This is a genomic window from Paenibacillus sp. sg306046 (assembly GCF_059821225.1).
In genome coordinates this window covers 114,906-172,104 of the sequence record NZ_JCAMRT010000012.1, presented here as the reverse complement: position 1 = coordinate 172,104, position 57,199 = coordinate 114,906, and the positions used below count along the sequence as shown (strand labels likewise).

At 55.7% G+C, this 57,199-nt stretch carries 54 protein-coding genes and 1 riboswitch (2 of these 55 only partly in view); of the genes, 13 read left to right on the top strand and 41 right to left on the bottom strand.

The features are described from left to right. The 5 genes from AC6ROY_RS14460 to AC6ROY_RS14440 all read right to left on the bottom strand — a co-directional run. A protein-coding gene (locus AC6ROY_RS14460) for an NEAT domain-containing protein (protein WP_500101248.1) crosses the window boundary here: on the bottom strand, positions 1-1,406 show its start. 3,301 nt of this gene lie to the left of the window's left edge; the window shows 1,406 of its 4,707 coding nt (coding positions 1-1,406); its start codon is at positions 1,404-1,406; its stop codon lies beyond the left edge, outside the window. Between the two features lie 539 nt (positions 1,407-1,945). Continuing rightward, positions 1,946-2,089, bottom strand: coding sequence for a hypothetical protein (locus AC6ROY_RS14455; protein WP_500101247.1), 144 nt, complete (start codon positions 2,087-2,089; stop codon positions 1,946-1,948). Positions 2,090-2,197: 108 nt separating this feature from the next. Continuing rightward, positions 2,198-3,208 carry a 5-oxoprolinase subunit C family protein gene (locus AC6ROY_RS14450; protein WP_500101245.1) on the bottom strand — a complete coding sequence of 337 codons (1,011 nt, stop codon included), beginning with the start codon at positions 3,206-3,208 and terminating at the stop codon, positions 2,198-2,200. Further along, the gene (gene pxpB / locus AC6ROY_RS14445; protein WP_500101244.1) at positions 3,205-4,095 is read right to left on the bottom strand and encodes a 5-oxoprolinase subunit PxpB; all 891 of its coding nucleotides are present in this window, start codon (positions 4,093-4,095) and stop codon (positions 3,205-3,207) included. The genes AC6ROY_RS14450 and pxpB overlap by 4 nt, the downstream gene beginning before the upstream one ends. Positions 4,096-4,120: 25 nt before the next feature. Beyond that, positions 4,121-4,876 (bottom strand): LamB/YcsF family protein, encoded by a 756-nt coding sequence (locus AC6ROY_RS14440; protein ID WP_500101243.1) that lies wholly within the window; start codon positions 4,874-4,876, stop codon positions 4,121-4,123. Positions 4,877-5,299: 423 nt separating this feature from the next. On the opposite strand from AC6ROY_RS14440, the gene AC6ROY_RS14435 reads away from it, so the two are divergent. Beyond that, the gene (locus AC6ROY_RS14435; protein ID WP_500101242.1) at positions 5,300-6,268 is read left to right on the top strand and encodes a cation diffusion facilitator family transporter; all 969 of its coding nucleotides are present in this window, start codon (positions 5,300-5,302) and stop codon (positions 6,266-6,268) included. A 66-nt stretch (positions 6,269-6,334) separates the two neighbouring features. Here AC6ROY_RS14435 and AC6ROY_RS14430 read toward each other — a convergent pair whose 3' ends face one another. The 5 genes from AC6ROY_RS14430 to AC6ROY_RS14410 all read right to left on the bottom strand — a co-directional run bounded on the left by AC6ROY_RS14430 (position 6,335) and on the right by AC6ROY_RS14410 (position 11,224). Further along, positions 6,335-7,417 carry a LacI family DNA-binding transcriptional regulator gene (locus AC6ROY_RS14430; protein ID WP_500101241.1) on the bottom strand — a complete coding sequence of 361 codons (1,083 nt, stop codon included), beginning with the start codon at positions 7,415-7,417 and terminating at the stop codon, positions 6,335-6,337. 217 nt (positions 7,418-7,634) lie between these two features. Continuing rightward, positions 7,635-7,769: a hypothetical protein gene (locus tag AC6ROY_RS14425; RefSeq protein ID WP_500101240.1), complete on the bottom strand. Its 135-nt coding sequence runs from the start codon at positions 7,767-7,769 to the stop codon at positions 7,635-7,637. Between the two features lie 248 nt (positions 7,770-8,017). Beyond that, the gene (sdhB, locus tag AC6ROY_RS14420; RefSeq protein WP_500101239.1) at positions 8,018-8,785 is read right to left on the bottom strand and encodes a succinate dehydrogenase iron-sulfur subunit; all 768 of its coding nucleotides are present in this window, start codon (positions 8,783-8,785) and stop codon (positions 8,018-8,020) included. Between the two features lie 2 nt (positions 8,786-8,787). Further along, positions 8,788-10,551 carry a succinate dehydrogenase flavoprotein subunit gene (sdhA, locus tag AC6ROY_RS14415; RefSeq protein ID WP_500101238.1) on the bottom strand — a complete coding sequence of 588 codons (1,764 nt, stop codon included), beginning with the start codon at positions 10,549-10,551 and terminating at the stop codon, positions 8,788-8,790. Positions 10,552-10,567: 16 nt separating this feature from the next. Continuing rightward, positions 10,568-11,224: a succinate dehydrogenase cytochrome b558 subunit gene (locus AC6ROY_RS14410; protein ID WP_500101237.1), complete on the bottom strand. Its 657-nt coding sequence runs from the start codon at positions 11,222-11,224 to the stop codon at positions 10,568-10,570. Between the two features lie 272 nt (positions 11,225-11,496). Between AC6ROY_RS14410 and AC6ROY_RS14405 the strand changes: the two genes are divergently transcribed. Further along, the gene (locus AC6ROY_RS14405; RefSeq protein WP_500101236.1) at positions 11,497-12,414 is read left to right on the top strand and encodes a LysR family transcriptional regulator; all 918 of its coding nucleotides are present in this window, start codon (positions 11,497-11,499) and stop codon (positions 12,412-12,414) included. A gap of 29 nt (positions 12,415-12,443) precedes the next feature. Here AC6ROY_RS14405 and AC6ROY_RS14400 read toward each other — a convergent pair whose 3' ends face one another. Both AC6ROY_RS14400 and AC6ROY_RS14395 read right to left on the bottom strand, forming a co-directional pair. After that, entirely contained in the window at positions 12,444-13,106 is a 663-nt protein-coding gene (locus tag AC6ROY_RS14400) for a potassium channel family protein (protein WP_500101235.1), read from the bottom strand. 15 nt (positions 13,107-13,121) lie between these two features. Continuing rightward, entirely contained in the window at positions 13,122-14,498 is a 1,377-nt protein-coding gene (locus tag AC6ROY_RS14395; RefSeq protein WP_500101234.1) for a TrkH family potassium uptake protein, read from the bottom strand. A gap of 67 nt (positions 14,499-14,565) precedes the next feature. Beyond that, positions 14,566-14,738, bottom strand: a riboswitch (cyclic di-AMP (ydaO/yuaA leader). A 288-nt stretch (positions 14,739-15,026) separates the two neighbouring features. Here AC6ROY_RS14395 and AC6ROY_RS14390 point away from each other — a divergent pair. Then, a complete protein-coding gene (locus AC6ROY_RS14390) occupies positions 15,027-16,652 on the top strand; it encodes a CPBP family intramembrane glutamic endopeptidase (protein ID WP_500101233.1) in 1,626 nt (541 codons plus the stop codon). Positions 16,653-16,983: 331 nt separating this feature from the next. Here the strand turns inward: AC6ROY_RS14390 and AC6ROY_RS14385 are convergent, their stop codons facing one another. From AC6ROY_RS14385 to trxA, 3 genes are all read right to left on the bottom strand, one after another. Continuing rightward, positions 16,984-17,442: a RelB antitoxin-like protein gene (locus AC6ROY_RS14385; RefSeq protein WP_500101232.1), complete on the bottom strand. Its 459-nt coding sequence runs from the start codon at positions 17,440-17,442 to the stop codon at positions 16,984-16,986. A gap of 163 nt (positions 17,443-17,605) precedes the next feature. Further along, complete coding sequence (gene uvrC / locus AC6ROY_RS14380) at positions 17,606-19,810, bottom strand: excinuclease ABC subunit UvrC (RefSeq protein WP_500101231.1); 2,205 nt, start codon at positions 19,808-19,810, stop codon at positions 17,606-17,608. Between the two features lie 91 nt (positions 19,811-19,901). Then, a complete protein-coding gene (gene trxA / locus AC6ROY_RS14375; protein WP_500101230.1) occupies positions 19,902-20,219 on the bottom strand; it encodes a thioredoxin in 318 nt (105 codons plus the stop codon). Positions 20,220-20,493: 274 nt separating this feature from the next. Between trxA and AC6ROY_RS14370 the strand changes: the two genes are divergently transcribed. Beyond that, positions 20,494-20,643 (top strand): YqzM family protein, encoded by a 150-nt coding sequence (locus AC6ROY_RS14370; RefSeq protein ID WP_500101229.1) that lies wholly within the window; start codon positions 20,494-20,496, stop codon positions 20,641-20,643. Positions 20,644-20,880: 237 nt separating this feature from the next. Here AC6ROY_RS14370 and dnaI read toward each other — a convergent pair whose 3' ends face one another. The 3 genes from dnaI to AC6ROY_RS14355 all read right to left on the bottom strand — a co-directional run bounded on the left by dnaI (position 20,881) and on the right by AC6ROY_RS14355 (position 23,940). Further along, positions 20,881-21,846, bottom strand: coding sequence for a primosomal protein DnaI (gene dnaI / locus AC6ROY_RS14365; protein WP_500101258.1), 966 nt, complete (start codon positions 21,844-21,846; stop codon positions 20,881-20,883). Between the two features lie 177 nt (positions 21,847-22,023). After that, entirely contained in the window at positions 22,024-23,544 is a 1,521-nt protein-coding gene (locus AC6ROY_RS14360; protein ID WP_500101228.1) for a replication initiation and membrane attachment family protein, read from the bottom strand. Positions 23,545-23,655: 111 nt separating this feature from the next. Then, on the bottom strand, positions 23,656-23,940 hold the full coding sequence (locus tag AC6ROY_RS14355; RefSeq protein WP_500101227.1) for a YuiB family protein: 285 nt from the start codon (positions 23,938-23,940) through the stop codon (positions 23,656-23,658). Between the two features lie 261 nt (positions 23,941-24,201). Between AC6ROY_RS14355 and hemQ the strand changes: the two genes are divergently transcribed. Further along, positions 24,202-24,948, top strand: coding sequence for a hydrogen peroxide-dependent heme synthase (hemQ, locus tag AC6ROY_RS14350; protein WP_500101226.1), 747 nt, complete (start codon positions 24,202-24,204; stop codon positions 24,946-24,948). A 241-nt stretch (positions 24,949-25,189) separates the two neighbouring features. On the opposite strand, the gene AC6ROY_RS14345 is transcribed toward hemQ, so the two are convergent. Together AC6ROY_RS14345 and AC6ROY_RS14340 are read right to left on the bottom strand one after the other, a co-directional pair. Continuing rightward, a complete protein-coding gene (locus tag AC6ROY_RS14345) occupies positions 25,190-25,462 on the bottom strand; it encodes a hypothetical protein (protein WP_500101225.1) in 273 nt (90 codons plus the stop codon). 3 nt (positions 25,463-25,465) lie between these two features. Then, complete coding sequence (locus tag AC6ROY_RS14340) at positions 25,466-26,656, bottom strand: NAD(P)/FAD-dependent oxidoreductase (protein WP_500101224.1); 1,191 nt, start codon at positions 26,654-26,656, stop codon at positions 25,466-25,468. A 424-nt stretch (positions 26,657-27,080) separates the two neighbouring features. Here AC6ROY_RS14340 and AC6ROY_RS14335 point away from each other — a divergent pair, with 424 nt between their 5' ends. Further along, positions 27,081-28,070: an NAD(P)/FAD-dependent oxidoreductase gene (locus AC6ROY_RS14335; protein WP_500101222.1), complete on the top strand. Its 990-nt coding sequence runs from the start codon at positions 27,081-27,083 to the stop codon at positions 28,068-28,070. A gap of 180 nt (positions 28,071-28,250) precedes the next feature. Here AC6ROY_RS14335 and AC6ROY_RS14330 read toward each other — a convergent pair whose 3' ends face one another. Next, a complete protein-coding gene (locus tag AC6ROY_RS14330) occupies positions 28,251-28,406 on the bottom strand; it encodes a sporulation histidine kinase inhibitor Sda (RefSeq protein WP_500101221.1) in 156 nt (51 codons plus the stop codon). Positions 28,407-28,714: 308 nt separating this feature from the next. On the opposite strand from AC6ROY_RS14330, the gene AC6ROY_RS14325 reads away from it, so the two are divergent. Next, positions 28,715-29,041, top strand: coding sequence for an SPW repeat domain-containing protein (locus AC6ROY_RS14325; protein WP_500101220.1), 327 nt, complete (start codon positions 28,715-28,717; stop codon positions 29,039-29,041). A 140-nt stretch (positions 29,042-29,181) separates the two neighbouring features. Here the strand turns inward: AC6ROY_RS14325 and AC6ROY_RS14320 are convergent, their stop codons facing one another. From AC6ROY_RS14320 to AC6ROY_RS14295, 6 genes are all read right to left on the bottom strand, one after another. Beyond that, positions 29,182-31,488 carry a helix-turn-helix domain-containing protein gene (locus tag AC6ROY_RS14320; RefSeq protein ID WP_500101219.1) on the bottom strand — a complete coding sequence of 769 codons (2,307 nt, stop codon included), beginning with the start codon at positions 31,486-31,488 and terminating at the stop codon, positions 29,182-29,184. 189 nt (positions 31,489-31,677) lie between these two features. Further along, the gene (locus AC6ROY_RS14315; protein WP_500101218.1) at positions 31,678-33,180 is read right to left on the bottom strand and encodes an extracellular solute-binding protein; all 1,503 of its coding nucleotides are present in this window, start codon (positions 33,178-33,180) and stop codon (positions 31,678-31,680) included. A 72-nt stretch (positions 33,181-33,252) separates the two neighbouring features. Further along, positions 33,253-34,125, bottom strand: a complete 873-nt coding sequence (locus tag AC6ROY_RS14310; protein WP_500101217.1) for a carbohydrate ABC transporter permease — start codon at positions 34,123-34,125, stop codon at positions 33,253-33,255. Positions 34,126-34,143: 18 nt separating this feature from the next. Further along, positions 34,144-35,121 (bottom strand): ABC transporter permease, encoded by a 978-nt coding sequence (locus AC6ROY_RS14305; protein ID WP_500101216.1) that lies wholly within the window; start codon positions 35,119-35,121, stop codon positions 34,144-34,146. Between the two features lie 442 nt (positions 35,122-35,563). Beyond that, positions 35,564-35,926: a HesB/IscA family protein gene (locus AC6ROY_RS14300; protein ID WP_500101215.1), complete on the bottom strand. Its 363-nt coding sequence runs from the start codon at positions 35,924-35,926 to the stop codon at positions 35,564-35,566. A gap of 33 nt (positions 35,927-35,959) precedes the next feature. Beyond that, positions 35,960-36,199, bottom strand: coding sequence for a Spo0E family sporulation regulatory protein-aspartic acid phosphatase (locus AC6ROY_RS14295; RefSeq protein WP_500101213.1), 240 nt, complete (start codon positions 36,197-36,199; stop codon positions 35,960-35,962). Positions 36,200-36,593: 394 nt separating this feature from the next. Between AC6ROY_RS14295 and mqnE the strand changes: the two genes are divergently transcribed. Then, positions 36,594-37,700, top strand: a complete 1,107-nt coding sequence (mqnE, locus tag AC6ROY_RS14290; RefSeq protein ID WP_500101211.1) for an aminofutalosine synthase MqnE — start codon at positions 36,594-36,596, stop codon at positions 37,698-37,700. A 33-nt stretch (positions 37,701-37,733) separates the two neighbouring features. After that, complete coding sequence (locus tag AC6ROY_RS14285; protein ID WP_500101210.1) at positions 37,734-38,798, top strand: NAD(P)/FAD-dependent oxidoreductase; 1,065 nt, start codon at positions 37,734-37,736, stop codon at positions 38,796-38,798. On the opposite strand, the gene AC6ROY_RS14280 is transcribed toward AC6ROY_RS14285, so the two are convergent. Further along, complete coding sequence (locus AC6ROY_RS14280; RefSeq protein WP_500101209.1) at positions 38,795-39,055, bottom strand: YuzB family protein; 261 nt, start codon at positions 39,053-39,055, stop codon at positions 38,795-38,797. The genes AC6ROY_RS14285 and AC6ROY_RS14280 overlap by 4 nt on opposite strands. A gap of 77 nt (positions 39,056-39,132) precedes the next feature. Here AC6ROY_RS14280 and AC6ROY_RS14275 point away from each other — a divergent pair, with 77 nt between their 5' ends. After that, positions 39,133-39,381: a NifU family protein gene (locus tag AC6ROY_RS14275; RefSeq protein WP_010493716.1), complete on the top strand. Its 249-nt coding sequence runs from the start codon at positions 39,133-39,135 to the stop codon at positions 39,379-39,381. A 166-nt stretch (positions 39,382-39,547) separates the two neighbouring features. Here AC6ROY_RS14275 and AC6ROY_RS14270 read toward each other — a convergent pair whose 3' ends face one another. From AC6ROY_RS14270 to AC6ROY_RS14245, 6 genes are all read right to left on the bottom strand, one after another. Then, positions 39,548-40,348, bottom strand: coding sequence for an SDR family oxidoreductase (locus AC6ROY_RS14270; protein WP_500101208.1), 801 nt, complete (start codon positions 40,346-40,348; stop codon positions 39,548-39,550). A gap of 60 nt (positions 40,349-40,408) precedes the next feature. Next, positions 40,409-41,185: a Cthe_2314 family HEPN domain-containing protein gene (locus AC6ROY_RS14265; protein WP_500101207.1), complete on the bottom strand. Its 777-nt coding sequence runs from the start codon at positions 41,183-41,185 to the stop codon at positions 40,409-40,411. A gap of 211 nt (positions 41,186-41,396) precedes the next feature. After that, complete coding sequence (locus AC6ROY_RS14260) at positions 41,397-41,834, bottom strand: universal stress protein (RefSeq protein ID WP_500101206.1); 438 nt, start codon at positions 41,832-41,834, stop codon at positions 41,397-41,399. A gap of 42 nt (positions 41,835-41,876) precedes the next feature. Continuing rightward, positions 41,877-43,637 (bottom strand): UbiD family decarboxylase, encoded by a 1,761-nt coding sequence (locus AC6ROY_RS14255; RefSeq protein WP_500101205.1) that lies wholly within the window; start codon positions 43,635-43,637, stop codon positions 41,877-41,879. 89 nt (positions 43,638-43,726) lie between these two features. Continuing rightward, the gene (locus AC6ROY_RS14250) at positions 43,727-44,671 is read right to left on the bottom strand and encodes a COX15/CtaA family protein (protein WP_500101203.1); all 945 of its coding nucleotides are present in this window, start codon (positions 44,669-44,671) and stop codon (positions 43,727-43,729) included. Between the two features lie 182 nt (positions 44,672-44,853). Further along, complete coding sequence (locus AC6ROY_RS14245; protein WP_500101202.1) at positions 44,854-45,198, bottom strand: thioredoxin family protein; 345 nt, start codon at positions 45,196-45,198, stop codon at positions 44,854-44,856. A gap of 138 nt (positions 45,199-45,336) precedes the next feature. On the opposite strand from AC6ROY_RS14245, the gene AC6ROY_RS14240 reads away from it, so the two are divergent. Next, on the top strand, positions 45,337-46,182 hold the full coding sequence (locus tag AC6ROY_RS14240) for an SPFH domain-containing protein (RefSeq protein WP_500101201.1): 846 nt from the start codon (positions 45,337-45,339) through the stop codon (positions 46,180-46,182). Positions 46,183-46,192: 10 nt separating this feature from the next. Beyond that, positions 46,193-46,417 carry a type II toxin-antitoxin system antitoxin gene (locus AC6ROY_RS14235; RefSeq protein ID WP_500101200.1) on the top strand — a complete coding sequence of 75 codons (225 nt, stop codon included), beginning with the start codon at positions 46,193-46,195 and terminating at the stop codon, positions 46,415-46,417. A gap of 400 nt (positions 46,418-46,817) precedes the next feature. Here the strand turns inward: AC6ROY_RS14235 and AC6ROY_RS14230 are convergent, their stop codons facing one another. Continuing rightward, positions 46,818-48,434, bottom strand: a complete 1,617-nt coding sequence (locus AC6ROY_RS14230) for a stalk domain-containing protein (RefSeq protein WP_500101199.1) — start codon at positions 48,432-48,434, stop codon at positions 46,818-46,820. Positions 48,435-48,577: 143 nt separating this feature from the next. On the opposite strand from AC6ROY_RS14230, the gene AC6ROY_RS14225 reads away from it, so the two are divergent. Beyond that, entirely contained in the window at positions 48,578-49,867 is a 1,290-nt protein-coding gene (locus AC6ROY_RS14225) for a DUF2515 family protein (RefSeq protein ID WP_500101198.1), read from the top strand. A 201-nt stretch (positions 49,868-50,068) separates the two neighbouring features. On the opposite strand, the gene AC6ROY_RS14220 is transcribed toward AC6ROY_RS14225, so the two are convergent. The 6 genes from AC6ROY_RS14220 to AC6ROY_RS14195 form a co-directional block, all read right to left on the bottom strand. Beyond that, entirely contained in the window at positions 50,069-51,856 is a 1,788-nt protein-coding gene (locus AC6ROY_RS14220; protein ID WP_500101197.1) for a putative polysaccharide biosynthesis protein, read from the bottom strand. Between the two features lie 99 nt (positions 51,857-51,955). Next, complete coding sequence (locus tag AC6ROY_RS14215; protein ID WP_500101196.1) at positions 51,956-52,444, bottom strand: DUF456 domain-containing protein; 489 nt, start codon at positions 52,442-52,444, stop codon at positions 51,956-51,958. A 123-nt stretch (positions 52,445-52,567) separates the two neighbouring features. Next, positions 52,568-53,311, bottom strand: a complete 744-nt coding sequence (locus AC6ROY_RS14210; protein ID WP_500101257.1) for a Cof-type HAD-IIB family hydrolase — start codon at positions 53,309-53,311, stop codon at positions 52,568-52,570. Between the two features lie 54 nt (positions 53,312-53,365). Further along, positions 53,366-55,240 (bottom strand): asparagine synthase (glutamine-hydrolyzing), encoded by a 1,875-nt coding sequence (asnB, locus tag AC6ROY_RS14205; RefSeq protein WP_500101195.1) that lies wholly within the window; start codon positions 55,238-55,240, stop codon positions 53,366-53,368. 167 nt (positions 55,241-55,407) lie between these two features. Continuing rightward, positions 55,408-56,433, bottom strand: coding sequence for an Rpn family recombination-promoting nuclease/putative transposase (locus AC6ROY_RS14200; RefSeq protein ID WP_500101256.1), 1,026 nt, complete (start codon positions 56,431-56,433; stop codon positions 55,408-55,410). Positions 56,434-56,678: 245 nt separating this feature from the next. Continuing rightward, positions 56,679-57,199, bottom strand: the 3' portion of a protein-coding gene (locus AC6ROY_RS14195) for a metal ABC transporter permease (protein WP_500101194.1). It continues 364 nt past the right edge of the window; only the last 521 of its 885 coding nucleotides appear in the window; the start codon falls outside the window, past its right edge — the gene reads right to left on this strand; it ends in the stop codon at positions 56,679-56,681.

Genomic DNA, 57,199 nt, shown 5'->3' with positions numbered 1-57,199 from the left:
ACCGACACCGTATTCCCGGCGAGCACTTCCGGCGTTCTTGCCGCCAGCGTCACATTTGGCTTCATTCCGGCAATGGCTGCTTGCAGCGCTGCCAGCGCATCGGTTACCTGCTGCTGCGTCGCTGCATCATTCACCGCTACCGCTTGAGCCGCCGCAATCGCTGCCGCCAGCGCTTCTCTGGACGATCCGGCTGACGCACTGTCATGCTCGCTTTGCGCCTTGGCGATCTGCGCCTTCAACACCGATTTATCGCTCAGTATCCGATCAAAGCCAAGCTCAACTGTATACGAATTGTCATAAACTCCGAAAGGAGGACCGAGATCCCAATAAATTTTCACCCAGCCGTCCAGCCGCCTGCCGAGATCCGATACCTCGAATTTGACTGTCCGGCGGTTAGCCGCCTCATCCTTGTCAGGAATATCCGTTTCAACCAAGATACCGTTTTGCATCGTCTTGAACGACAAAATTTCATTATGCTGCTTCAGCGCAAAAGTTACATACTTTTTGTCCCCGGCTACGATCAGCTTGCCGCTCGACAAGTCCACATAGTCCTGCATAACCGACTTGTCATTTGTGCCGCTCTTGTAAATTTTGAATTCCAGTCCGTGCTCGCCGTCAGCCAATGCAGGAACCGGATTGTTCGTAATCACCTGCGCTTGCAGCGCCGTGTACGCATCCTTGAGCTTCGTATACTGCGCGTCGATCGCCTCTTGCAAAGCCGGCGATGCGATCAGGTTTTTGCTTACATTCAGCGTTGTTGTAAAGGCAGCCATGGAGCCGACCGGGTACTGCCCGTTCCAGATGCCCTCGCGAGCCGTTTCCGCTTCCGTGATCAACGCCTTCAACTGCTCGGTGCTGCCGCTCGGCTTGAGATTTACCGTAAATGGCGCATCGCCCAGCTGCAAGCGGCCGCCGTTTTTGTCGATCAGCACGATGTCCTTCGCCATGATCGTTGTCGTCTTCGCTTCCGTCACCGCGTTGGACTGCAACGTCAGACTGACCATCGACTCCATCGCTTCCTTCACGATGACCGGGTTGTTCGGCGCGTTCAACGCAGCCTTGACCTGATACACACCTGCCGACACTTCAGTTGCCGTTGGTGTTGCAAACCCCGTGTTGTTCCTCACCCGGACAAAGCTCATCAGGCTAGGGTCAAAGGTAAACGTCACCTCGTACCCGTATACTTCCTGATAAACACTGTCCGTCACGTTCCCGACCTGCTGCCAAATGCCTGCAATTTGCTTGCCGCCCAAATAATCTGTCGTTGCCCCTGCGCCAAAGGTCGCAAGCGGTCCCTGCTGGCTCCCCGCTTGGCTGTCAGCCGAAACCGACGGCAACGGCAATCCGGACAACACCAAGGCCAGCGCTAGCAGGCAGGATAACATCCTTTTAAACGTTCTGCTCATCCTCACTTCTCCTTTTCCCATGTTACCACAACATTTGTTAATAACGATAATCATTATCAATTGATAGCTAAAAAAAATTCCATCCGTATGTACCGTCTCTGTCTCGTCTACTTGCAACGGCGCCTTCCGATCCAAGATCCTCACCAACTGATATTGATAACCATTCTCAATTTAATTCAAAAAAATAAGGCACCGCCCCTGAATTGCCTCGGTCCTATTCGTTCAATATGATGTCCCCCTCGGTACCTGACTTTTCAAAATATATGGTAAATGAACCTTCTCGTCATTGTCAATAGTTGGAGTAAATTATTTTAAGAAATCGTAAACATAAATCAAGACGTTTACTTATATGGAAGTTAAATGAAGCCAAAGATCGCTTCTTCACTAAGCCTAGCAGCGCACGCTCGTATTTCGCTTAACAAAAAGCGACATAGGCAACACGTCCATCCGTTGATGTTTTGCCCATCATCTGAACGGCCAGCAGATGCTTCAGCCTGCCGGTCAAACATCTTTTTCCATCGGGCACTTCCGTACATTGATCAAACACCCTTTTCCAGATGACACTTCTGCACGCCGATCAGCTGGCCGTCCCATTGAACCGACAGCCAGCCGCCGCACATCGGCGTACACCAATACACCAATCCGGCGAGTCGCAAGCCCCGTATGAACCGGGGACAGGACATTGCTTATAAGCCTCATCTCCGACTCCGATTTCTGTAAGGCGGCTGAACGGCAATCCAAGCTGCAACGATCAGCTATTTTGAGCTGTCAAGCAGGCGCGGCATTACCCTCTATTCATCGCGCAAACGGATCGCTGTGCGTAAGATGGCCAGCTTCTGCATGCGCTGCACATACAGCTGTTCGGCCTGATCAAGGCCGATCTCTCGCAAGCGCAGCTGCTGACCGGGCTTCAGCTGACCGAGAAGGGGCAAATCCACGCTGGCAATATGCGCGATTCGCGGATAACCGCCCGTCGTCTGCCGGTCAGCCAGCAGCATAATCGGCTGGCCATCCGGCGGCAGCTGTACCGTACCTAGCGCTACTCCTTCGGAGAGCAGCTCCGTACGGACCGACAGCTGCAGCGGCTCACCGCTCAAGCGATAGCCCATCCGGTCAGATTGCGGGCTCACGCTAAAAAGCTGCGTGAACAGGCGCTCCCGGCTGGCTGCCGTCAAGCTGCCCGCATTTGCTCCGGGCAGCGTCCGCAACTCTACCGGCTGGCCGGACACCGGCAGCCAGTCCGGCCAGCCCGCGTGCCACTGCGGGCTGCTGAAGCTGGCGCCAGCTGCCAGGCGCGCGCGCAAGTGCTGCACCCGACGCTGCGCCAGCGCGCCGGGGACCTTGCAGCGCAGCAGGTCGCCGGCTGCCAGCGCGCGGCCCTCAAGGCCGCCGAGCGCGCCGCGGCCGTAGGTGCTGCGGCTTCCGAGCACCTGCGGCACATCGAAGCCGCCCGCCACGGCTACATAGGCCCGGCTCCCGCTGCGGCACGGGCCGAAGCGAATTGCAGCGCCGCGGCTGACCAGCACCGGTCGCCAGGTCGGCAGCGGTTGTCCGTCCACCTCGGCGGACAAATCCGCCCCGCAGCAGGCGATCAACAGGTCGTCCTGCACCTCCAGTGTCGGTCCGATCAGCGTCGCCTCCAGCGCCGCCTCTCCTTCCTCATTGCCCACGAGCAAATTGGCGATCCGCAGCGATAGCGGGTCCATCGCCCCGCCGACAACAACCCCGTACCGCTGATAGCCCGTTCGGCCCAAATCCTGAATCGTCGTGTGCATGCCTGGACGAAGCACCTTTAGTCTCATTTGGCTTCCTCCCTGACCAGACATTCGTACTCTTCCACGCCTATCGGGCGAAAACGAAGCCGGTCCCCCGCCTGCACATAACTTGGCGGATCGTCATCCGGGCGGAACAGCCTGAGCGGCGTTCGCCCTATAATTTGCCATCCGCCCGGCGTCTCGACCGAATAAATGCCGGTCTGCACACCGGCAATACCGACCGATCCGGCCGGTACAGACGGACGCGGACTCGAACGCCGCGGAGCTGCGATCCGCTCCGTCATGCCCCCAAGATAGGGGAACCCTGGCGCGAAACCGATCATATAGACGGTATACACTGCGCTGCTATGCAGCTCAATCACCTGCTCGGGAAGCAGTTCGTTATGCCGCGCCACAAGCTCCAGATCAGGCCCCACTTCTCCTCCGTACCATACAGGCACCTCCACCGTCCGCGGAACAGCCTTCTGTCCCGGCCGAAGCTGTCCAAGCGATTGCTCCAGCTGTCCGCATACAAATGCAAACAGCGACTGGCCCGCGCCTTCCCCATGCGCCAGTCTGCGCGCTGACCAAACCGCCAGCGGATCATAATGAATCGTCACGCTGGCGAAAGCAGGCACACATTCCAGCATGCCGGGAAACGGATGCTTGCTCCAGTGCTCAGCAGCAGTCCGCACTTTATGATGCGTCGCGGGATCAATCCCGCTGCCGAAGCGAACTGTGACGGCGGCATCGCCAAGCGGCAGCCATTCAAGCTGCTCGGCGGCAGCTTGCTCACCCTCTGAGCGCCGCAGCTTGCGCAGCTCCAAGCTCTCCTGCTGCTCCGCCTCGCTCTGCAACGTATGCAGCTCCAGAAGCTCCGACTCCCCCACCTCGCTCTGCAAACCGCCTATCCCCGGGCACTCCGCTTGCCGCATCCCCTCGTCTCCCGGCCGCCTGGATTCAGGGCCGCGCAATGCGAACACCCGCCTGCTCCAAGCCGCCGCGAATCAAACGAATCAGCTCCAGCGCGCCCGGCGTGTCCCCATGCACACAGAGGCTGTCGCCTTCCAGCTCAATCCAAACGCCGTCGATCGTTCTCGTCCGTCCCTCGACAACCATCCGCACGGCATTCGCCGCAGCTTCCGCGGGGTCATGAATAACCGCACCGGGCAAGCTCCGCGAAGCCAGCTTCCCGTCGCGCTGGTAAGCGCGGTCTGCGTACAGCTCGCGTACGACCGGCAGCCCGCAGGCTGCCGCTGCGCGCTGCAGCTCGCTGCCAGGCTTGGCCAGCATCGGCGTGCCGGGAATCGTCAGCGCGGTGGCCTCCGCTATTGCCGCCGCAATTTCCGCATCGTCGTCCGCCATGTTGTTCATGCTGCCGTGAGGCTTGACATGGGCAAGCTTTGCCCCGTGCTTCCGACAAAATGCATCCAGCGCCCCAATCTGGTAAACGCAGCTGTTCAACAGCTCATTGCGGGACAGACGCATCTCGCGACGGCCGAAGCCAGCCAAGTCGGGGTACCCCATATGGACGCCGATGCCGACGCCCCGCTCGGCGGCCAGCCGTACCGTCCGGTCCATAACGGTCGGATCGCCTGCATGGAAGCCGCAAGCAATATTGGCAGATGTAATCAACGGCATGACTTGCTCATCCAGGCCAAGCTGATAGACGCCAAAGCTTTCTCCCATATCACAATTCAAATCAATCGTTCTCATCTTCATCTCCCAATTCCTTGCGATTATCGAATTGTCCAGCGTCGCTGAAAACAGCAGCACAGAGCAGATAGCAATAGCATCGGCACAATCCGCAAAAAAAATCGGCCCGCCCAACGGGGGCGAGCCTTAAAGTGTTTATATTAAAAAGGGGGTCTTGTTAAGTATCATACACCCAGAAGATGATAAACACGTAACAGAACTATTTCAATTGTGTAACAATTTTGGAAGCGCTATACCGAAATTGATTATTACTATCACAATATTGAGAAAATGAATCATAATCAACGAAAAACGAATTATGATAGTGATAATTATGATCAAAATCCTGAAAATCGCTATCAATTAAAGTATTTGCCGAAATTCAAGACTTGACGTATACTGTGGTTGTAATAAGATTCGGATGAATGGAAAGGATGAACCCGTATGTACGATTATCATCACCTTCCTCACGCCAAGCAGCAAAGCCGGTCCAAACGGACGCTTTGGATCACGCTTGCCTTAACGCTGTTTTTTACGATCGTCGAAGTGATCGGCGGCCTTATGTCCAATTCCCTTGCCCTGCTCTCCGATTCGGCGCATATGATCTCCGATGTGCTCGCGCTTGGTCTCAGCATGACAGCGATTTATTTGGCGACACGCCAGCCGAACAGCCGCTTTACGTTCGGTTACCTCCGCTTCGAGATCATCGCGTCGTTTTTGAATGGTTTGGCGCTCGCGATCATCGCGCTCGGCATCTGTGTGGAAGGCGTCCGCCGCTTCCTGCGGCCGGAGCCGATCGACTTTAAGCTAATGCTGGCAATCGCGGCTGTCGGCTTGATCGTTAATATTGTCCTGACGCTCGTGCTGAGCCGCAGTATGAAAGAAGAAGATAATTTGAACATCCAGAGCGCGCTCTGGCATTTTATCGGCGATCTGCTTAGCTCTGTCGGCGTAATCGCCTCGGCCATACTGCTGTATTACACCGGTATCCTCTGGCTCGATCCGCTGATCAGCATCATCATCAGCCTCATTATTTTCGCAGGAGGAGCACGAATTATACGCGAATCGGTACTCATTCTGATGGAATCCGTACCCGAACAGTATAACCTCGATGACATCCGCAGCACGATCGCTGCCGTCGGAGGCGTCGAGGATGTCCACGAGATGCATCTGTGGGCCGTGTCCACGGACCACTATTCCTTGACCGCCCATGTATTTGTGAATGACCAGACCCAGCCGCTATGTATCATTTTAGCCATCAATGAAACATTGAAAAGCAAGTATGGCATTGAGCATACGACGATTCAAACCGAGCATGCCCGCCTTCACCCCCACGGAGAATACGGCCGCCAGTTTCTGGAGCAAAAAAAAGCCGCCGCTCAGCGCATCAGTCCGCCACAGCATGCGCTGTAGCCGCCGTGGCTGATCCGGGCTGCTCGTGGCCGACCACGGCAAAGGGCTATCCCGTCAAGGCCAAGGCTATCGGCCCGTTGAATCACGCGGCACAAGCCGCAGCGGAATTTGCAGCTCCCGGCCTTCCCTCGCCGCCTTGCTCAGCGCCTCGGCGGGGAAAAGGCTGAGCGTTGACGCATCGTCCAGTGCCTGCAGCATCAGCAGCATCACATATTCGGCCTGCATCGCAGTCGGGAGCGCCAGCGAGGTCAAGGTCGGATAACAGATCGACGTAACCGGATCGTTGTTGATTCCTGCAATCAGAAAATCGCCCGGTACCCGATAGCCCCGCCGCAGCGCGGCCGACATCAGGGAAAGCGTCAGCACATCATCAAAGCCGATAATGCCAACCGTTCCGCTATCGTTTTGCCCGTTGCCCGCTTCCGCTCGCACAGCTTCGATCCGATCCAGCACCTCTTCGATCGAAGCGAAGCTGTCCGCGTCGAAGCTGGCGCTTGCGGTCGGCTCGGCCAGCCGATCCAGGCCATTTTGCACGCCGATTCGCCGCTGCCGGTCCGTGGCGTACAGACTGGACTTGCCGACATAACAAAATGTCCGGCAGCCGCGCTCCGCCAGATGGTGCACCACTTCTTCACAGCCGTTTACAAAATCCAGGTTGACCGCCCCGACCGCAATGTCATCCGGCCACCCCCACGCATTAAACAAAACAAGCGGCGTACCGACGCCAACCAGCTGTCTTGTCGCCTCCTGCGACATCGCCAAGCCGTGGCAGATCAACCCGTCAACACGACGCTGCAGCAGTACATCAAGATGCCGCTTTTCAATCTCCGGATCGAAACCGGCAGCTGAGAACACAGACAAATGGTAGCCATACGTATGGGCCATCCGCTGCATTTCCTCCGCGAAGCGCCCATGATAGCCCGCAAAGCTCGGTACCAGCATCCCCAGCTCATACGATTTTTTCCGGCTTAGACTTGCCGCCATTACATTTCGGCGATAACCCAGCTCCTCGGCTGCCTGCTCCACCTTGCGGATCGTTTCGCTTGACATCGGAACATTGCGCCGGTTCAGCACGTTGGATACGGTCGCAATAGACACCCCCGCCGCTTCCGCCAAATCGACAATCGTAACTTGCCGCTTCCTGCTCATCGCTTGTACTTCCTTTCCTCATCCCGCTTGCGGCGCTTCCCGCTGAAACGCTTTAATTTCACTATTCTACCCGTGAAAGCGCAAGCACGTCAACGCGCGGCGATCGGCCGCCAACGGGCAGCAGCCGCTTCGCCTCACAGGCAAAGCGGCTGACTGTTCACTTATGCGGTTACGAACCGGTTACGAATCGGTTAGTCCCGTTGCTTCCGCATACCGCCTACACCGACGGACGGTTCGGCTCATGCTTGTCCTTGTGATAGGTTGGCATCGTGTTTGCTTTGTTCGTTTGCTGCGCATGGTCAGCCAGCGATTGCTGCTGCTGTTCAATCGACCGGTTTTTGTTTTTGCCCATTTGTAATCCCTCCAAGTAGGTCAAAATGAGTGGCTGCTTGCCTCTTTGTTTTTCCTCCGTGCGGCCTCTTCTATGCGCAGCCTCATCGACAAAGTTTACCGCAAAAAAACTCTCCCCCATCCTGAGGACGGGCGGAGAGCTTTGAATAAGAAAAGCTTCGGATCGAAGTAATCTCGATAAAGATACATCCGTGTTTAGCGATAGCTTTTCTTGCGATTATAGAATCCTTCAGCTTCGCTGGACACAGCTTACATACCCAGCCAGTTCTTGAACAGCTGCTTCGTCGTATCGAAGTTCATCGCCGCAATGGACGTCGTGAGCGGAATGCCCTTCGGGCAGGAGCGCACGCAGTTTTGCGAGTTGCCGCAGCCCTCGATGCCGCCGTCCTCCATCAGGGCGCCCAAACGCTCGTGGGCATTCATTTCGCCTGTCGGATGCGCGTTAAACAGACGAACCTGAGAGATCGCTGCCGGTCCGATAAAATCTGTTTTATCGTTGACATTCGGACAGGATTCCAGGCACACCCCGCAGGTCATGCACTTGGACAGCTCATAGGCCCATTGACGTTTCGACTCGGCCATCCGCGGTCCCGGACCGAGATCATACGTACCGTCAATCGGAATCCATGCTTTAACCTTCTTGAGCGCGGAAAACATCCGCTCACGGTTGATCACCAGGTCGCGAACGACCGGGAACGTGCTCATCGGTGCGATCCGGATCGGCTGCTCCAGCTTATCCACGAGCGCGCTGCACGCTTGGCGCGGCTTCCCGTTGATGACCATCGAGCAAGCACCGCATACTTCCTCCAGGCAGTTCGACTCCCAGCATACCGGCGTCGTTTTATCTCCCTTGGCGTTCGTCGGATTCCGCTGCACCTCCATCAGAGCGCTGATGACGTTCATGTTCGGACGGTATGGAATTTCGAACTCCTCAGTGTACGGCTTGCTGTCCGCCGCATCCTGACGGGTAACGATAAACTTGACCTTTTTGCCTGCTGCTGCAGTTGCTTCGGCCATGATTAATTTCCTCCCTTCTTCTTCTTGTCGGTCGTGTAGTCGCGTTTACGCGGCGCAATCAGGGAAACGTCGATATCTTCATAGGAAATTTTCGGGCCTTCAGCCGTCCAAGTCGCTTTTGTCGTCTTCATAAACTCGTCGTCATTACGATCCGGGAACTCCGGCTTGTAGTGCGCGCCGCGGCTTTCGTTGCGGAGCAAGCCGCCAAGCGTCATCGCATGGGCAAGCTCCAGCATGTTCCACAGCTGACGCGTGTAAGCGACGCCCGGATTGTTGTAACGCGCCGAGTCATTGATGTTGATGTTTTTATAGCGCTGCTTCAGCTCGTTGATCTTGTCGATCGTTTCCTGCAGCCCTTTGTTGTAGCGCACAACCGTCATCTGGTTGGTCATCCACTCGCCGAGCTCTTTACCGAGCACATACGCGTTTTCGGTTCCGTTCATCGACAGAACGCTGTTGTACTTCTCCGTGTGCAGCTTCGCGTAACGGTCGAATACGGACGACGAAATATCATCCACGTGCTTGTCCAGACCCTTGATGTACTCGATGGCTTTCGGACCTGCGACCATACCGCCGTAGATCGCGGACAACAGCGAGTTCGCGCCAAGACGGTTCGCGCCGTGGTACTGGTACTCGCACTCGCCTGCTGCAAACAAACCCGGAATGTTCGTCATCTGGTTGTAGTCCACCCACATGCCGCCCATCGAGTAGTGAACCGCCGGGAAAATTTTCATCGGAATTTTACGCGGGTCGTCGCCCATAAATTTCTCGTAAATTTCGATGATGCCGCCGAGCTTGACGTCCAGCTCCTTCGGATCTTTATGCGACAGGTCGAGGTAAACCATGTTTTCGCCGTTCACGCCGAGCTTCATATCCACGCACACGCTGAAAATTTCACGCGTCGCGATATCCCGCGGCACAAGGTTGCCGTAAGCCGGATATTTATCCTCAAGGAAATACCAAGGCTTGCCGTCTCTGTACGTCCAGACGCGTCCGCCTTCGCCGCGCGCCGATTCACTCATCAGGCGAAGCTTGTCGTCGCCCGGAATCGCCGTCGGGTGAATCTGAATAAACTCGCCGTTCGCATAATGAACGCCTTGCTGGTATACGGCGCTCGCCGCCGTACCCGTGTTGATGACCGAGTTCGTCGTCTTGCCGAAAATAATGCCGGGGCCGCCGGTCGCCAAAATAACCGCATCCGCCGCAAACGTATTAACTTCCATGCTGCGCAGGTCTTGTCCGGCGATGCCGCGGCATACGCCGTCATCATCGAGAACGGCACCCAGAAACTCCCAGTGCTCGTATTTCTTAACGAGACCGGCGGTCTCCCAGCGGCGCACTTGCTCGTCGAGCGCATACAGCAGCTGTTGGCCCGTCGTCGCGCCGGCAAACGCTGTCCGGGAATGCTTCGTCCCGCCGAAGCGACGGAAATCAAGCAAGCCTTCCGGCGTCCGGTTAAACATAACGCCCATCCGGTCCATCAAGTGAATAATGCCAGGCGCTGCTTCACACATCGCTTTGACCGGAGGCTGATTCGCAAGGAAGTCGCCGCCATATACCGTATCATCAAAATGCTCCCAGGGAGAATCGCCCTCGCCTTTTGTATTAACGGCGCCGTTGATGCCCCCTTGAGCACAGACAGAGTGAGAACGTTTCACAGGAACCAGTGAGAACAAATCCACATGTGTTCCGGCTTCCGCAGCTTTAATCGTGGCCATCAAGCCCGCCAGACCTCCGCCGACTACAATAACTTTCGAATTCGCCATGATGGTATGCTCCCCCTTAACCTTTCGTCAAAGACGTGACTTGCTGGAACGCAGGGTCCAGGAACGCCGTCAATGACATAATGAACATCACGGTCATGATCACAAACACGCCCATCCATACAACCGTGGATACCTTCTGCGCACGCGGACCGATCGTGATTCCCCAGCTAACGAGAAACGCCCACATACCGTTGCTGAAGTGGAAAGTTGCCGCAACAACTCCGATGACATAAAAAACGAAATAAACCGGATTGGACGCAATCTGATGCATATGCGAGCCGATCGCCATCTGATCTACAGTGCCGATCGCAATCTGGAAGCGTGTTTGGAAAAAGTGCCAAGCCACAAAAATAAACGTAACAACTCCGGTTACGCGCTGCAGGAAAAACATCTGATTGCGGAAATAGCCGTAATTGCTGACATTGTTGCGGGCGGTATAAGCGACATACAAGCCGTAAATCGCGTGATACGCCAGCGGAATCCAGATTCCGAAAATTTCGAGCGCCAGTACGAGCGGCAAGCTATGCAGCCATTCGACGTGCTCAAGAAAGCTTACAGGCCCGCCCTTCGCTGCCGAATAGTTCGTCAGCAGGTGCTCGATCAGAAAAAAACCGACCGGAATGACACCGAGCAAGGAATGAAGCTTTCGTGAAAAGTACGAGTTTTTGAACATTTCCTTTCGTTCCCCCCTAAATTAGTAGGCTAGCCACGGCCTTCTTAAAAACCACTACTCATTGTACTCCCGACGCCTGAGAGCGTCAACAAAAAACGCTAAGCCTATTTTCCATGATTCGACAGTCTTTTATACCATTCGCGGTGCGTTTTGTGAACAATCCGTGACACTACCATACTACTCCTGTTTCGCTTATAATGGAAGTGCGGATTTCTTATAATCACTTATAACCTGTATGCATATATGGAACTTGTCAAGGAGGCGGCTCACAGATGGAGTTGTTCGGTACTTTCGTTACGGTGGTGCAGCAGCAAAGCCTGAACAAGGCTTCCCAGGTGCTGAACATCTCGCAGCCCGCGCTGTCGCGCAAAATGATGAAGCTGGAGGAGGAGCTTGGCGTCGAATTGTTTCGCCGCAAGGGAAAACGGCTGGAGCTGACGCGCGCCGGGGAAATATGCTACGAATATGCGCTCGACCAGCAGCGGCTGGAACGCAAGCTGCAGCAATCGCTGCGCAGCTTCAAGACAAATACGAAGCCCGCCAGCCTCGTGATCGGCGCCAGCCTGACGACGCTCCAATCGACGCTGCCCGATCTGGTGACCATTTACGCCCGCGCGCATCCGCTGACCGATATCAAGGCGCTGACCGGCAAGACGCATGAGATGGTGCCGTTTGTTAAGGAGAAAAAGGTCGATGTCGGCCTCGTCGCGTCGAAAATTGACGACCCCGGACTCATCTGCCTGCCGCTGTTCGACGATCCGCTCTGCCTCGTGCTGCCCGCCGACCATCCGTATGTGGACCGTTCCGAGCTGACGATTGCGGAGCTGCATGAGCTGCCGATGATTTTGTTCTCGCGCGGCACCTGGTACCGGGTGCTGATGGACGAGATGTTTCACCGGTGCGGCGTCCATCCCGATGTGAAAATGGAGATCGACTCGTTCGAGGCGATCATTCGTCTGGCCGCCACCTGTCAGACGGCCACCCTGCTGCCGGAGTCCTACCTGCGCCATACGCTGGTGGAAAATAACGGCCTGATCGTCCGCTTTATCCCCGAGCTGGAGCAAACAAAAAGAACGACCTCGCTCCTGTATACGGAGGAGGCCGCCCTGGAGCCGCCGATTCGGCTGTTTATTGAGCTGGCGGTCAAGCACTGCCAGCAGCGGCAGCGGGCGACGCCCGGTTCAGGCTGAATCCGGCGGCAAAAGCGCGCCGGCCCCGCTTAGCGGATAACGGCCTTCTCGAAGTGGTCGATCTGATCATTTGTGCCGATGATGACCATCACGTCCTTCTCCTCCACCGAATCGGTCGCCGTCGGGGCGATAATGACGCCTTCCTTCTTATTAATAGCAACGATGCTGCAGCCGTATTTGGCCCGCGTGTCGAGATCCTTGAGCGTCCGCCCGTTCAGACAGCGCGGCACGGTCAGCTCGGCAATCGTATATTCGCTGGACAGCTCGATATAATCGAGCAAGTTCGGCGAAACGAGCTGATGCGCCACCCGAACGCCCATATCGCGTTCCGGGAAAATGACGCGATCGACGCCGATCTTGTCCAGCACCTTGCCATGCAGCTCGGACAGCGCTTTGGCTACGACCATCTTCGTCCCGGTATCCTTGAGCAAAATCGTCGTTAAAATGCTCGCCTGGATATCGTCGCCGATGGACACAACCACACAGTCAAAGTTACGCAGACCTAGCGACCGAATCACGTCCTCGTCCGTCGAATCGGCTACGACTACATGGGTTAGCTCATCACTCAGCGCCTCAACCGCTTCCTCATCCTTATCAATGCCCATAACCTCATAGCCAAGCTTGATCAGCTCTTTGGCCAAACTGGAGCCGAATCGGCCCAAACCGATGACTGCATATTGACTGCGTTTCATCCTGTGTCTTTTCCCCTATCCGATGGTGATTTTCCCTTCCGGGTATCTGTACAGCTCTTTCTCGGCTTTGGGCGTGAGCGCATAAGCAAGCGTCAGCAATCCCAGACGGCCGGCAAACATCGTAAACGCAATCAGCACCTTGCCGAAGCTTGACAGCTCGGGCGTCAGTCCCATACTGAGCCCGACCGTGCCGAATGCCGAGACAACCTCGAACAAAATCATCAGGAAGCTGTGATCCTCCGTCGTCGACAGCAGCATCGTCACCGTCATCACCAGAAACAACGCCAGCATCGTCAGCGTGATCGCCTTCAAAATCCGGTCTTTGCCGAGACGGTACCGGAATAACACGATGTCCTCCTTGCCCCGAATCATCGCCATCATGGCTCCGACAAGCACTGTAAACGTCGTCGTCTTCACTCCGCCGCCCGTTGAGCCGGGCGAAGCTCCAATAAACATCAGAATGATGATGAAAAACTGGGTCGCCTGGCGCAGCCCGGCTATATCGACGGTATTGGCGCCAGCGGTCCGCGGCGATACGGATTGAAAGAAGGAGGCCAGCAGCTTGCCGTCCCAGCCGAGTGGCCCAAGCGTTCGCGTATTGGAATATTCGAACATAAAAATGACGACGGCGCCAAGCGCGATCAGCAGACCGCTTGCCGACAGCACCACCTTGGAGTGCAGCGACAGCTTATGCTTTTGCCTGAACGACCTTTTCCTCAGCTCCAGCAAATCCGACAACACGACAAACCCGAGTCCTCCCAGCACAATAAGCGCCATCGACACGACATTTACCGTGACATCAGCGGCGTATGCAGTCAAACCGGAAAACGGTCCCGTCACCGGGCCGAATAAATCAAAGCCCGCATTATTAAAAAACGAAATGGCGTGAAACACACCGTAGCCGATCCCCCGGACCAGTCCGAGGTCAAACGACCAACGGATCGCCAGCACGACCGCGGCCGCCACTTCGATCGTCAGCGAATAAATCAGCACCTTGCGAATCAGACGTATGATGCCTTCCATGCTGCCCTGATTCATCGCTTCCTGCAGGATCAGCCGCTCCTTGAGCGAAATCCGCTTCTTAAGCATAAATGCAAACAAGGTTGACATCGTCATAAAGCCGAGACCTCCGACCTGGATCAGCACGGCGATGACCACTTTGCCGAACAACGACCAGTGCAGCCCGGTATCCACCACGACAAGTCCGGTGACACAGGTCGCCGAGGTTGCCGTAAACAACGCATCAAGCAGCGGCGTCGGATTGCCGTCGGCCGCCGAGACAGGCAGCATAAGCAGCACCGTACCCAGCAAGACGATCGCGGCAAAGCCGGCTACAAGAATTTGCGGCGGCGTCAGTTCGAATTTTTTCACGGCGTGAGCGTTTTTTTTCATCTCATGGGGCACCTCATTACCGTTTGTGAACAACAAAAAAAGCACGGGAAACCCAGTGCTGTGTACAAGGTTCCTGCATACAAGCCTACGAGGTTAGCTGTCGGATTCGGATGTACAGGCACCCTATCCATGCCCCGCAGCCTGACGGCCGGGCACGGAATTCACCCCAAGTTTCATGGTTCCCCCGTTTTCAATGCGCGATGCAAAAGCGGCATCTTTGAAATTCGGCTTTGCGATTCAATTCATATGAATTATAAGCGGGTTTGAACAGAAGTACAAAGCTGTTTTTCCCCTTTGTACGCGAATAAAGCGAGTCCGCAGTATATGTAAGCGATCCCATACGGTCGGCGCTTGCGCTCGCTTGTTTTTTCCGGTTCTTACGCGTGTTATCATACAATTATCAGCAAGCATGGATGAGCTGTGCTGCGAATACAATACAAATGCAGGCTGATCAGGCCCACCAGCAACGGCTACATGATGAGTCTGTGCCGGACTCGGCCTAATTTTGAACCGGACAAGGAGTGCGCCATGCCAACCTTTCAGCACCGCCCCCCGCTGCTGCTCGCCCTTATCGGGCTGCTGCTTTATTTCGGCTTGTCCTATGCCGCTCCGTTGTTCGACAAGCGTCCCTCCGAAAACGCGAAACCGCCGGCCGGTCCTGCAATCAGCAAGCAGGCCGCCGTGGAGGCGGCCGCCGCCTTCATCGACCGCCGCTTCGGCCTGTCGCAGACGTACACCGCCCATACGCTGTTCCAGTCGTCGATGTCGCGCAGCGGATACTTGCAGCAGGCGAAGCTGGCTGAGGAATACCAAGCCCGATTCGCGGCGCGCTTCCCGCTCGATTTTTACGAGGTGGAAATTCAGGATGGCGCAGCGACGTATTATGCGGGCGTAAATTTCACGACCGGCAGCTTGCTGAGCTTCAGCGCATACAAAGCGCCCACTGCCCGCACCGAAACGCTGCCAACGCTGGAAAGCAGCCCGGAGGCTGCCGCCGAGCAAGCGGTGCGCGACATGGGCTTCGACCTAGCAGGCTTCACGCAGCGTAACAGGAGCAACCCGGCGGGCGAAGCGGTGCTTGTCTTCGTCAGCAAAACGGAGCGAATCGGCGAAGCGCCGCTGGAGCTGCAGCTGCAAATCGCTGGCGGGAAGGTCATCGCCTTCCGCCCGGTATTTCCGCCGCCGGACAGCTTCCTGAGCTGGCAGGAGCAGCAGGATGACATGTCCGGCTTGCTGACCCGCATCAGCTTGCTTGCTTCGCTGGCTATGGCGCTGGCCGCGCTCTTTATCGTCATCCGTCAGCGGCGGCAAATTACGTTTACCCGCGGGCTTGTGCTCGCGCTTGTTTTTCTCGCCTTGTACGTACTGAACAATTTCAATATGCTGCCTGCGTTCCGCACGACTCATGGAAGCGGCCCGTCAGATCTTAACGCTATCCTTTATTTATGGATCATCAACATTTATGTCACGCTGATGGCCGTCTCGACGTATTTCGCGATGCTCGCGGGCGGCCGGCTGATGCAAAACAGCGGCAAACGTCCATGGCCGGTCTGGAGGGACGACGACTTTGGCGCGCAAGCCAAGCAATCCATGCAGGACGGCTATGTCATAGGCCTGTTTATACTCGGCGTCCAGCAGATGCTGTTTGTGTCCGCCTCGGCCGTATTCGACGTGTGGGCGGTGAATGATCCGTCCGACTCCGTCTACAACATGAGGCAGCCGGCGCTGTTCCCGCTGCTTGCCTGGTCGGCAGCCATTTCGGAGGAGGCAATTTACCGGCTGCTCGGCGTATCGCTGTTGCTGCGGTTGACCCGCAGCCCGGCTGTAGCCGTCTTGATCCCCAGCGTCATCTGGGCGATGAGCCACACGCAATACCCGATTTATCCGGTGTATACACGGCTGATCGAAGTCACCGTGATCGGCGTCATCTTCGGGTATGTGTTTCTCCGTTACGGCTTTCTGACGGCCGTCTTCGCCCATGCGTCGATGGACAGCATTTTGATGGGACTGTCGCTGGTATACGACGGGAACACGCTGCAAGCGGCCACAGGCTTCGCGTATTTCCTTGTCCCGGCGGCTGTCGGCTTGCTGCTCAGCAAGCTGCACGGACGGCTGCGCCGCCCGCCGTCGCTGCCCGTAGCGCGGCTTCCTTAAAGCAAGCGCCACGCTGCTGGCTCAGCGGCAGCCTGGCCGCTGGCTCAGCGGCAAGACGCATCGCAAACAACCCGAGCCATCGGCAGCGCTGCTGACCGTTGATTCGGGTATTCACATAAAGACACTTCGCACTGGCAAGATCCCTCTACTATTTCAGACGGTTATACTCATCTCGGATAATACCGAGTTGCTTCTTTATAATTCTTTCCAGCAACCCTTTTCCGATGTCGCCTGTCCCCTTAGATACTACGGTTCTTCGAATGGTCCCGTCTGGTTCTGTCTTTTCGTATATTTTATCTCCGCCAGTCTCTTTGACCTGGTATAACCATTCTTATTGAGCCAACGCTCTTGGTCTCTCCAACTTGGCATAATATCCGTGTAACAAGCGTGTAACGGATTCAATGTCGTCTTCAAGCAAGACACGAACGATATATGGCGCATGAACCTTCGTATTGGGGGCATGAAAATACTTCGGGTAGTCTGCGATATAGTCTGTAGCGTAATCAACTAATTGGCGTGATAAGTTCAAGCGAAGCTCTTCCAGGGAGGAACCATCGGCAACAATAAAATCAATCTCTTCAATGCTACCGACATAACGACCATCCACATCTTGTTCAAATTCAAAGTTTAACTCGTAAACACCAAGAAAAAAACGCATATGCTCCCACGAAGTAGCAACAATAAGGTCACGATTTCTTCGAATCGCCTGCGGCTTCTCGCGGACGACAGTATCAATAAAACTGCCCATATTAGCACGAACCTGCGTAGCTAGTAAAGCTTCCATCATCATCCCTCCTTACCTCCAATCATATAACACAGCGAGTAAAATGTACGTAATGTACAAAGTGTACATACTGCGCATTTTTAATATTCTATTTATGTCCTGCTTGGAGTATGTCTAATCGTCAAGACTTCACCATGTCTATGAGGAACAGCTTTTAATAAAGAACGCCTCAAGCATCCCCAGCATGCGTCTGGGTCTCCTCATCCCCGTTCAGCTCGGCCAAAATATGCGCCGCCAGCTTTTCGCCGATTCCGAGCGGCTTGAAGTCTGCGACGGACGCTTCCCTGATTTTTTTCAGCGAGCCGAAATGCTTGAGCAGCGCCTTGCGCCGCTTTTCTCCGATGCCGCTGATCGAATCCAGCGTTGAGACAGTCATCGACTTGGCCCGCGTCTCGCGGTGGAACGTGATCGCGAAGCGGTGCACCTCGTCCTGAATCCGCTGCAGCAAGTAAAACTCCTGACTGTCGCGCGGCAGCGGCACTACCTCGGCGGGATCACCCATCAGCAGCTGTGCCGTCTTATGCTTCGCATCCTTCACCAGGCCGCAGACGGGCAAAAACAAGCCCAGCTCATTTTCCAGCACATCCACCGCCGCGGCCAGATGTCCCCGTCCGCCGTCGATGACGATCAGATCGGGCAGACGCAGCCCTTCCTTGAGCACGCGCTCGTACCGCCTGCGCACGACCTCGCGCATCGTTTCATAATCGTCCGGGCCTTGCACCGTCTTGATCTTGTACTTGCGGTACTCCTTGCGGTCCGGCTTGCCGTCCGTAAAGACAACCATCGCCGATACCGGATCGGAGCCTTGGATATTCGAGTTATCAAACGCCTCGATCCGGTGAATCGTCCCGGTGCCCAAATAACTGCCGAGGTTTTCCACTGCCTGGACCGTCCGCTCCGCATCGCGTTCGATCAGCTTAAACTTTTCGTTAAGCGCCACGCGGGCATTATCGCCCGCCATTTCCACCATGTTTTTTTTCAACCCGCGGCGAGGCATGTGCACGCGTACCTTCAGCCAGCTTTCCAGCGCTTCCTTGACATCGGACTTCACCTCAGCCAGCCCTCCATCATTCGCGGTATCGGCTGTAGTCGATCCGGCAAGCTCCACCGCCGCACGCTCGTCGGCTGCCGCAACTGCTTCATAAGCAGCAGCAGACTCGGCGATCAGACCGGATACGGCTGCCGTGTCTCCAACTGCTGTATCCGCACGGACGGACTCGGACTCCAAGTCCGAGTTCGCTTCCGGCCCGCCAGCTGCCCCGGATCCCGGCGCCACTTCTTGCGCGTGATCCGCTGCTCCAACCGGCTCGACCGGCTCCATGCCTGCTGTCCCGGCTGCGAGTGCGGGCGCACGGCCGCCTGCGGGTGCGGCTTCGCTATCCTCCGCCTGCCCCCCGGCGCTGATCGGCAAAAAAATCTCCTTGGGCAGCGCCGGATTATCACTGTAATACTGGGTAACAAATGAAATAAAGTCGTCATACGCCTGCCCGTAATACGGGAACATCGTTGCGTGCCGTTCAATCAGCTTGCCTTGGCGCATGTACAAAATTTGCACGCACATCCAGCCCTTATCGACGGCAAAGCCAAATACGTCCCGGTCCATTTTGTCGGCCGTCGTAATTTTCTGCTTCTCCATCACCGCGTCGATATGCACGATCTGGTCGCGCATTTCCTTCGCCCGCTCAAAGTTCAGCTCCTCTGCGGCCTCGTGCATTTTTCGGGTAAGCTCAGCCTTGATCTCATCATGCCCGCCGTTCAGAAATCGCGTAATTTCGCCAACCATCTTGTCGTACGTTTCTTGCGCGATTTCGTATTCACAGGGCGCAATGCATTGGCCGAGGTGATAATACAAACATACCTTGTCGGGCAGCGTATTGCATTTGCGCAGCGGATACAGCCGGTCCAGCAGCTTTTTTGTTTCCTGCGCCGCATAGGCATTCGGGTACGGGCCGAAATATTTACCCTTATCCTTGAACACCCGCCGCGTCACCTCAAGCTTCGGATGCGCTTCATGCGTAATTTTAATATAAGGAAAAGACTTGTCGTCCTTCAACAGCACATTGTAGCGCGGCACATGCTTTTTGATCAGGTTGCACTCCAGAATGAGCGCTTCCATATTGCTGGCCGTCACGATATATTCGAAGTCCACTATCTCGCTGACGAGCAGCTGGGTTTTGGCCGTATGGCTGCCGGTGAAATACGTCCGCAGACGGTTGCGCAGCACCTTCGCCTTGCCGACATAGATGATCGTGCCTTCCTTGTTTTTCATCAAATAACAGCCAGGCAGCTCCGGCACCAGCGACAGCTTCGTCTTGATCGCCTCACGCCGTTTTTTCCGGTCCTCCTGGCTCATCCCCCCGTTCGAAACGGTCATGTCGTTCCCCTCCCCCGCAAACAGCAAAAAAGCTCTTTTCCAGCATAGCAGAAAAAGAGCTTTTTCTCATCTGTCCTAGACGAACCGGCATTTATTGGTGACGGCTGATGACGTTTTTCAACGCGTCCTTGGACTGGAAGCCAACGATTTTGTCAACTGGCTGTCCGTCCTTGAACACGATCAAGGTTGGAATGCTCATCACGCCGAAACGGGATGCGGACTCCGGATTGTCATCGACGTTTACTTTGGCAATTTTGACATTGTCGCCGATTTCTTTATCCAACTCCTCAAGAACTGGAGCGATCATTTTGCAAGGACCACACCAAGGCGCCCAGAAATCTACAAGAACTGTACCGGAGCCTTCAACTTCACCGGTAAACGATTGATCACTTACGTTAACGATAGCCATGGAAACATTCTCCTCTCGAACAGGTAGTTACAACAGGTCAAGTATACCATATTGAACCGAGTTTTCAACCGAAGCGCGGTTTGCACGAAGGTAACCGCTTACCGTCCGGCTTGCGATTTGCACAATTGTCATTTTCGCTCCTTTACAACAATCTGCGAAGTTGGGTATACTAGCTCTATACGCTTACGATATGCTGCCAGACGTGTGCGGCTGCGTGTTTCCGGTTAAACCGGAAACACGCAGCCGCTGCACGAAGCGATAAGGAGGAACTGTTATGAGTAACGATGCCAGACATCCGGAATTGCACGTGTATGAGGAACAACGGCATGACTTAATTGACGTAGGACTGGGCTTTGGCGTTTTTTTTGGCGTTCTGCTCGTCATCGCAGTCGCGGCAACGGTCATTTCGCTGCTTGTCAAGTAATCGGCTTCCCCGCTGCGCGCAGCGGACAAACAAGCACATACAAAAAAACTGAGCCTCCCGAAAGCGGAAGCTCAGTTTTTTTGTATGTGCTCCGGCAAGCGGATGCCAGAGAAGCGACACTTCGCCGTCTGCCGGACGTTGTGCAGCGTAGTTTAGCTGATTACGCCAAGTCGGGCGGCCTCCGCCGTCTGTTCTCGCAAGCAGGCCGGGCGGCGACTCAGCCGGGTATGCTCATGCTCAGCCCTGGCGCCCCTTCCCCCGCTTGTTGTAGCCTGTCACCTCGACTACGTCCACAAACGGACGGATACGGTCCATAATCCGCCTGCCTTTAAACTCCTCGTCGCCGTCCTTGCTGGTGAAGCTGAAATGCTGCTCCAGCGCGTCCAGCTCATAGTTCGAGGTGAAGAAGGTCGGCTTGCGATTCATCCGGTAGTTCAAAATCGCCCCCATCACATGATCTCGCAGCCACGGATTCAGGTTCTCCGCACCGATATCGTCAAATACAAGCAGGTCCGTTTCCTTCAGCGCGTCGATCGTTTCCTTGAGCTTGAGCGGGTCCTGAAACATGGATTTCAGATCCTCGGCAAAGTCCGGCATATACACAATCGCGCCCGTATAACCATCCTTCGCCAGCTCATAGAGCAAATAACACATGAGAAACGTTTTGCCGGTGCCGAGCTGCCCGCTGACGTACAGCCCTTCATGCGGCAGCCCTTCCTGCCGTACCTTGAGAATAAAATCAAACACCTGCTGAACGGCAAGCTCCCGCTCCTCGTCCTTCTCCAAAATCTCGATGGAGGAATACCCGTGCGACAACGCCCGTTCATCGACATAAAAGCTGCGAATGCGGCTGCGCACCGCATCCTGCGCCGCCTGCGCGATAAACTTCTTACAGGCAACCTTATGATCGTACACCCTCGTCCAATCTTCGCCCGGCTCGATCCGCAGCATCGTATAATGCCCTTCCATATCGTTCGGGCACTTATCGAGCCCCGGACAGCTGCTGCAGCTCCCATGCTCGCGTACATATTGATGCAGCTTGTTTAAGTTCAGCTTGATCGTCTGCCGGTCCAGCTCCGGATGCTTCTGCCGCAGCTTTACAATAAGCGGGTCAGCCGCGATCTCACGCGCCTTTTCCTCCGCCTGCTGCAGCAGCTTGCGGCCGGATACGCCGCCGCGCAGCAAATCTCCCAGCGATTCCATCGTCATTCCTCGCAGCACCTCCTTGTGAAGCGCATCGTCCCGCCCCGTCATTCAGGCAAGCGCCGGCAGAACCAGGCTCGTGAACCGGCCCGGCATCAAGCCAGGGCAAGCGCCGTCTGCAGCACTGTCGGTTGTCCGAACGAAAACCGTTCCGCCAATGTGCGCCGCCACGCTGCACTACGCCTTGCCGTCCAGCAGCCTGGCCTTGCGGCGCAGCTCCTCGCGTTCGGCCTCCGACACGGTCCGGGCCGGCTTGGTCCCCTCCTGCACAACCGGGATGGCCGGCTTCTGCCGCCCGCCGCCACGCGTGCTGCGTCCAGCGGAAGAGCCGTTGAAAGCGGACGCGGGCTTGGACGCACGCGCCTTCTTTTCGCTATATTCCATCTGCTCCCGCACATACCCGACCGCCTGCTCGAAGGTGCCGACCTGCTTGCCCAGCATATCGGTAACGATGGCTTCCATATATTTTTTAGACCATGAACGTTTCGTAATATAAATAAAATGAATAAGGACATTAATGACTTCCTCGCGCAGCCCGTAATTCAGCTCCACGCGCGACAGCGTATCTAACAGGCCGTCCGGTACCGTCCCGCGCGAGAAAATTTTCTCCAACAGAAACGTATACGGCTCATTCCGCAAAATGTAGTTGTACTGGTGCTGGTTGCACTCGCCCTGGAACAGATCGGGCACGTCGAGATAATACGACATCTCCACCGGCTTATCTGTCCCTTGTCCTGCCTGAGCGCCGCTCCGGCTTTCGCCAGAAGCAGCCTCTCTGCCGCCGCCGGATTGCTTGCCGAGCAGCCGGACGCGATCCTCACTCCGTTTCTTGTCCTGACGGAATACCTGGTTCGCCCGATGCTGCAGCAGCTCCAGCACAAGTCTGCCTTCTTCGTCAAATACGCCGTCCTCGTCCAACAGCTTGCACACATCCGTTAAATACAAGCCGTATTTCTTCGCTACATAATTCAAGGTCGCCAACTGCTCCTGCTCGTACTTCAAGCTCTCCACAAATTCGCGATTCAGCGAATCATGCGGGAAACGGATAATGATTTCGGCATAGGTGAACCCCTTGTTCACCACCTCCGGCTTACGCTCGTCGACAAGTGTCGCGGCCGACTCAAAAAACGCCTGCTCCAGCTCCGGGTCCACCTCCGCACTGAGCCTGAACAGCTCATAAAACGGCACCGACAAATTTTCCGTATTGGACCGCTTCAGCTCGTCCGCCTCCGGCACGATCAGCTCGTCTCGCAATGCAAAAATCGCATATTTTCCGATTTTGTCGCGCAGCAGCAGCGTCAGATGATGGTTTTTGAAAAACTCGCGCGGCGTCAGCGGCTCAAACAATTCGTATTCATACACATAGTCCTCCGATGCGGCGGCGAATCGGCGCGACGTGCGCAGCAGTCCGACAGCCTCCAGCTTGGACGTCTGCTCGATAAACCATTTGCGTCCGCGCTCGCCCGCCTCCAGCTCCATCGCAAGAAACAGCTTGCGCTGCTGTTCAATCTCGGAGCAGCCCGTCTTGTCCCCCGGAAGCTGGTGGTACAACGTATGGTACAAGCTCACCGCGTAAGCGCCGACCATCGGCTGGTACATGGCCGTCAGCATCTTGTAATCCAGACTGCTCAGCGCAAAGTCACGCACGACTACAAAGCGGTGATACTCCGAAAAATGCAACATATTGGTCATTCTCAAAACGTTCCCAACCCCATCCTCGTTCCCAAGTGTTATTCTCCATTTTAGCACAGCCTTCGACAACGTTGTAGAAGAAAAAGAAGGCTGCGTCCTTTCATGGACGAGCCTTCCCTAAAACATCTTATAGCCCTTGGAGCGTAAAGCTTTGATCGTCGAGCCGCTCAGCACGGCGCCAATCAGTCCGCCGACAGCCGGCACATAGTCAAATACCGAATATTCCGCAATATTTTCGCCCAGCGAGCCTGTTCCCCAGCCCCAGTAGATCACCAGAAAGATCACAAGCGCAATGTATCCGTATATAGGGAACCATGTCGTTTTCATCAGCATGTTCAAAATAAACCCAAGCCCGAAAAACAGCACAAACAGCAGCACCGTCACAATCATCAATTGCAGCAAAGCGGACAACTCCTTTTGACAGTCTCTCTTACTATTATAATCAAATCCGGCCGACGGTAAAGTGTGCGCTTTCGCGGCTTGTGAACACTTTGTCACTATTGGCTTCCCTTACGGCCAAATCAGCGCGATTCCTCGAAGCCGCGAGTTGCCCTGACACGTTTCTTTAGCTACAATGAAACAAGTCAAGCTGTAATTAAGCAGCAGGCGACAAGCCGGGCTACACCCGTCTCGCGACGCTGCGAACCAAGGGAGAGAAAAACGATGAGTGAAGCCGTACATACGCTGGAGGGCTGGTACAGCCTGCATGATTTCCGCGCGATTGACTGGAACGCTTGGAGAAGCCTGAGCGCCCAGGAGCGGGGCCGCGCAGAGGATGAGCTGCTGTCGCTGCTCAAGCAATACCAGGCAACCGAGGACCAGAAGCTTGGCAGCACCGCTTTTTATTCGGTTGTTGGTCAGAAGGCCGACTTCGTCTTTATGCATTTGCGTGAAACGCTGGAGGAACTGAACGAGCTAGAAACGGCGTTTAACAAAACGCTGTTCGCCCAGGTGACCATTCCGACTTATTCCTACATATCGGTTGTCGAGCTCGGCGGGTATATGGCCAAGCCAGGCACAGATCCGATGCAGGACCCGGATATTTTGGCGCGCCTGAAGCCAATTTTGCCTAAGGCCAACCATATTTGTTTCTACCCGATGAACAAGCGCCGCGACGGCCAGGACAACTGGTACATGCTCAGCACGGACGAGCGCCGCACCTTTATGCGCGGACACGGGACGATTGGCCGCACGTATGCAGGCAAGGTGAAGCAAATTATCGGCGGCTCGATCGGGCTGGACGACTGGGAATGGGGCGTAACGCTGTTCGCCGACGATGCGCTGCAATTCAAGAAAATCGTGACCGAAATGCGCTTCGACGAAACAAGCGCCCGCTTCGGCGACTTTGGCGACTTCTACGTCGGCAACCTGCTTGACGCGGACAAGACAGCCAGCCTTCTCAAGCTATAAGCAGCGTTGTCATGCAGCAGTTGGGCCGGCGTAAGCGGCCGTGTCATGCTGCGGCTAGCCCGCCTGTAAGCCGCCGCGACGCTGCAACTGCTGCTCCATCAGTACTCGCTTGCGCCAGTGCGCATAAGACAAGGGTTGTCCCGGGAGCGCTCGCGTCCTTGGGACAACCCAAAAATGACCTCAGCTTCCACCGTAAAGTGGAAAGAGAGGTCATTTTTTTATGGAAATCCCTTCAGAACGCTTAATCCTCGTCTTCCTCCGCAAGCCTGGCGAGCTCCTGCTCCAGCGCTTTTTGCCGCAAATATTGCTCCGTATCGCGGTCACGCTGACGTGACTGTTCCTTCAGCCGCTCGATAGCCGGCATAATCAAAATGTCGATTTCCTTCTGAACCGGAGCGACCAGATCGTAACGCTGCTGCTCCTCCAGAAAGTGGCCGACTTCGATCAAGGCGTTATACCGGTCCAGCTCCTCCCGGGTCAGCAACCCGCGCACCTGCACGCTGCAATGACGCATAGCCTAGAAACGACCTTTCTTCAGCACCAGCGGGATACCGCCGATTGTATATAAATAACGGACATCAATAATTTTTTTCATCACAGCCGCCACGCCGCCCTTAATTTTACGGGAGCCGACGATACCGATCGCTTCCCCGCGGCCGAGCGAGGCAACGGTGCCCTTTGGCTTATATTCGAACCTTTTCAGCTCCGAATTGCGAATCTGCGACACCAGATTGTGCGCGCACACATCAGCCTGCTGCATCGAAATTTGTGCAGTCGGCGGATAAGGACGTCCCTCCGGGTTCATGACGATCGAACAGTCGCCGAGCACGTAAATGTTTTCGTGACCCGGAATGCGCAGCGTGTCGTCCACCTTGATCCGGCCGCGCATCGTTTCGAAGCCCGCTTCATCGAGCATGCGATTGCCGCGGATACCGCCAGTCCAGATGACCGTCGAGGAACGAATTTCCTCGCCTGTCGCCAGAACGACGCCTTCCGGCGTACATTCCTTGATCGCGGTTGCGATTTTGAAGGTCACGCCTTTATTCGTCAATACGTTCATCGCGTAATCAACCAGCTCCGGATCAAAGCCCGGCAAAGCCGTCGGCGCCGCTTCCACATTATAAATATTCACGACGGACGGGTCCACGTCGAATTCCTTGCACAGCTCCGGAATACGGTCCGCCAGCTCGCCCACAAATTCGATTCCGGTAAAGCCGGCGCCGCCGACGATAAAGGTCAAATAATCGGTGCGCCCAGGCTCGCGCTTGAACTTCGCGAACTGGTATTCAATGTGCTCGCGGATAAAACGTACGCTGTTAATGGAACGAATGTTCATCGCGTGCTCTTTCAAGCCCGGGATGCCAAATGTTTCCGGCTCGCCGCCAAGACCAATTACCAGATAGTCATACGACAATGTGCCTTCTTCCAAAATTACTTTTTTCTCCTGGGGGCGGATCTGAACCACGGTCGATTTGACAAAGTCGATTTTGAACTCGTCAATCAGCTTGAGAATGTTCACCCGCGCATTCTCCGGATTGTCCGTTCCCGCAGCCGGCATATGAAGATGAGTGGTGATGTAATGATAATCATGTTTATTGACAAGCGTAACGTCCGCCTCGTTATAATTCAGCTCTTTTTGCAGCCGGATCGCCGTTACAATCCCGCCATAACCGGCACCCAAAATCACAATTCTTGGAATTCGACTCATGATCTATCCCTTCCATCCTAGGTAGTTTTTCTATTTTGTGTTGTAGGTATTTCCAAAAATATTTGTGAAATTTTACACAATCTATATCGAAACCAAGTTTATCTTTATTCAGTTAAGGTTATTATAGGTTAGTGTGGGCAGCCCACGGAAAAAATATCAAGTGTCCGGGTACATCCCGTAAAAGCGCAGAAAAGACCAATTCTTAAAAAATGATATAATGTTACGTGTGAAATAGCAAGTGTTATTTTCATTACAAAAAGCACACAAATATGTCAATATCATTTCGAAAAGTGAAAGGGATATGAAAAAATTATGAACGCAACCAACTTTTAATTGATAATTATTCTCTTTCGTATTTTCATGCGTGAAACGTGCGTTTATAATAGAATGGATTCATAACCGTACCGGAGGTGCTTTTATTTTCATGAGTAACGAAATTGTAGACATTATTGTCATCGGCGGCGGCCCTGCCGGGATGTTCGCTTCATTTTACGGCGGTATGCGCCAGGCTTCCGTCAAGCTGATCGAAAGTATGCCCCAGCTCGGCGGGCAGCTCGCAGCGCTTTACCCGGAAAAATACATCTATGATGTAGCCGGCTTCCCGAAAGTAACGGCTCAGGAACTGGTCAACAACCTGGACGCCCAGATGAAGCACTTCAAGGACATCAACATTTGCCTGGAAGAAAAAGTGCTGAAGGTTGAGAAAAAGGACGAGCGTCTGTTTGAAGTTACGACGGACAAAGGCGTACACCAGTCCAAAGCCGTCATTATCACGGGCGGCGTAGGCGCGTTCGAGCCAAGAAGACTGGAGCTGCCGGAAGCGGCTCAATACGAGAAGAAAAACCTGCACTACTTCGTCAGCGACCTGCACAAATTCAAAGACCAGAAGGTACTTATCAGCGGCGGCGGCGACTCCGCAGTGGACTGGGCGCTTATGCTGGAGCCGATCGCTAAGGAAGTGACGCTGATTCACCGCCGCGATAAGTTCCGCGCACACGAGCACAGTGTAGAAAACCTGATGAACTCCAAGGTTAACATTTTGACGCCTACGGAAATTGTGTCGCTGCATGGCGATGATCACATTTCCTCCGTTGTGCTGAATAACATCAAAACCGGCGAGCAAACCGTCGTTGATGTCAACGCAGTCATCGTCAACTTTGGCTTCGTCTCCTCCCTCGGCCCGATTGGCGAATGGGGACTGCAAATCGAAAATGGCTCGATCGTCGTCGACTCCCGCATGGAGACGAACATTCCGGGCATTTTCGCAGCCGGCGACATTACGACGTATCCGGGCAAGCTCAAGCTGATTGCTGTCGGCTTCGGCGAAGCTCCAACTGCGATCAACAATGCCAAGGTTTACATCGACCCGACGGCCAAGCTGTCCCCTGGACATAGCTCGAACCTGAAGATGTAGATGCATCACCTTCCGAACAGCCCGTTGCCGCTTAGCCGGCGGCGGGCTGTTTGCTTTGCGTTCAGCCGACCTCAGGTTCCCGAGCGTGCCACGCTCCGATCTTCCAGCCTTCGCCTTACCTCTATGTCCTCCTAGCAACAGCAGCTTGACTCCGCGCCTGCGCAAAAAAAAAAGCGCAAGTCAACTGACCTGCGCACCGCCATTCCGAAAGAAGTTTACATCAAGCTGACGACGATTGATCTCTTCTAGCAATAGTTGGACAAATTCTGCTTCAAGTTTAAGCTCCAGCGCCTTAAAGTACGAATCCACCAAAATCTCATCATTGATCAATTTCACAGGTCATCACCTTACTTCATTCAAAGTAAAGTTATATTACCATGCCGCGAAATCTAGAACAAGCGTTCTGTTATCCACATTCGCTTGTGCACAACCTGTGTGCAGCATGTTAATAACCACTGCGGATTGCCTGTCACGTTGGGACGAAGATGTGGACAAGGTTATACACAGCGTCCAACCTATGCCCAGGCAATAAAAAAATTTAATCAACTTCGACGCTTTTTTGCAATCGCTTGCATATTTTATAACAGGGGCATCGTCCCGTGCTTGCCGCCCCTCCTACTTTGTGGAAAGGATGGTGAGATCGGATGGCCTTGTATAATGGACTTGCCGCCTGTCTCGGCCTGTTTTTCGCCTCATCCCCCTGGTGGGGGTCGTTCGCCGACAATCAAACGGCCCTCTGGACCAGCATTGCGCTCGGACTGCTTCAGTTTTTCGCCTCCATCTCCGCACGCAGCCGCCACGGCTGGGCCTCCGGCCACAATTGGCTGTCGCTGCTGTGCGGTATCGGCTTGATTATATTCCCGTTTGCCTTTCATCTCGGCTGGTCGGTGACCTTGCTCGGCGCCGTGATCGGCTATGCAACGGTCATGCTTAATTACGCGGCGATGAACGCGCCGCCCCCGTCCCGCTGATGCGGTCTTGCACGCAGGGCAATCGCTTAAGACAAAGCTGCGAGAAACCGCAGCACTGCTCACCCTTCTGCGATTGGCCCTGTGTGTGCTCCGTTTGCCAACGGCCCCGTCCAACCCCCAAGCTCGTCAGACAAGCGCCGCTACCCTCCCCGCTCCTCACGGTATTGTCCCGGCGTCTGGCCGGTCGCCTTGCGGAAGGCGCGAATGAAGGCGCTCATGTTTTTATACTGCAGCTTCGCGCTGATTTCCGCGATTTTCATAGGTGTCCGCTCCAGCATCTCCATCGCTTGCTTCATCCGGTAATCGGACAAGTAGTCGCTGAACGGCACGCCGACATGCTTCTTGAACACCCGGCTCACGTACACCGGATGGTAGCTCAGCTGGCGCGCGCATGACTCCAGCGAGATGTCCTGGTCATACCCGTCGTGAATCAGCTCCAGCAGCCGGTTCGCCAGATGGCCGACCTGCGACTCCCACTGCTCCTGCAGCAGATCGGATACCGGATGGAACAGATGGTCCCGGAACCAGCGCGTGATCTCCTCGCGCGACTGCAGCTTGAGCAGCTGCTCAACCGGCTTCTCGCCCTGCAGCAAGCTGCCTGCAGCTACGCCCTGCTCCTGCGGCAGCTCCAATACCCGGGACGCCAGCTGCAGCAGCACAATCAGATGCTCGCGCCAGTACGTTTCATTTTCGAACAGCGCGTCCAGCAGCTCCTCCAGCGCGGCGTCCCGCTTGTCGGGCTCGCCGCCCTTCAGATGATGGAGAATCCGGCCCTCCAGCGCCTTCAGATGCGAGAAAACCGCCTTATCCGTCCCCTGCTCCGTCTCCGGCTCCTGATACTGCACAATGATGCCGTCAGCCAGCCCGCTTCGGCGCTTCAGCACCGCCAGGCTTTCACCATACGCCCTCACTGTATCAGCCAGACTCGTGAACGGACGGCTCAAGCCTACGCTCACCTGCAAGCCCAGGTAGCCGTCCACCTGCTGCTGGAGCTGCTCCGCCGTCCCGTACAGCCACTCCCGCCCCGCCTGCTCCTCATCCATCGGCAAAGTCAGCAGCGTAACCTGCGATTGCTCCAGCAGAATCGGGTTGTAGCGGCATTCCGGCGGCAGCAGCTCCCCGACCATATTGTTGATCGCAAACAGCAGCAGCTCCTTGTCCGGCTCGCTGAACCGGGTATGCTGCAGCGAGTCCATCTGGAGCGTCATCACAACCAGCTGCCCATACGGCTGGGCAAAGCCGTACAGCTCGGCCTGCTGCTTGAATTCCTGCCCCTTCATCTGGCCGGTGAACAGCTTCAGCAGCAAAAATTCCTTGAGCTGGCCGGACTGGCCCGCCACCTGCTGCTGGAGCTGGCTGCGCGTCCGGGATAACGAACGCAGGCTCTCCTCAATATACGTCAGCTCATCCGGCCGCTTCCGGGCTTGCGGCGCCGCTTCGTCGCTGAGCTGGCGGCTGAACTCGAACAGGCTGCCGATCGGCTTGTACATGCGGCGGCTGCCGTAATACGCCACCAGCAGCACAACCGCCGTAATCAGCAGGCACGCAATCAGCGTAATCAGACCGATGCTCCGTGTCTGCCGGGTAATTTCCTCAATGGAAGCAACGGACACATACGTCCAGCGGTTGTACCCGGATGAGATGAAGCTTACGATCACCGGCGTATCGCCCAGCTTCGTCCGGAACGAGCCGCGGTTCGCCGCTTCGTCGCCAAGCTGTCCGATAATGCTGCTGTTGATCGCCTCGTACCCCGGCTGGCCTGCGGTCGCGGACAAAAAGTCGCGGCCCTTCTCGTCAATCACATAGCTGGTGCCGAAGCCACTTGATTTGGCAAGCAGCCCTTGAATATCCTTTTTCTGAATCGGTACGATCAGCAGCGCCCGCGGCGGCGAAAGCTGCGGAATAAGCGGAATTTTATGCACGATATGAATCGACGTTGCCGTTTCACCGGCGGAAAGCGGTTCCAAATTACTGTCCGGCAAAGGCTGCGGATCGGTTGCGACAAAAATGCTTTTCGGCTCATGCGCATAACGCCTCAGCAGCGCGGCTTGCGCGAAGTCGCTGGCCCGCGTGAACAAGTCAAAGCTGATCAGCCAATCCTTCTCGACATTGACGAAAAATGCCTGCTTGACCATGACGGACGTCCGCAAGCCTGTCAACGCATTTGTCAGCTCCCGAACCTGCAAAAAATCGTCCTGCGTCAAGCTTTCATTCAGCGCCTTCTTGGCCGTCGGCGAATTGGCCAGCTGCTGCATCGACTTCTCCGTCATCTGCAGCATCTGTTCGACGCGCATCTGGGTTTGCAGCAAAATTTGCAGATTGCTCTCCTGCACCTTCGTCTCCACGTCCCGTGAAGCAATATAATAAGAAATCGCCGCAATCGAAATGACGGGGATCATTCCTACAATCATACTGAAGCTTAGTAAGCGGAGCAGAAACGTACGCATGACGGGCCTCCTTGGTCAACCAAATGCATACCCCAACAGCTGCTGCCGGGGCAGAAGCGAAGAAAAGCCCCCGAAGGAGCCTTCTCCTGGAGTCAGACCGCTTAAGGGTCTGCCCCCAAAGTATCACAATCCTCACGCGCCGTCCATCGCCGATTTGCGGCGGGTTGCCCGTTACTGCTCCGAACAGCTTTATTTTTTCAGCTTCGTATACGCTTCCTGATATTCCTTGATCATTTGCTCGCCGCCGGCCTTCAGCCATTTGTCAACCTCTTGCTGCCAGCCTGCGTCATCAATTTTGCCCATGATATATTTCGTCTGGGAATCGGTAATCATCTGATCCAGCTCAACGCCGCGTTCCGCATACATCGCCGAGCTCAAGGTCAATACCGGATTTGGCACGACGTATTGAATGTTGTCACGCACCATCTTGGTCGCTTTTTCGCCCAGGGCGGTATCCTTGAGCGGCTTCACGTTGTAGCCTTCGATATTAAGCAAATTATCCCGATACGGCTTCACCTCACGCTGGAACAGCGCAAAGTCCTTGTATTCCGTCTTGCCTTCGGCATTCGTCGTAAAATGAGTCCCTTCAATTCCGCGCATCTGCAGCGTCGCCATCGGCTCGTCAAGCAGCTTGTCGAGGAAGGTTAGCACCTGCTTGAGCTCCGCCTCCGTCTTGACTGCCGACTTCGGAATCACCAGGAAGCCGTTATGCCCCGGCTCGCCGGCCAGGCGAATGCCGTTCGGGCCTTCAAACGGAGCAAAGTCAACGACGCCGTTCGGATTCGACTGGGACAAGCGGTCCTGCTGGCTTTTCCCTGCCGCTGCGACCGAGTTGCCGAGCCCGGCGCGGCCGGAATCGAACAATTTAGCGCCCTCGGTGCCATCCAGCACCGCAAAATCCTGGTTGATCAGCTTCTCGGCATACAGCTTGCGGAACAGCTTCAGCGTATCGACATACGGCTTGGTCATAAACTCCGGCTGCAGCTTGCCGTCCACCTCGCCCCAACGGTTCACGCCGCCGTTGCTCACCGCGATCCGGGTCAGCAGCGCAGATGCGCCTTCGGCATACTGCTTCCACAAGACAAGACCGTAGGTATCATCCTTACCGTTTTTGTCCGGGTCGTTTTTAACCATCGCCTTCTGAACCTCATACCAGTCGTCCAGCGTTTTCGGAGGCTTCATGCCGAGCGCATCCAGCCAGTCCTGACGGTACGTAAACGTCGCCCGGGCAATATCGCGGAAGTTCGGGATGCCATATACTTTGCCGTCCACCGAAATATTATCGTAGTGCTGCTTATTTTGCACGCTCAGGTTTTTATAGTCCTTCAGGTAAGGACCAACCTCCCAGAACAGACCCGATTTAATCGAGCTGATCACCGTCGGCACGTAGTTGACCTTCATCACCTTCGGCATTTCATCCGACGCAATCATGACGCTGACCTTCTCATTGAACGCCGAGGACGGAATCCACTGGATATCAAGCTTTGTGTTTGTATACTTCTCGATTTCCTGCTCGATCTTGTTGCCCTTTGTCGGAACTTCCCCGACCTGCGGCATCGCAATCGTAATCGGGAACGGCCCGCTCTGCGGCGCGGCTGCGCCGTCTGTGGATGGAGCCGCTGGCTGCGAGGAGCAGCCGGCCAATACGAGAACAGCGGTCGTCATGGCGATGGAACGTTTTACGTAAGACATAGATAATCCCCCTCTACCTGTATAAGTTGGCATTTGGCAAGCTATGAAGCTATAGGAAGCCTGGCGGGGTGCCTAGCCCTTCACAGAGCCGAGCATCACGCCCTTGGCAAAATGCTTTTGCAAAAACGGATACACGATCAAAATCGGTACGGTAGCAAATACAATCGCGGCCATTCGAATCGTCAGCGGCTGAATTTCCCGCTCATCGAAGGAGGTATCCCCGACACTCGTCTGCGACAGGATGACGATCTCCCGCAGCAGCACCTGAATCGGCCATTTTGCGCCGTCATTAATGTAAAGCACCGCATTGAAAAAGGTATTCCAGTGCGTAACCGCGTAAAACAAACCGAAGGTAGCCATCGCAGGCATGGACAGCGGCAGGACGATCCGGAAAAACACCCCCACATCGCTGCACCCGTCGATTTTGGCCGACTCCTCCAGCCCTTCGGGAATTTGCTGGAAGAAGTTTTTCAGCACGATCAGATTGAAGGCGCTGATCGCGCTCGGAATCATCAGCGACCATAAACTATTGATCATCCCGAGTCCCTTGACGACAAAATAAGTCGGAATCATTCCGCCGCTGAACAGCATCGTAAACAGGACAGCAAGCAGCACGCCCTGGCGGCCTCTGAGCCGCGGCCGCGACAGCGGATAGGCCATCAGCGACGTGAACAGCAAATTAATCATCGTTCCGACCACCGTCACGTAGATGGACACAAACATACTGCGCATCAACGTATCCGTCGAGAAAATATACCGGTAAGCGGACAGCGACCATTCCCGCGGAAACAGGATCAATCCGCCGCGAGCGACCTCTTGCGGGCTTGTAAACGATACGGCCAGCACGTACAGAAACGGCAAAACCGACACCGCCGAGATCAGAACCAGCAGACTGTAATTAATGCCATCAAATAATCGGTTTGATAGGCTTGTGTCTTTAACCATCGGCTTCACTCCTCATGCTTAATACACGCCCTCCTGACCGAACCGCTTGGCCAGCCAGTTCGAGCCCAGCACCAGCACAAGTCCGATCACCGATTTGAACAAGTCGACCGCCGCACTGTAGCTGTATTGTCCTTGCGTCAAGCCTTTCGTATACACGTAAGTGTCGAACACCTCTCCGACCTCGCGATTGGTCGGAGCAAGCATCAGGAAAATTTGCTCGAAGCCTGTGTCGAGAAAATGTCCCAGCCGCAAAATGAGCAAAATAACAATCGTGCTGCGAATCGCCGGCAATGTAATATGCCAAAGCTGGCGCCAGCGCCCCGCCCCGTCAATCCGGGCTGCCTCATACAGCTGCATATCGACGCCGGAAAGCGCTGCGAGGAAAATAATCGTGCCCCAGCCGATTTCCTTCCAAATGGATTGGCTGACGATAATGGTACGGAACCATTCGGGCTCCAGCAAAAACGCGATTTTCTGACCGGTCAGCGCAAAAATGATTTCATTAATTAAACCGTTTTCAGTCGTCAGTAAAATATAGAAGATCCCTACCACGATCACCCAGGATACGAAATGCGGAATGTACACCAGTGTCTGCACAAACCGCTTGAACACCTGCTGCCGTACTTCATTAAGCATCAGTGCGAGCAGGATCGGCGCGGGGAAGAAAAAGACCAGATTGTAGATCGCCAGCAGAAACGTATTGCGGAACAGCAGCCAAAACTGCGGATCCTGGAAAAACCGGTCGAAGTGCTTGAGTCCGACCCATGGGCTGCCCGCATAGCCGAGATGCGGCTTGTAATCCTGAAACGCCATGATGATCCCGTACATCGGAATGTACCTGAAAATGATAAAAAATAAAACTCCCGGAATGATCATGACATAAAGCCATTTGTCTCGCAGCAGATCGGCCGCAAGCGCGCTTCTTCTGCGAATCGTGCTGGCAGGTACGCCTCCAGGTACCAGCGAAGCCGACGTTTGTTTTCTTATCACAGACATTCCTCCTTTCGGCTGTGTGCTGTAGAATGGGTTGCCCTCATCATCGCCGATGAATACGGTTCCAGACTATAGCCAGCAGGCAACTTCATCGCGAGTTACCCGCTCATAGCTACGCAATATGCAGGAGAAAACATCGTTTGGACAGCTTATTCAGCCGAAATTAGCCAAGTTAACGGGGGTTGCAGCCGTTTCGGGGGCTAAAAAGCGAGGTCGTGTTTCAAGAGGGTCTTATCGGTTGCTGTGGATGATGTGGGTAACCGGTCTAACAAACCGGATAACCAAGCCTCGCGGCTGTGGATAGATGTCCGGCCAACGGCGACTTACCCACAGCCCTCCTCGCGCGCGCAAAATAGCCTCCCCGGCATCGAAGCGGACATATCCGCCTGATTGCCGGGAAGGCAGCCGCTCCGCGCTTGCCGCGAGGCCGGTTACTTCCTGCCTATTAATCCTCGCAAGGCTGCGCGAGCACCGCGTCCTCTTCCTTGGTCCGGAACGATTGGCCACAGCCGCAGGATGCGACGGCATTCGGATTCTGGATCGTGAAGCCGCCGCCGATGCCGGTGTCCTGGAAGTCGATCTCGACGCCGTACAAATACTTGGCGCTTTCTTCGTCCACTACAACCTTCAGCCCGTGGATTTCCATCGTTTTGTCGCCTTCCTGCTCGCTGTCATCGAAGCCCATCCCGTAGGAAAAACCGCTGCAGCCGCCTGATTTGACGCCAATGCGCAGGAACAGATTCGATGCTTCCTCCGCCTCCAGCATTTGCTTGATTTTATCGCTAGCCGTTTCGCTGATCGTAATCATAGAAACTCAGCCTCCCTTACACAAAAGTTATTTCTATATAAAAGTATACTCCTTTGCAGGCAACAGCTCAAGCGACTTTGTGCAGCTGACCTGCTTCCTGAGCCTGTCCGTTTCATAAAAACGCAGCAGCAGCCTGTCCAGATGCTGGCTGCACCGATGAACCTCCGGATGCATCAACCCCAGCTCGACGCCTAACTGAACCATCCGTTCGCGGGCCGCTTCGATCTCCAGCGACAATATGAATTGCAGGTCAGCCCATTCCTCTGTCAGCAAGCTCTCCACCCCACCTATCCGACAAGTACCGTCTCACTCCTAACAAAAATGAAGTATACTAGATTTTGCGGTTCTAGCAAATAGACATTCTGCATTTTTGTAAGTTCGTCCATATTTGTTTATGGGTTTTTCAACAATATTTACCATATAAAATATCCGCTTTCACGTTCCGGTCCGCTGTGAGCCCGCATTTGTTCCTATTCCGTATTGCTCCAACCTGACATGAGGTTTATAATAAGGTGTATTGTCTGTGACCAGGTCTATTTGTCCTGCCAAGGCATTGTGTTGCACGGCTTTTTTTCAATATGTCGTTCAGTTTCGATTGTACTAATTTTCACACTTGCGCCCATGAGCAGCTGCCCATGGGCGCCTATCCAGTTACGGAGGTGGATTGATGAGCACCGCGACCAGCAACGATCAACTGCGCATGGCGGCAATCGTCGAGAAGGTGAAGCATGGCGAACGCCTCACGTTGGAGGATGGCGTCTTTCTTTATGAAACCGACGACTTGCTGACCATCGGTCAATTGGCGAATGAAGTCAATTTGCGCAAAAACGGTAAAAAAGTATATTTCGTCGACAACATGAGCCTGTATTTTACCAATGTATGCGAGGAGCATTGTGCATTCTGTCACTTCCGGCGCGACGAGGGGCAGGACGGGGCCTACACGCTGACGCCGGACGAGATGTTTGCCTACATCGACCAGCATTACCATCCAGGGATGCGCGAGTTCCATATTACGGGGGGGCATAACGCCAACGTCCCTTTCCAATACTATGTAGACAGCATCCGCGCACTGAAGCAGCGTTATCCGGAAGTGACGATCAAGGCGCACACCGCGGCGGAAATCGAATTTTTCTCCCGGCTGAGCGGCCTGAGCTACAAGGAAGTGCTGCAAACGCTGATCGAAGCGGGACTCGGCACGATGCCGGGCGGCGGAGCGGAAATTTTATCGGAGCGCTACCGAAAAAAAATGCGGCTGGTAGACAAAGCGTCCACAGACGCCTGGCTGGACGTTCACCGGACTGCGCATCAGCTCGGCATGAAAACCCATGCGACGATGCTGTTCGGCTCCATCGAGACGTACGAGGAGCGCATTCGCCATCTGATGTACTTGCGCGAGCTGCAGGACGAAACCGGCGGGTTCATGGTGTTTATCCCGAACGCGGTTCAGCCTGCGAGCGTGGACGCCAGCATCAAGCGCCGGGTGTCGGCCTACGATAACTTGCGGACGCTGGCAATCAGCCGCCTGATGCTGGACAACATCCAGCACGTGAAGGCGTATTTTATTAATCTGGGCACACAGCTGACCCAGCTCGCCTTTACGTTCGGCGCATCCGATGCCCACGGCACTATCATTCAGGAGCGGATCAGCCACGCGGCGGGCGCAACTTCGCCGGAAGGGCTGACACGGGACGAGCTGGTGTTTCTGATCAAGGGAGCGGGACGTATTCCGGTTGAACGCGATACCTTCTACAACGAAATCAAGGTGTACGAATAACATCATGCAGTGGAGAAAGGGTTTGCCGTTCTTATGAGAAAACTTGTTATTCTAGGCGGCGGGTATGGCGGACTGACCGTTGCCCAGCAGCTGCTTCATGCGGAGCTCCCGCCCGACACGGTCATGATTATGGTGGACCGGATGCCTTATCAGGGGTTGAAAACCGAATATTACGCGCTCGCAGCCGGAACCGTCTCGGATCATGACATCCGCATCCAGTTTCCCGTTGATCCGCGTCTGATTTTGAAGTACGGCGAAGTGAAAAGCGTCGACCCGGACGCCCGGCTTATCCATTTCGAGCAGGATGAGCCGCTGTCCTACGATTGGCTGGTCATTGCGCTCGGCTGTGTGGACAAATACCACGGCATCGTCGGCGCGCAGGAGTTTTCCCAAAGCATCCAGTCGCTCTCCGCTACGCGGCGAACCTATCAGGCGACCAATGATGCCAAGCCTTACGGCCAAATTTCGATTGTCGGCGGCGGTCTCAGCGGAGTCGAAATGGCGGCAGAGCTGCGGGAAAGCCGTCCCGATCTGAATATCCGCATTATCGACCGCGGAACGAGCGTATTGTCTCCGTTCCCCGAAAAGGTGCAGCGGTTCGTCCGCGAATGGATGCTGGAGCATGACATTGAGCTGCGGACGCATGTCGCGCTGTCGCAGCTGGAGCAAGGCGTGCTGCACAACGGCAGCGAGCTGATCTACTCGGATGTAACGATCTGGACGGCCGGTATCCAACCAAGCCCGATCGTACAAAACCTGAACCTGCCCAAGGACGCGCAAGGGCGGCTGCTGATTAACGAGTACCACCAGCTCCCCGATTATACCAATGTGTATATTGTGGGCGACTGTGCGTCGCTCCCCTTCTCGCCAAGCGGCCAAGCCGCCGAAGCTCAGGGGGAGCAAGTAGCCGATGTGCTGAAGGCGATCTGGAAAAACGAAACCCCCAAGCTCGGCAAAATCAAGCTCAAGGGCGTGCTTGGTTCACTGGGCAAAAAATCAGGCTTCGGCATGATGGGCAAACGGACCGTCATGACCGGAATGATGCCGCGGGCGCTCAAGAGCGGCGTGCTCTGGATGTCCAAACGCCACTTCGGCTAATCGGCGTCACTCAGGAGATCGAACATGTCTTCGATCTCTTTGATTTTGCCAAAAACGGCTTGCTCCAGCGCTTCCGCCGATTCGGCTGCGACGATTTCCCCGTTGACGAGTGCAAACGCCGCCAGGTAACATTCGCCGCAGTTGCCCAGACAGCCGTACTCCAGCACATCGTAGTCCGGGCTGGCTTCCAGCTCGCGCATCAGCTTATCTGTGCCGTGATGCATGTTGCTGGCGCAAAATTCGATAATAGGTCTCACGGACGATTGCCCCTTTCCAGCCATTTTAATTTTCTGACGATTGTACTATAATAAGGAGTAGAAGGGAGATGAAGCACATGAGCGAAAATACGCAACAAAGCACGATGTATGATGAGGTGCTTGAAGTTCTAGATAAGCTTCGTCCATTCCTGCAGCGCGACGGCGGTGACGTTGAGCTGGTGGACGTCGAAGACGGCATCGTCAAGCTGAGATTGATGGGTGCTTGTGGCAGCTGCCCAAGCTCCACAATTACGTTGAAGGCCGGCATCGAGCGCGCGCTGCTCGAAGAGGTCGAGGGCGTTCAGGAAGTCATGCAAGTATTTTAATGCTTGCGGGAAGAGCCGACCGGCGACGGTCGGCTTTTTTGTATGCTCCGAATTGTTTAAGCCTGTACGCCTTGATACCGTTCAAGCGTGGGGGCTAGCTGTCGTACTTGAGTCGTACTTGAGTCTCGTATCCGCTCACTCGTCGCCTCACAAAATCCCCGCGGCCTTACTCTGCGCCGCTGCGCACCGTTCCGCCGCCGATGATCGTGCGGATCGGATCGAGACCACCGGACACGTCCATGATATTGCCTGTCAGGAAATCAGACCGATCCTCGCATAGAAATGCGATGACACGGGCGATATCTTCGCCGGCTCCCGGCCGACCGCGCGGAGACTCCTCGTCCTGCAGATGCTGCACCTCGGCAATAAGCCGTTCCTTGTTCGCCCCGCGTATGTCGCCGGGACATATCATATTGACGGTGATGCCGCCTCCCGCTTCCTCGACCGCCAACGTTTTCGTGAAGGAAACAAGTCCGACCTTGGCAGCTGCATAAACCGCCCGGTGCGGCCAACCTCTTGCCTCTGCCGCATGGCCGAAGCCAAAATGAATAATGCGGCCCCACTGCCGCTCACGCATCAGCGGAATGACAAGATGGTCCAGATGCATAACTCCAAGCAAATTGCCCTGCATCAATCCTTCTATTTCGGAAGCCTCATATTCCCTGAACAACCGGCGCTCGCGGATAAACGGACCGGCGTTATTAATTAAGACGTCGATCGTGCCGAAACGGCTGACCGCCTCCGCCACCAGCCGCTCGCGGTCGGCTGACCGTGAAATATCCGCCTGAATCGCCCAGCAGGCCGCACCGATCTGTTGAATCTGCTCGCACAATGCCTTGGCTTCGGCTTCGCTGTGTACATAATTAATGATAATATCGAAGCCGCGCTCTGCAAGGACAAGCGCCGTCATCTTGCCGAGTCCTTTGGCGCTGCCGGTAATGAGCGCGACCTTCCGTTGCTGCTTCATGCCCATTCCCCCTGCTGGCTTAATCTACCTTCTCCAGTATAGTGGATGCTGAAGCCCGATTCAACGGCGACGCGGCCTGCTGTTGGCTGTGCCGCCTGTACGCTGCGATCCGCGGCTGGGTGCTGCAGCGCGAGACGGCGGGTGCTTGGCGCTGTATCGAAACGCGACCGTAATAATCCGCAGCGCCATCTCGCAGCCGGCATCGAGGTCGGCCAGATTGCTGTCGATTTCCTCCGCTTCCGGTCGAATCTGCTCGCCGGGCTTGCTTTCCCGCGCCCGGATCAGGTCGTCCAGCAGGTCGGCGTCAATCGTATGAATTTCCATATTGCGCTGATTGCGCAGGCGCGCGACCGGCTCCTTATACGTCATTTTCAGATCGTACAGCATCTGCTCCAGCTCCGTGTGCAGGTTGTTTTGGTGCATATTCCGCAGCACGGTAAAGTAGGAAAACCGCGACTTGATTCGCTCCGTTTGCAGCGCAAACCGTTCATTCAGAAATTGCCCCAGCTTGTCCAGGATGGAAAACAGCCGGATCAGCGCGTTTTTATAATAATATAAATGCCGATGGTACTGCTCGCGCTCATCCGGCGGCATCCGGTCCACAACCATCGTATCAACAAGCTCGCCGTACCGCTTGGCCGCATATTGGCTTTGCTCCAGTTCGTCAATGGAACGCAGAAAGCTGCGGCTCCAGATCGCAAAGCGCTGCTCCTGTGTCGTCTGCCGCTCCTTCGGGATAAGCGTAAGCGCATGCATATAACGCCGGATCGCCTGATTCGCTTCCCGCAGCAGTCCCTCCTCTTTCCTCGGAGGTTCGTTGAATAATGCTCGTAACATATCGCACGCTCCATTCTCGCCTTATGCCGGGGTCTTCTGCTAGTATACCCCATGCATGCCGGGAACACTATGCCTGCCTTGCCCGGCCGCGGTTGCTCGCAAGCCAAGCCATCGTAAACGAAAGAACGAAAGGACCTTAGCGACCGCCGGCTCGCGGAGCATAAGGTCCTGCATGTTCATGAAGCGATGGCATTGGCATTCAAGGCTTGCCCTATTTGACCACTAGCACCGGAATCGGCGCATGCTGCACCACATTATGGCTGACGCTGCCGAGTACAAATTCACTTAATCCGCTCAGTCCCCGGCTGCCGATCACAATGACGTCCGAGCCTGCCTTCGCGGCATGCTCCAGAATGACTTTGGCCGGAGAGCCCTGCAGCGTGACGACCTCGACATGCGCTGCGCCGGAGCGGCTTGCATGAACCTTGGCGCGCTCCTCCAGCGCCTGGCTGTACTCGACCTCTTCCTTCTCCATCAAAGGCGGAGCGGCTACAAACGAATCGCCGACGACCAGCATCGGCCAGTTAAATACGTGCACCACCTGCAGCTTCGCCTCCGGACTCAGCGCGGCCAGTCTGGCCCCCGCCTCCAAGGCGCGCTCCGAAATTTCCGAACCATCGTACGCTACCAAAATGTTCGTGTACAGCATGCGGATTCCTCCCTTGATGTGCGATGTGCAATATGGATAGCCTTACGCAAAATATTCCTTCCAACGCGAATCGACCAGCTCCACGATGTCTTCCCGCGGGAACAGCTCGTCCGGATACCCCGGCTTCATCCGCGCATCAATGACGATCGGTACGCGGTATCCGATATGGTGGCGCTTGAGCTCGGCATCGGCATACATATCGGCCGCAGGGTTGAAGCGGGTGAATACGGTCCATAAAAAGGAGGTTTGTCCGGCGGCAATGGCCGTATCGTCTGCAAGAACAACAAGCGGCCAGTCGGCTAACTGTTCTCCTGCATCCCGGACAAGTCGGGCTCCCAGCTCCGGATCTTCGCTGAAGCTTGCGCCCGCGACAACGAGACAGCCGCGGCAGTACGGCGCGGCGCTGTGGATGCCGGGAAGCTGGCCGCTTTCATAGCTCGAAGGCAGCTTGCGTTTCGGCTCGCCGACGCCGAGCAGCACGGCCTTGCTGCCGTGGTTAAGCCGGTCTCCGGTGTAATCCAGCGTATCATGCGACGTCTTGTTGAAAATAAATAAATCCTGCTGCGGATCAAATCGCTCCAGCACCGTCTCCAGCAGCTGCGGGAAGTTGCTCAGCTCGACCGGCTGGTTGGTTACGATCAGAAACTTGGTCAATGTCAGCTGCCCTTCGCCAAGAATGCGGAAGGCGGTGGACAGCGCCTCGCGGCTGTAGCTTTCCCGCACGACAGCGGCCGCAAGCGGATGCACGCCCGTCTCCGCATACGCCCACAGCTCCTTGACGCCCGGCATCGCCATCGGGAAGGCCGGAGCAAGCAGCCGCTGCAAATATTCGCCCAGATAGTAGTCCTCCTGGCGCGGCTTGCCGACAATTGTCGCCGGGTAGATCGCATCCTTGCGATGCCACACATGGTCAACCTCGAACACAGGAAAATCATGAATCAGCGAGTAATAGCCAAAGTGATCGCCGAACGGGCCTTCCGGGCGGCGCACATGCGGCGGCACCTTGCCGCTGATCGCAAATTCCGCCTCGGCAATGAGCCGGTGACCGCCGCGCGGGTTTTCCACCAGCGGCAGCTTCTGGCCAAGCATCAGCGAGGTAAGCATCAGCTCAGGCAAATGCTCGGGCACCGGAGCAATCGCTGAAGCAATTAGCGCCGGCGGACCGCCCAGAAATACGGTCACCGGAAACGCCTCGTTGCGCAGCTCCGCTTCATGGTAGTGGAAGCCGCCGCCTTTATGAATTTGCCAATGCATCCCCGTCGTCTGCGCATCGTATACTTGCATCCGGTACATGCCAAGGTTATGGTGCTTCGTTTCCGGATGCTCGGTATACACAAGCGGCAGCGTCACGAACGGACCGCCGTCCTCCTGCCAGGACGTGATGACCGGCAACCCGGCAAGCGGCGCGTCTGCCTTGCACATCTGGAGTAAAGGCGCCGCATCCTGGCCGACCTGCTTCGTGCCGACCTTGAGCAGATCAAACAGCAGCTGACGCTGCTCCCAGATCGCCTTGGGCGTCGGCGGCAGCAGCGTATCCATCGCGCCGACGATTTGCTTCATCAGCTGCTCCGGCTTGGGGCCGAAAGCCAGATTAACGCGCCGCGCCGTCCCGAACAAATTCGTAACGACCGGGAAGGAAGCCCCTTTTACATTCGTAAACAGCAGCGCCGGTCCTTCCGCCTCGATGACGCGACGGTGAATTTCAGCAAGCTCCAGATTCGGGTCAACCGGCGCGGAAATGACCTGCAGTTCCTTTTCCTGTCGCAGCGCCTCCAGAAAAGTGCGTAAATTGGCAAACCTCATAGCTATGACATGCCCCCTGTATTCAAATTAAACCGTTTATCGTTCAAGAAGTCAGGTAAGTCCTTAATCCTTTAGATGGAGAACAAGGCCTACGGCAGCCTGTTTGCTCCGTAAGCCTTGACTTGCTGTCCGGCCGTATGCAGGGAAGCAATCGCTACATAACAAAGTAGACCGAATAAACATGAGATGAGCACCGCATGCAGCAAACTCGCCAGCAAATAAATATCGTAGCCGATCGCCAGCGTTACGAACCCGCCGCTCAAAATTTGCAGCAGTACAAGAATAAACGACATGCGGACAGTCCGGTACACCGCGCTGTCACGGCTAGCTTGTCCACGCACAAGCACAAACAAAATCAGCAGCGACACACCAAGCAAAGCCGCAGCGACACGGTGAATAAAAGCGACCGTTGTCGGCCCGGTCAGCTCGGGAATGACCTGGCCGTTGCACAACGGCCACCCGATACAGCCGCCCATCGCCTCGGTATGACGGACGAACGCGCCCAAATATACGACCACATAGCTGTAAACCCAAATTCCCCAGATCAACTGCCGGACGCCGCGAGTCAGCCGGGTGCCGTCGCCTCGATACATCGCGTCCCCGTAACGGGTAAAGACAAGATAAAGCAGCAGCGTAAACGCAAACGACATCAGCGAAAATCCGAAGTGCAGCGCGAGAATCGCCGACGATTGCGGCCACACAACAGCCATTGCGCCCAGCGCGGCCTGCAGCAGCGTGAAAAACATCGCGCCGCCGACATACCATTTCGCATCCTTCCGTCGGCTATACATGAAAACCAAAATCGTCGTTGCCAGCAAAATCAGGCCGACAACGCCCACAACAAAGCGGTGACTGTATTCAATCATTGATTCAATCGTATAAGCAGGTACAAATCTGCCATTGCACAGCGGCCAGTCATCCCCGCAGCCCCGGCCCGACTCCGTCTTGGTCACAAGCGCGCCCATCACGAGAATCAAAAACATGCCGAGCATGCTGGCAAGCGAGAGATTTTTCATTCTGCGTTCCATAGTCATCCGCTTCCCATCTGTTTTTTCGATTAAACGAACGTTCTTCTCATATTATAACGATTAATATAGGTCAATTCCATTCGGAATTGTTACAAAGCCATGAAAGAAGAAGCCCCGCCGCGCCTGATGCAGCTCGACTGGACTTCTCCCTGGTGCAGCTATGGTCCGGAGCTGTGGCTCCGTTCGTCTTACGAATTGACGGCGGCGGCTACCTCAACCGCACGGTCGAGAAATTGCTCGATCTCGTCTCTCGTCTTGCGCAGCTTGCTGACGAAGCGCACAAGCTCCTGGCCGTTGCGGAAGGCAATAAAGCTTGGAATTCCCAAAATGTTCAGCTCGCTGCACAGATCGGGAAGATCGTCGCGGTCGATATGAATAAGCCGCAGTCTGTCCTCGTACGCCGCTTCAATTTCCGGCATAAACGGATCAATGAAATGGCAATCCTTGCACCAGGTCGTCTTGAATACCGCTACAGTCAGCTTGTCATCTGCCACAATTTCCTTGAATCGCTGATCCGTTTTCACTTGTTCCATGAAGATCACCTCTTTCCCACTTATAACACCCCGATTTAGGGATGTCAATGATGAGCGAAATTGGTGATTTACAGTAATTCCTAAAAGTGATATCATAAAAATATCAAAATAATATGTAACCCAAAGGAGTGTCCTGACATGCAAGAAAAGAACCCTTGGATATGGAATGGTTTTATCGGTTTGCTAGTCCTCGTCCTCGTTGATGCTGTGGGCGTTTGGCTGCTCGTGCAGACGGAATCGCCGGTTATCGCTGTCGTTTTGATTCTTTTGAATGTGACCTTGTTGTCCGGTTTGACGATTGTGCAGCCTAATCAGGCGATGGTCATCACCTTCTTCGGCAGCTATGTCGGAACGCTTCGCAAAAGCGGAATCTGGATGACGGTTCCCTTCTCTTCCCGGAAGAAGGTGTCGCTGCGGGTCCGCAACTTCAACAGCGCCAAGCTCAAGGTCAATGATATTGACGGCAATCCGATCGAAATCGCAGCCGTTATTGTGTTCCGGGTCGTTGACTCGGCTAAAGCAACCTTCGATGTGGACAATTACGAGCAATTCGTGGAAATTCAAAGCGAAACCGCACTCCGGCACGTCGCAGGCAAATACCCGTACGATTCGTTCGAGGAAGGCGGCTACTCGCTGCGCGGCAATTCGGATGAGGTAGCGGCCCAGCTTTCCCGCGAGCTTCAGGAGCGGCTGTCGGTCGCAGGCGTTGAAGTGATGGAGGCGCGGCTTACCCACCTCGCCTACTCGACGGAAATCGCCAGCGCCATGCTGCAGCGGCAGCAGGCGACCGCCATCATCGCCGCCCGCACCAAAATCGTCGAGGGCGCCGTCGGCATGGTCCAGCTGGCGATCTCCCAACTGCAGGAGGAGGGCGTTATTGAGCTGGATGAGGAACGCAAGGCTGCGATGATCAATAACTTGCTGGTGGCGATTGTGTCGGATCGCTCGGCCAGTCCTGTGATCAATGCAGGAACGCTGTATTAGGTAACCGCCCATGGCTGGCAAAAAAAACTTCGCGCTGCGGCTGGACCCGAAGCTCTACGAGGCGCTCGAACGATGGGCGGCCGATGATTTCCGCAGCGTGAACAGCCATATCGAATATTTGCTGCGGGAGGCCGCAGCCCGCGCCGGTCGGCTCGGACCGCCTCGCCCCTCCTCCCGCGACCTGGACTCCGAGCCGCCCGGCCCGGCAAGCGACGGAGCCAAAGACAACGAGTAGATCGTTTTAAAAGCTCGGATGTGGTGTCTGGCATCTAAAATGACCTCTCTAAACGATGTTTCAACCAAGTGAATTTACGAAACGACTACTGGACCGGCTTCCTTACCGACGCAGCGCTGCTGAGACCCGCCCGGCACAGACCATTGCACCTGTCGCTTTGCAAAAGCAAGCCCCGAACGAGCCAGCTCAGCTGGACAGCCGTTCGGGGCTTGCTTGTTGTGCATTGTGACTGTGCATCCTCCCTCCGGATCGTCAGTGCATGAAGAGGGCTGAGACGCAGCCTCTGTCCGTTCAGCTACTGCCAGCAGGCATAACAACGCGGCCGCAGGGATAATCTAACAAAGGGCCCGGAACGCTTGCGCGCCCCGGGCCCTGTTTCATACCTTAGTTGACATGATGATTAATCGCGAGTAATATCTACCGTTTGCGTTTCCTGTGTCCAGGAAACCTTCGCCTTCATGCTTTCAGCTACGAAGCGAACCGGAACGTACGTGTTGCCGTCAACCAGCGTTGCAGCCTGCTCCAGCTCGAAGGCTTGACCATTTACCGTCGCCTGCTTACTGTCTAGCGTCAAAATCGCTACATTGCCTGTCAGCGGGTCCGTAATGTGTACTTGCTTGGTTGCTGCGTCCCACTTCACTTCAGCGTCAAGCTGCTCGGTAGCGAAGCGCACAGGTACCATGACGGTGCCATCCTGGTTATACGGCTGCGGCAGGAAGCTCCATGTTTCTGCGCCAGCTTCCGGAATTTGCATGCTGATCGCTTTTTTCGTGATCTTCAGCTCATTCTTCAGCAGCTTATACAGCTCGGATTGCGGGTCAAGCGAGCCGACCAACCTGCTTGCGGTCAATCGGCCGGAATCGCCCAGCCAGTTGATGACGCCGCCGGAGACGTCCACTTTATCCATGGTGACCGGCTTATTGATGTCCCACATGTCGCTGGTTGCCGTAACCTTGAGCGACTTCAGACCATGCTGCTCAGAGTTCGGGAACTGCAGCTGCAGCTCTGCAGACGATTTGCGGGCGAAATGATCTTTGTCCAGATAAATGTCCATGCTGAGCGACTGCTTGTCATTCAGCACATCGTTAAGCGAGCTGCCGTCAGCGCCTGGAGCCGACATCGTTTCGATCGTTTTGTCATAATCGGCGAGCAGCGTCTGGATTTGCGTCTTGAGGAACGTATGGATAAATTCAACGGCCAGCGTCTTGTTTTCCAGGAATGGCGTAATCTGATCCCTCGTCATGCCGCCTGCTCCCTCCGGCTGGGACGCCTGCGCCGCCTTCATGCCTTCCTTGATAAACGGCACGTACAAATCGTAAAGAACCGCGATAAATTCCTTAAAGCCCTGCTCGTCCTTGATTACATTTTCGAGGAAGCCCTTCACCAAGCCGGTCAGCTCGCTGCCCTTCAGCTCCATATGCAGCTTGTCGGTTGCGACGGATTCACCGTTAACCGTAATTGTGGCCGTTTCGGCGGAGATGACCCTCGGATTCGGGAAGTTATTCGTGAAGAAGCCAACGAGCTTCGGCATTGAATCAACAGCCTTCAATTGCAGGTCCTTAATCTGCGTCTGCAGCTCTGCGGTCAGCATGGAGCCCATCAACGGGTTATTTAACGGAGCCGCCGTTTGGATCACAATCGGTTTTTTCGCACCCTCGATCTTGATCACATACTCCAGATCGGTAATCGACATATGGAACGGAATCTTTACGGCTCCATAGCTGATTGTTCCTTTGGCCGACGCCTTCATCATACTTTCCTGCTTGGCATCGGTAATGTCGATTTTAACCAGCTTGAGCAGATCCATCACGTTCTTCTGCTCAGCGGTCAACGCGGCCGCCGGGTCCTGCGCCAGCTCCACCGTAATACTCGAAGTGGATTGCGACGACTTGATCGCATACATATTCGATATCGCTTTATTCACATCTACGTTCCCGACAGGCACACAGCCTGCCAATCCAACTGCCAGCGCTGACGCCATAAGGCCAGCCTTGAGATTCCAACTTCTTTTCTTCATATCCTACCTCCTGAATAAGGTTATGTAAGCATGAGTCCCGCTTGTTATATACGCAGCAGGACGGTAAAATGTTTCACTTATTCCGGAAATTCAGGAAACATTCGTTGATTAATCTTCTAAATTTTCACACAGGAAGTGACGTTATGAAACACGAGCCTGCTTCAGCTTCCGCTTGGCAGAGCGCCGCAGTCGCGGCGGGAAAGCTTGTCCGACGGGTCGGCGACTGCGTCCAGCGCTTGCTTCACGCCCCGATACGCCTAGCCGCCCGGCTGACCTCTTCGTCTGCCGGAGCGGCCATCACGGTCGATGCGGCTGACCGGCGAAAACTGGCGGCACATTGCCGCTGGAAGCTCGCTCTGGCCCCACACGGGCCTTCAGGAGCTGCCGCCCGGAAGCCGCTCGGCTGGGAGGAGCGCTCTCTGCTGGCACGCCTCATCGCGGAACGCGACGCCAGCAACCGCAACAACCTGACCCGCACCGCTACCTATTTGCGGGTGTACCGCGACCGCCCCGAGCTGCACTGGGCGCTGCTTGCGCATCTCGTCTCGCGTAACGGCGGCTGGAGTATGACGGATCTGCGCGGTGAATTTGTGCCGCTGCTGCTGAACCGCGAGCAGCGCGCATGGGTGTTCGGCTTTCTGGAACGGGCGAATGCGCTGATTTTCCGGGACGCTTACCCGCAGCTGCTGTTGTATGAAGCGAGCCTGCTGGCGCGCCGTCCGCTGTTTCATCTGCTGCCTGAGCTGGGCGTGTCCGCCTTGATGCGGCCGCTGTGGGAGCAATTCTGGGAAACGCGCAGCTCCTCACTGTTAACGATCGGGCTCATTATCAATGAGCAGCATTACATTGAAGAACGTGTCGTGCGCAACCCCGCCTACCGGCAGCAGGTTGTCGACACGCTGTTTTTCCAGCTTCAATCGCTGCTGCAGCTGAACCAGGTGGTGTTTCCTTACTTGTGCGACGGCGAGTGGCGGCTGGCCGGACTTGCTGTGGAAAGCTTCAGCAGTCTCAACGAGCGAATCGGCGTCGGCAAGCAGCTGTACGCGATGCTGTTTGCCGTCCCCGACGTACACGCCGGCGCGGTCCGCTTCGCCTACACCCGGCGTCATACCGGCTCCCGCGCCGACTATTGGCCGCAGCTGTTTGCGCCGGTACGCGAGGGGCCTCCGCCGCGGCGCGGGCAGCTTCGCGAAAAGCTGGACGGCCTCCGGCTGCAGCCCGGAGCCGCGCGGCTGTTCAGTCCGGCGCTGACCGCAGTCTGGCCGGACCGTCCGGTCGCCCCGCCAGAGCCGGGCGACTGGTTCCGGGACTTGTCCGCGCTGAAGGATCTTGGCGACATCCCGCCTCCGGCCGCCTATGACCTCACCGACGCTTACGGCCGCGGCTTGAAAAGGATCGAGCTGGCCGCGCTGGCCGGCGAGCTGTTTGTGTAGCCGGGAACGGGGCAGAGACACGGCGTCATCGGCAGCCGTATAGGAAGAAAACCTCTGGTGAGAACTTCTGACGGGATGAGATGTTTAGAAAAGCGGCAGATACCGGTACTATAGCAAAAATCCGGGCCGGAGCCTCACTAAGCTCCAATCCGGATTTTTGCTGTACGGGAGGACTGACCTGGCCCGCGTTATCGCTGCAGCTTACGATTTCGACGAAGGCAGCCTGGACAGCAGCGGCTTTAGCAATTTGCGCAGCGGACCCGGCAAGCTGTTCAAGTCCTTCAGCGTCATCACGCGCGTCGCAAACAACAGCACGACATACAACATGCCGACCGCGCCGCAGACGACAACCGCCTGCACAAAAGCATTGGCCCGAACGGCCGCAAACGGCTGGATATACGCCTCGGCCGCCGTATCCAGCAGCAGTCCTCCAGCCGCCACAAGCGCTGTCGCCACGGCAAGTCCCAGCCAGCGGCGTGCTGCAAAGATGCGGAAGGGCACAGCCCGGTGCAGCACCTGTAAATTAATGAAAGCCATTAAAATAAAACATAACGCGGTGGCCGCGATAATGCCATAAATCCCCCACACTGGGGCCAGCACAAAGCTCAGCGCCAGCTTGGCCGCAATGCCGACCACGACGCCAAGCACCAGCGGCCGCATCCGTCCCATCCCCATCAGCACGGCGCCTGAGGTTTGCATCATGATCTGGAAAATGGCCGAAACGGTCAGCGCCGCGATCATCGGTCCCGCATGTTGGGCGACAATCGCTGACTCCGTCGCATTGCCGAAAATAAACGCGTTAAGCGGCGTTGCGCCAAGCGCAATGACGAGCACCATCGGCAGCCCGGAGAGCAGCGAAAGCTGCAGCACCTTCGACGTCTGCGCCGATACCTGCTTCATATCACCCTGCGAAAAAGCGCCGGAAATAATCGGCACGATGGACTGGCTGAGCGCCACGGCCAAAATAATCGGAATACCGGCCAGCGACTGCGCCCGGCCTGTCAAAATCCCCAGCAGCTCACGCGCCCCTTGCTCCCCGGCCTGATCCTTGAGCAGCAAAGTCACAATCGAGGAGTCGATCGTGTAGATCAGCGTTACGGTCATCGAGAAAATGACGATCGGCACGGACAGCCGGAACAGCTGCGCATAAATCGCACGGAAGCTCAGCGGCGCGGCGGTCGGCAAAGCCGGGCGGCCGGCAGCTCCCGCCGCCGGCGTACTACCAGGCTGTCCATTAGCGGAACGTCCCTGCGCCGCGGCTGCCGGCCGCGAGCCAACAGGCGGCTCCGCTGCAGCGTCCATCCCGGCCGCTGCTCCGTGCGCCGCGGCGCTGCGCTCGCTCCGGTCACGCCGCCGCAGACGCAGCGTGTAATACAGCATCACGACGGCCGCAGCCACGCTGCCCATCACGCCGCCGAAGGAAGCGCCAGCCACCGCCACATCCAGGCTGTGGCTGAGCAGCAAATACGCGAGCGCCACCGAGGTCGCGACGCGGAAAATTTGCTCGATGATCTGGGAGATTCCGCCCGGCATCATCATTCGCCGACCCTGGAAATACCCCCGCATGATCGCGATCAGCGGGAACAGCAGCAGCGCAGGCGCAATCGCCTGAATCGGCAGCGTCGCCTGCGGGTTCAAAATGCTGTGCGCAAAATAAGGCGCGCCCGCAAACATAACCGCTGTCATCACGACGCCGGCGACAACGGCAAACAGCAGGGCGGCCCGGTAAATCCGGTCCGCCTCCTCATGCCGTCCGAGCGCCGTCCGCTCGGAGATCATTTTGCTCAGCGCGCTCGGAATGCCCGCTGTAGCCACCACCAGCAGCACGGAGTACAGATTAAAGGCGATACCGTACGCCGCCATCCCGATATCTCCGAGCAAATAAACGAGCGGGATGCGCTGTACGATGCCAAGCGCCCGTGCCACAAGCGCCGCCAGCGTCAAAATTAGCGTTCCCTTTACTAATGAATCTCTGGAATCCTTCGCCAAGCCTAGTCCCTTCTTCCTGATCCGTTCCTTGTCCGCTGTACGACTCCGGCAGGAAGGCGCACGATGCGGCCTGCATGATGACAAGCCTTGTGAAACACGTTATGTATAACGTACAACCCAGATGATAAACAGCACAATCATGAGCCCCTGCAAAATAACCTTGATAACGAGACCGGAAAAAAATCCGACCAGCGCCCCAAGTCCGGCGCGCAGCGATTGGCGTATCGGCGTGCCGACCACCAGCTCGCCCGCTACCGCACCGAGAAATGGCCCAGCGATAAGCCCGACAACCGGGATGACAAACGGCCCAATGATCAGTCCGATCGTACTGCCGATCACAGAGGCCCGATTGCCGCCGAACTTTTTCACCCCGAGGGCGCTGACTAAATAATCGGCGATCATCAGCACCGCGACCAGCGTTGTTTGCAGCAGCCAAAACCAGACGCCGAACGGCTCAAAGCCGATCATCCAGCCATAGACAAAGAAAGCGGCGTAAATTGCCAGCGCTCCCGGCAGCACCGGGTACACGGCTCCCGCCATGCCAACCAGAAATAATACGATGATGATGACCCAAGCGGTAATAATCAACCCGGCTCCTCCTCTTTGCTCACACCGTCCGGCCCCATCTGCGCGCAGCCGAGTTCTCCAACAACACCGGCCTCGCCAGCAGCATCAGCACCAGCGTCACCTTCGCCCCCGACTTAACCCCGCTTACGCAAGCGCATGCTCGCGAATAATTTTGGCGACCCCATGCTCTTCATTCGACAATGTGACTACATCAGCCAATTCCTTCACTTCGTCCTGGGCATTGCCCATCGCCACGCCAAGTCCGGCTTCCCGAATCATCGCAATGTCATTTTGACTGTCGCCCATTGCGATCACCTCGGACATCCCGAAGCCATACAGCTCGCACAGCGTCTGCAGCCCGGTCGCCTTGTTGACGCCGCGCGGGTTCATCTCGATATTACATGGATGCGAATTCGTAATTTCATACAAGCCGGTGCGCTCCAATTGCTCGCGCATCGCCTGCAGCGCCTCCAGATTTTCGGTATAATAGCCGAACTTCAGCCATTCCCGATCCTCCAGCTTGCCGACATTCACCCATGTTTCCTTATTGAAAATGCCGCTGACGGAATACGCCCAAAACCACGGATCGTACTGCAGCGCCAGCTCGTGCATCTGACGGATTTGCTCCGCCTGCAGCGTGTGCCGCTCCATCAGCTCGTCAGGCGTCCGCCACACCTCGCCGCCGTTAACCGTCACAAGCGGCGAATGCAAGCCAAGCTCGACCGCATACGGCAGCGCATTTTGAATGCCGCGTCCCGTAGCGAAGACAACCTTGATGCCTGCATCCTCCGCAGCCAGCAGAGCTGCGCGGTTTTCAGCCGAGATCGTTTTGTCTTCCGTCAGCAGCGTTCCATCCATATCTAGCGCGATCAACCGGTAACGTCCCATTGCAAGCATCAGCTCTCTTTCTTGTGGCGTATTGTTTCAAACCATAGCCTGCTATTAAACGTGGGCCAGCGCACGAACCTTTTCTTCCTTCAAATACGTCGAATGCCACAAGGCAAACATATAAACCGTCCAGATGCGACGGGCGTAGTCGCCCTTCCCGCTCCGGTGACCGTCCAGCATCGCCCGCACCGCATCCATCCGGATAAAGTCCTCGATGCCGCTACCCTCGATCTGCTCCAAAATGTCGGTCCCCCGCTGCCCCTTCATCCAGTCGCGCATCGGCACCGGAAAGCCCAGCTTCGGACGGTTCAGGATAAAGTCGGGAATGACGCCTTCCATCGCCTTGCGGAATATATACTTGGTTGTGCCTTCCGCGATCCGGTGCTTGACCGGAATCCGTCTGGCGACCTCGTACAGCTCGACATCCAGAAACGGCACCCGCAGCTCAATGGAATGCGCCATCGTCATTTTGTCCGCCTTCATCAATATGTCGCCGGGCATCCACAGATTCATATCAATATATTGCATCCGTGATACCGGGTCCAGGTGCCGGCTGCGGTCATAAAACGTCTTCGCAATTTGCAGCGGATTCCGGTAGGAGCGCAGCAGCTCGCGGTCCGCGTTCAGCAGCTCGGCTTTCATCTCTTCCGTGAAAATTTTGGCATTGCCGAGGAAACGCTCCTCCAGCGGCGTCGTGCCGCGCAGCACATAGTTGCGCCCCTTGAATCCGGCAGGCAGCAGCCGGGCCAGCGCATGCATCATCCGCTTGACGCCATGCGGCAGTCGGTCGAGCGGCGCGAGCGCCTGCGGCTCGCAATAGATCCGGTAACCGCCAAACAGCTCGTCGGCTCCTTCACCCGACAACACCACGGTCACCTCGCGGCTTGCAAGCTGGGCGACATGGTACAAGGCAATCGCCGACGGATCGGCGACCGGCTCATCCTGATGCCACACAGCGCGCGGCAGCGTGGCGAAGTAGTCCTGCTCCGTAATGATCTTCTCGTGATGCTCCGTATCAAGCGCCTGCGCAGTCTGCCGCGCAATGACCGTTTCGTTGCTCGCGCCCTCGAAGCCAACCGAAAACGTCCGGATCGGTTCGATGGAACGCATCAGACTGGCGATTGCCGTGGAATCAATGCCGCTCGACAGAAAGCAGCCCCGCTCCACATCGCTTTGCATATGATGAATGACCGAATCGCGCAGCGTAGACCGGATTTGCTCGATGCCATCCTCCAGCTTCATGCCCTCGTCGGGCTGCAGCATCGGGTCCCAATATTTCTTAATGGACATCTGTCCATCATAGCTGACCGTTACCGTATGCCCCGGCGGCAGCTTGTGCACGCCGCGGAACATCGTATCCGGCTCCGGCACGTACTGGAAGGTCAAATAGTTAAGCAAGCTTTCGCGCTGTACCTCGCGTGTCAGTCCGGCGGCCAGCAAGCTTTTGATCTCCGAGCCGAACAGAAACTTGCCGCCGTCCTTGTAATAATAAAACGGCTTGATGCCAAACTGGTCGCGTGCGCCAAACAGCTTGCGCTGACGCTTGTCCCAGATGACAAAGCCAAACATCCCGCGCAGTTGCTCCACACAGGCTTCGCCGAATTCCTCATACAGATGGACAATGACCTCCGTATCGGTATGGGTCTTGAATACATGCCCCTTGCCCTGCAGCATGTCACGTAAATACTTATAGTTATAAATCTCGCCGTTAAACGCAATCCAGACCGTATCGTCTTCATTGGCCAGCGGCTGATGTCCTTCCTTAATATCAATAATCGACAGGCGCCGGAAGCCCAAACCGATCCGGTTATCGCTCCAAAATCCGATGTCATTAGGCCCGCGATGTACGATGCAATCTGTCATGCTCGTCAGCAGCTCCCGGGACGGCTCCCGATCTTCAAAATACATCACGCCCGTAATCCCGCACATAACTGGTAATCCCCCTCTTACCGCGTCGCTAACGCGAATCAATCGTTGATACATCAGTATACCACAAGTTTAGAGGTTTCTGTAATGGCTCGCTTCGCTCGCGTAACTTGAAGTTACATAAGAAAAAAGCCCCTCTGTGGGGGCGAACTCTCATCTAGAGCCCAAGCTCATGCCTTGCGACTTAGCTCCTCAAGCTGGGCAAGCGACAAACCGGTGACTTCAGTAATGGTCACACGATCCACACCTTTTTTCAGCAGGTTAAGCGCGACCTCCTCCTTGCCTTTGAGAACACCTTGAACGATGCCTTGTTCGATTCCTTGTTCAATTCCTTGCTCGATTCCTTGTTCAATCCCCTGCTCAATCCCTTGCTCAATTCCCTGCTCAATGCCCCGCTGCAGCGCCTTAAATTCAAAACCCGCGAATTCCTTCTCAAATCTCGATATCATCGCCCTAACCTCCCCTGGCTGCTCATATTGATCCATTAGCTCGCCAATCCTCCGTCGGCTTGCCTCCGTCAAGCCGTCATGTGTCACCAGCTTGATCCAGGTGCGAAACAACGGAAATATATCCCCATGCATCTGTTCCAATGTATCGCTCAGCTGCTCCAATTGCCCCACAAACTCATAGATGCTCCGTTTCCGTTCCAGCAAAAAGATGGAGCCGATGAAATTCGACAGTTCCAGCAGCTTTTCTTCGTTATACGTGTGTACATCAATCAATATATAGCGAAAATTAAGCAATTCATCTCCGAACCATTCATGGCCTGCTAACGTCTCCCGAAAACTGTGCGCGGCTGTCCATTCCGCCTCACCGTTGTACAACACCAATGGCACAATCGCAGGCAGCCGGAACTCCTTTCGTTTAGCAGCCTTCCTCTCGGTGTTTTTCAACACGTCCCGCCAAATCTCCATCATATACTGCAGCAGCCGATACGGCATCTGGAAATCTACTTTAGATTGGAGCTCCAGCAGCACATAGAAAATAATCTCCCTATCCTGTAGCTGCAGCCGGTACACCAAATCTGACTCCTTCTCACGAAAGTCCGTCAAAATGTACGATTTGTCTACCTTCGTCAGCTGCTCCTCGTCAATTCGCTGTACCCAGCTGCGACTTACAAAGCTTTGTAACAGCTCCAGAAACACGCGCTTGCTTGAAAGCAAAAATTTGTACGCCTTATCATGCTGATGATGGATAGCCGCATCACGCTCCAGTAAAGACGATTCTTCCTGTCTTTCCAGTATACGTTATCCTTATCGGAAATGAAACATTTGTTCCGTATACCAGCTGAATTCAAACTTATAAGAAAGCTGCGGTTCGAAGTACGTTCGACGAACATTCTGATATCACAAGAAAATGTTACCCGCGACCTTTCAAGGATGCGCAACATAAAAAAAACTCCGAATATCCGCGCAACGCGCAGGTTCGGAGGTTTTGAAGCTCAGGCAGCCAGATCTCTGGCGTGCTGGCTTTGCTTAAGCTTGCGCCAGACGATGCCGTGCGAGGGCGAGAGCAGGAAGGCGATCACAAACAGCACGCCCGCCACCGAAATCATGCAGCCAGCAATGGAGGCGTCCAGAACGACGGCCAGCCAGTAGCCAAGCACCGCGCTCAGCACGCCGATCGCCATGCTGTACACGATCATCAGGCCGAGTCGTTCCGTCAGCAGGTACGCAGTGGCCGGAGGCACGACAAGCATGCCCACCACCAGAATCGCGCCGACGCTTTCGAAGGAAGCAACCGTTGTAACCGACACCAGTCCCATCAACAAATAATGGAAAAAAGCAACAGGAATGCCGATTGCCGCAGCCATCGCCGGGTCGAAGGCGCACAGCTTGAACTGCTTGTAGAATAAGCTGAGCACGATCAGGCTGAGGGTCAGCACAATGCCGAGTCCCCAGACCGCCTTCGGTCCGATGTCCACGCCGAACGCTTGGAGCGTATCCCACGGCACTTGAATAA

What these genes read in the sequence shown, in the direction of transcription:
- AC6ROY_RS14455 (WP_500101247.1), bottom strand. Translation starts at nt 2,089, where the DNA reads ATGTCCTGTCCCCGGTTCATACGGGGCTTGCGACTCGCCGGATTGGTG.
- AC6ROY_RS14450 (WP_500101245.1), bottom strand. Translation starts at nt 3,208, where the DNA reads ATGAGACTAAAGGTGCTTCGTCCAGGCATGCACACGACGATTCAGGAT.
- pxpB (WP_500101244.1), bottom strand. Translation starts at nt 4,095, where the DNA reads ATGCGGCAAGCGGAGTGCCCGGGGATAGGCGGTTTGCAGAGCGAGGTG.
- AC6ROY_RS14440 (WP_500101243.1), bottom strand. Translation starts at nt 4,876, where the DNA reads ATGAGAACGATTGATTTGAATTGTGATATGGGAGAAAGCTTTGGCGTC.
- AC6ROY_RS14435 (WP_500101242.1), top strand. Translation starts at nt 5,300, where the DNA reads ATGTACGATTATCATCACCTTCCTCACGCCAAGCAGCAAAGCCGGTCC.
- AC6ROY_RS14430 (WP_500101241.1), bottom strand. Translation starts at nt 7,417, where the DNA reads ATGAGCAGGAAGCGGCAAGTTACGATTGTCGATTTGGCGGAAGCGGCG.
- AC6ROY_RS14425 (WP_500101240.1), bottom strand. Translation starts at nt 7,769, where the DNA reads ATGGGCAAAAACAAAAACCGGTCGATTGAACAGCAGCAGCAATCGCTG.
- sdhB (WP_500101239.1), bottom strand. Translation starts at nt 8,785, where the DNA reads ATGGCCGAAGCAACTGCAGCAGCAGGCAAAAAGGTCAAGTTTATCGTT.
- sdhA (WP_500101238.1), bottom strand. Translation starts at nt 10,551, where the DNA reads ATGGCGAATTCGAAAGTTATTGTAGTCGGCGGAGGTCTGGCGGGCTTG.
- AC6ROY_RS14410 (WP_500101237.1), bottom strand. Translation starts at nt 11,224, where the DNA reads ATGTTCAAAAACTCGTACTTTTCACGAAAGCTTCATTCCTTGCTCGGT.
- AC6ROY_RS14405 (WP_500101236.1), top strand. Translation starts at nt 11,497, where the DNA reads ATGGAGTTGTTCGGTACTTTCGTTACGGTGGTGCAGCAGCAAAGCCTG.
- AC6ROY_RS14400 (WP_500101235.1), bottom strand. Translation starts at nt 13,106, where the DNA reads ATGAAACGCAGTCAATATGCAGTCATCGGTTTGGGCCGATTCGGCTCC.
- AC6ROY_RS14395 (WP_500101234.1), bottom strand. Translation starts at nt 14,498, where the DNA reads ATGAAAAAAAACGCTCACGCCGTGAAAAAATTCGAACTGACGCCGCCG.
- AC6ROY_RS14390 (WP_500101233.1), top strand. Translation starts at nt 15,027, where the DNA reads ATGCCAACCTTTCAGCACCGCCCCCCGCTGCTGCTCGCCCTTATCGGG.
- AC6ROY_RS14385 (WP_500101232.1), bottom strand. Translation starts at nt 17,442, where the DNA reads ATGATGATGGAAGCTTTACTAGCTACGCAGGTTCGTGCTAATATGGGC.
- uvrC (WP_500101231.1), bottom strand. Translation starts at nt 19,810, where the DNA reads ATGACCGTTTCGAACGGGGGGATGAGCCAGGAGGACCGGAAAAAACGG.
- trxA (WP_500101230.1), bottom strand. Translation starts at nt 20,219, where the DNA reads ATGGCTATCGTTAACGTAAGTGATCAATCGTTTACCGGTGAAGTTGAA.
- AC6ROY_RS14370 (WP_500101229.1), top strand. Translation starts at nt 20,494, where the DNA reads ATGAGTAACGATGCCAGACATCCGGAATTGCACGTGTATGAGGAACAA.
- dnaI (WP_500101258.1), bottom strand. Translation starts at nt 21,846, where the DNA reads ATGGAATCGCTGGGAGATTTGCTGCGCGGCGGCGTATCCGGCCGCAAG.
- hemQ (WP_500101226.1), top strand. Translation starts at nt 24,202, where the DNA reads ATGAGTGAAGCCGTACATACGCTGGAGGGCTGGTACAGCCTGCATGAT.
- AC6ROY_RS14345 (WP_500101225.1), bottom strand. Translation starts at nt 25,462, where the DNA reads ATGCGTCATTGCAGCGTGCAGGTGCGCGGGTTGCTGACCCGGGAGGAG.
- AC6ROY_RS14340 (WP_500101224.1), bottom strand. Translation starts at nt 26,656, where the DNA reads ATGAGTCGAATTCCAAGAATTGTGATTTTGGGTGCCGGTTATGGCGGG.
- AC6ROY_RS14335 (WP_500101222.1), top strand. Translation starts at nt 27,081, where the DNA reads ATGAGTAACGAAATTGTAGACATTATTGTCATCGGCGGCGGCCCTGCC.
- AC6ROY_RS14325 (WP_500101220.1), top strand. Translation starts at nt 28,715, where the DNA reads ATGGCCTTGTATAATGGACTTGCCGCCTGTCTCGGCCTGTTTTTCGCC.
- AC6ROY_RS14320 (WP_500101219.1), bottom strand. Translation starts at nt 31,488, where the DNA reads ATGCGTACGTTTCTGCTCCGCTTACTAAGCTTCAGTATGATTGTAGGA.
- AC6ROY_RS14315 (WP_500101218.1), bottom strand. Translation starts at nt 33,180, where the DNA reads ATGTCTTACGTAAAACGTTCCATCGCCATGACGACCGCTGTTCTCGTA.
- AC6ROY_RS14310 (WP_500101217.1), bottom strand. Translation starts at nt 34,125, where the DNA reads ATGGTTAAAGACACAAGCCTATCAAACCGATTATTTGATGGCATTAAT.
- AC6ROY_RS14305 (WP_500101216.1), bottom strand. Translation starts at nt 35,121, where the DNA reads ATGTCTGTGATAAGAAAACAAACGTCGGCTTCGCTGGTACCTGGAGGC.
- AC6ROY_RS14300 (WP_500101215.1), bottom strand. Translation starts at nt 35,926, where the DNA reads ATGATTACGATCAGCGAAACGGCTAGCGATAAAATCAAGCAAATGCTG.
- mqnE (WP_500101211.1), top strand. Translation starts at nt 36,594, where the DNA reads ATGAGCACCGCGACCAGCAACGATCAACTGCGCATGGCGGCAATCGTC.
- AC6ROY_RS14285 (WP_500101210.1), top strand. Translation starts at nt 37,734, where the DNA reads ATGAGAAAACTTGTTATTCTAGGCGGCGGGTATGGCGGACTGACCGTT.
- AC6ROY_RS14275 (WP_010493716.1), top strand. Translation starts at nt 39,133, where the DNA reads ATGAGCGAAAATACGCAACAAAGCACGATGTATGATGAGGTGCTTGAA.
- AC6ROY_RS14270 (WP_500101208.1), bottom strand. Translation starts at nt 40,348, where the DNA reads ATGAAGCAGCAACGGAAGGTCGCGCTCATTACCGGCAGCGCCAAAGGA.
- AC6ROY_RS14265 (WP_500101207.1), bottom strand. Translation starts at nt 41,185, where the DNA reads ATGTTACGAGCATTATTCAACGAACCTCCGAGGAAAGAGGAGGGACTG.
- AC6ROY_RS14260 (WP_500101206.1), bottom strand. Translation starts at nt 41,834, where the DNA reads ATGCTGTACACGAACATTTTGGTAGCGTACGATGGTTCGGAAATTTCG.
- AC6ROY_RS14255 (WP_500101205.1), bottom strand. Translation starts at nt 43,637, where the DNA reads ATGAGGTTTGCCAATTTACGCACTTTTCTGGAGGCGCTGCGACAGGAA.
- AC6ROY_RS14250 (WP_500101203.1), bottom strand. Translation starts at nt 44,671, where the DNA reads ATGACTATGGAACGCAGAATGAAAAATCTCTCGCTTGCCAGCATGCTC.
- AC6ROY_RS14245 (WP_500101202.1), bottom strand. Translation starts at nt 45,198, where the DNA reads ATGGAACAAGTGAAAACGGATCAGCGATTCAAGGAAATTGTGGCAGAT.
- AC6ROY_RS14240 (WP_500101201.1), top strand. Translation starts at nt 45,337, where the DNA reads ATGCAAGAAAAGAACCCTTGGATATGGAATGGTTTTATCGGTTTGCTA.
- AC6ROY_RS14235 (WP_500101200.1), top strand. Translation starts at nt 46,193, where the DNA reads ATGGCTGGCAAAAAAAACTTCGCGCTGCGGCTGGACCCGAAGCTCTAC.
- AC6ROY_RS14230 (WP_500101199.1), bottom strand. Translation starts at nt 48,434, where the DNA reads ATGAAGAAAAGAAGTTGGAATCTCAAGGCTGGCCTTATGGCGTCAGCG.
- AC6ROY_RS14225 (WP_500101198.1), top strand. Translation starts at nt 48,578, where the DNA reads ATGAAACACGAGCCTGCTTCAGCTTCCGCTTGGCAGAGCGCCGCAGTC.
- AC6ROY_RS14210 (WP_500101257.1), bottom strand. Translation starts at nt 53,311, where the DNA reads ATGGGACGTTACCGGTTGATCGCGCTAGATATGGATGGAACGCTGCTG.
- asnB (WP_500101195.1), bottom strand. Translation starts at nt 55,240, where the DNA reads ATGTGCGGGATTACGGGCGTGATGTATTTTGAAGATCGGGAGCCGTCC.